Source organism: Streptomyces sp. NPDC052701 (genome assembly GCF_040678355.1).
Classification (GTDB): domain Bacteria; phylum Actinomycetota; class Actinomycetes; order Streptomycetales; family Streptomycetaceae; genus Streptomyces.
Window position 1 is genome coordinate 114,126 of sequence record NZ_JBFATO010000014.1, and the last position, 54,287, is coordinate 168,412.

Here is a 54,287-nt window from a genome sequence, read left to right on the forward strand (position 1 = left end):
AGCATCCAGAACGCGGGCCACATGCCCTGCCCGCGCGGCACCTTGATACGGGCCTCGAAGTGGCCGTAGGCCTGCGTGAAGGTCTTGGCGGTGTTGAGGCGCGCGGAGGTGTACTGGCAGGTGCCGTACCAGCACTGCAGCCCGGAGTCGGTGTTCTTGCGGGCGGTGATGACGAGGTTGCCGTTGCCGTCGAGGGCGACGTTGTCCCTGCTGTTCGTGTAGTACTGCAGCTCGTTGTTGCCGTTGCCGGAGCCGCCGGTCTCCACGGTCCACTTGGCCGGGTCCGGCGCGCTGCCGGCGGCACCGTTGAACTCGTCGGACCAGGTCACGGCGGCGGCGTCGGTCGGCGCGGCGTCGGCCTTGTCGGACGAGCCGAACGTGGTCAGGGTGAGCGCGGCGGCGACGGAGGCGCAGACCAGCGGGACGAGCCCGCCGAGCGTCCACCGACGTGCGCGATGAGCAGCCATGGCTGAACACACCTTGTCTGTGGGGATTGGTTGTGGGGGATGGGGTGTGGGGGGTTCGAATGTTGTGGGGGGATGGGGCGTGGGGGATCGAATGATGTGGGGGGTGGGTGTGGGGGGTGGGGTGTGGGGGTGGGCCGATCTTGTCGGCCGTGGGGGGATGCTACGGACGGTTCACCGCGCAACAAACTGCCCGATTGATCCCTCAACCGCCTTTGAGCTGGGCGGACTTGAGTGCAGTGGGCTGATCATCGGATCGCTTAATGCGCGTTTAAGGCGGAGCTAAGGTCGCCCCCGAGTCCGCCGCCGACGTGGCCGTCGTCGCGGGTCACCCTGAACTCGTCACCTCGGAGAAGCCCTGATGAAGCACCACGCCCCGCTCGCCGTCGCGGCGATCGCGTCGGCCGCGTTCGCCCTGTCCGGCTGCGGCCTGGTCGGCGGCGACGGCGCCGGGACCGAGAGCGAACCGGAGAAGAACGTGAACATGCAGGAAGCCGCCGACCGTGCCGAACAGATCCTCGACGGCACCCTCGCCGGGATCAAGCCGGGAGTCAGGGCGGTCCGAGGGCCGTCCAGCGACTCGGTCTGCACCGACTTCAAGAACGACGGGACGGGGGCCGGGACCGTCACGCGGAGGCGGTACGTCATGACGATCATCTCGGAGGAGCGGCGCGGCAGCTTCCTGGGGGTGATCGAACGCCGGTGGAAGAAGGAGGGGTACGAGATCACCTCCGTGCGTGAGAACAAGGAGATGCCCGCGATCTTCGCCACCACCCCGGAAGGGTTCCGGGTCGGTCTGGAGATCGGCTACAAGGGGCAGGCCTCGCTCAGCGCCACCTCCCCCTGCGTCACGGAGTCCCAGGTCACCGAGCCCTCGCGCGAGCCCGTCGACCCTGATTCCCCGGCAGGCAAGGGTCTGCCGTACGTGCATTCCGACTTCTGGTCGGCCGGCACGCCGCTGTCCTCGCCGTCCCCGGGGACGGGCGGCTGAACCCAGGTTCAAGCCGGCGCGGCCGCAAGGCGAGTGCCGGTTCCCTTCGAACCCCGCAGCGGGGAGCGTCCGGACGCCCGCGGATGGTTCGAGTCCGTCCGGCGTGGACGGCTCAGAGGGCCGTTCCGTCGGTGCGGATCGTGTGCGGCACCGGGTGGTCCGGGCCGGGGCATGATGATCTTCCCGTTGCTTCCCGTTGCTTCCCGTTGCTTCCCGTTGCTTCCCGTTCCGTTTCGTGAGACGGGCCGTGCCCTGTTGTGACACCGGTGGTGTTCCGGGCGCCCGCGGCACCCGGACGCGCGGCCGTCCGCCGGACGTGCCCCCTCCGTCGTCGGCCTGCCCGGGCACAGCACGGCCGGCAGGTCCGGCGCGGCGCGCGGGCGGTGTCGGTGCGGGGCGGGAGGATACGCCCCTCGGGCAACGCGCCCGCCCGGGACCGCCGGGCCCGGTCCCGGCGTGCGGAAGACCGTGACGGGGCCCTGTCGCGGCGTTTGCACAGGGGTGACACTTGCGGTCGGCCGTGCTCGGACGGCAGGCTCCGGGGCGGTCGCCGTCCTGTGCGCGGCGACGGCGCCGAGCGCACACCGCCGGTCCCGCGTATGTACCGGCACCAGCCATGTCAGAAAGGGAACCCGTGGCCACTCGACACGACCCCAGGACCACGCTCGATCTGCTGCGCGCCGAGGTGGAGCGCCGCAATCCCGCGGAGCCCGAGTTCCACCAGGCCGCACGTGAGGTGCTGGAGACCCTCGCGCCGGTGCTCGCGGCGCGGCCCGAGTACGCCGAGCCGGGGCTCGTCGAGCGGCTGTGCGAGCCGGAGCGGCAGATCATCTTCCGGGTGCCGTGGCAGGACGACCGGGGCCGGGTCCACGTCAACCGCGGTTTCCGCGTCGAGTTCAACAGCGCGCTGGGCCCCTACAAGGGCGGCCTGCGCTTCCACCCTTCGGTGAACCTCGGGATCATCAAGTTCCTCGGCTTCGAGCAGGTCTTCAAGAACGCGCTGACCGGCCTCGGCATCGGCGGCGGCAAGGGCGGCAGCGACTTCGATCCGCGGGGCCGCAGCGACGCGGAGGTCATGCGCTTCTGCCAGTCGTTCATGACCGAGCTGCACCGGCACATCGGCGAGCACACCGACGTCCCCGCGGGGGACATCGGTGTCGGCGCCCGGGAGGTCGGCTACCTGTTCGGCCAGTACCGGCGGATCACCAACCGCTGGGAGGGCGGCGTCCTCACCGGCAAGGGCGCCGGCTGGGGCGGCTCGCTGATCCGTCCGGAGGCGACCGGGTACGGCAACGTGCTGTTCGCGGAGGCGATGCTGCGCGAGCGCGGCGAGGACCTCGAAGGGCGGACGGCGGTCGTCTCCGGCTCCGGGAACGTCGCGATCTACACCATCCGGAAGCTGGCGGCCCTCGGCGCCAATCCGGTCACCTGCTCCGACTCCAGCGGCTACGTCGTCGACGAGAAGGGCATCGACGTGGAGCTGTTGCGCCAGGTCAAGGAGGTCGAGCGCGGCCGGGTGAGCGACTACGCGGAGCGCCGGGGCTCCTCCGCCCGGTTCGTGCCCGGGGGCCGGGTCTGGGAGGTCCCGGCCGACGTCGCCCTGCCGTCGGCGACCCAGAACGAGCTGAACGCCGTCGACGCCGCCGTCCTCGTCCGCAACGGCGTGAAGGCGGTCTCCGAGGGCGCGAACATGCCCACGACGCCGGAGGCCGTGCAGCTCTTTCGACAGGCCGGTGTCGCCTTCGGCCCCGGCAAGGCGGCGAACGCCGGCGGGGTCGCGGTCAGCGCCCTGGAAATGACGCAGAACGCGTCACGCACCTCATGGAAGGCCGACCAGGTCGAGAACGAGCTGGCCCGCATCATGACCGACATCCACACCACCTGCGCCGAGACCGCCGAGCGCTACGGCGCCCCCGGCGACTACGTGACCGGCGCGAACATCGCCGGGTTCGAGCGGGTGGCGGACGCGATGCTGGCGCAAGGCGTCATCTGACGCGGAGCCGGTGGGGGAGGCCGGGGAGAGCCCACGGAACGGGGCTCTCCCCGGCCTCCCCTCTTTCTCCGGCCCGTTCAGGGGGTGCGCAGGCCGCCCGGACGGGCCGGGAGGCCGAAGCGGGCGGGAACGCCCGGCGAGTACAGCACGCTCACCGGCTCCCCGGCCGGCCTCGGCAGCCCCGCCGCCGTCACCAGGTTCTCCTCGCACACGGCCAGCTCGGCCCGGTACAGGGGCCACCGCGGGTGGGCGTTGGGCAGGTACACGGACCGCCCGAAGAAGGCGCCGTGCATGCCCCAGCGGGCGGTGAGGAAGTGCTCCAGCTCGGTCGGCTCCTCGATCCGCTCACCCCTGCGCACGGTGATGCGGCTCCCGGCGCCGCGCGGGCCCGGCCAGCGCCGGGAGCTGGTGTACGTCACGGTGTCACCGTCGTGCCGGATGCCCATCCGGGACCAGAGGTACGGCATCCGGAAGCCGATGCGGCCGACCGCGACGGGGATCAGCCGGGACGCGTCCAGGGACAGGAAGACGACACCGCGCCGCCCGTGCGCGTCCACCGAGTAGAGCCGGACGTTGGTCTCGGGGAAGGTGCCGAGGTAGGGCACGCCCGGGAGGCGCAGCCACCCCACGCGGTGCATCCGGAACGCGACGAGCCCCACGTACGTGACACCGTCCAGCGTGTCGGGCACGGTGCCCGGCGGCAGCAGGGGGGCCACGTCGGCCGGGTCGGCCGCCCAGTGGACGAACGTCAGGTCCAGCCAGGACTGGGTGAGCAGGGGGCGCGCGATGGCTTCGGGCGCGTCGGCGGTGATCGGGTGCGGGGCGTCCTGGGGGTCCGGCAGCGGGGTCGGCGGCACGGCGCCAGTATCACAGAGGGCGCGCACCGCGGTACGGTCGGCGCCGGAGGGCTCGGCGGCGCTCCGCACGGTGCGGTGACCGAGCGCGGGTGGGCGGACGCGGCGCGGTCCGGCCGGAGGGCGCAGCGGGGTGCGGGGGCGGCGGGCGACCGCGTCCCCGTCCCGTCGTGGGCACTTTCCCCCGGACGAGTGACTGCGCCGCCACGCTCCGCGGCGTCCGCGCCGGCGTGTGCGCCGGCGACCGCGCCCTCGACGACCCGGTTCCCGGCGGAGCGGGGGTGCGAGGAACCGGCGATCGACGGCACTGGTGGGGGAGTGGCGGGACGCCCGCGGCGAAGCCGGTCGGTCAGGCCGTCGCCGGCGGCCCGGCCCGCCCCGTGCCCGGTCCCGGCAGCCGGAGCAGGCGCAGCTCCCGCACCCCGCTGGTGTCCAGCCTCGCCAGGGACGACGCCAGGGGGTCGAGGAAGACCACCCGGCCGTCGTTGTTGTGCACGTAGAGCAGGTTGCCCGTGATCTCGTGGCCGTTCAGCTCGCGGCGGACCCAGACGACGCCCCGGGTGCCGGGCCCGGGGCCGGTCATCGCGCCGACGACGTCGTCCCAGCCGGCGCAGTGCGCGGGCGCCACCTCGTCGAAGTCCGGGAAGTAGCGCTTGGCCAGCCGCCCCCACCAGCCCGGGGCCTCGTGGGCCGGGGACCACGGCACCGCGGTGGACCGGGCGCCGTCGATCGCGTGGTGCACGGCGACCACGCAGCCGCGGGCGTTGATCCTGCGGGGCTGGGACACGACCCGGTCGGCGTACACGTGCCCCGGTGCCGGTTCCAGGTCGGCCAGCGGGGCACCGGGGGCCGGGTGGAAGGGCGGCCCGCCGTGCCTGAGCACGACGATCGAGGCCGCCAGCATCGGCGTGCGGGGGAAACCGGGCTGCGGCAGGGAGCGGCAGGCCATCAGCCAGGCGGCGGGAGTCTCGTACACCGGGTCCGGGACGGTCAGTTCGACCAGACCGCCGTAGGTGTGGGCGAGCCACTCCTCGGCCCGCTTACGGGGGTGGAACATCGCCGTGTCAGCTCCGGCCCCGGCCGGTTCCGTCCCCGCGGCCGCGCTCCCCGCCGCCGCGCTCCCCGCCGCCGCGCTCCCCGCCGCCGCGCTCCCCGCGCGCGCTCCCGTACGTCCCCCCGTCCCAGGGCGACGCCAGCTCACGCATCCGCTCGCGGTGCTCGATGACCCGCGTCCAGTCGCCGGGCCAGGCCCGCGCGCCCACCCAGGCGCCCGCGAACGCGCCGGCCAGGGCGGCGATGGAGTCCGAGTCGCCCGACGAGTACGCCGCCCGCCGGACGGCGCTCACCGGGTCGTCCGGGAAGAGCAGGAAGCAGTACAGGGCGGCGGCGAGCGCCTCCTCCGCGATCCAGCCGGCGCCGGCCGCCTCGCAGGGGTCCCGCTCGGGGTCCGGCTCCCGCAGTGCCCGGGCCATCGTGTCCAGGGCCCGCAGGGTCTCGTCCCACCCGTGGGCGATGAAGTCCGCGGGGTCCGCCGCCCCCGCCCGCTGGGCCAGGTCCCCGAGCCAGTCGCCGTAGTACGTCCGGCGCGACTTCTCGGCGTAGTGGCGCAGCCGGGGCAGCAGCTCGACGGGGGCGCAGTTGTGCGTGAGCAGCCATACGGCGTGCGCCGTGAGGTCGCTGGCCGCGAGCGCGGTCGGATGGCCGTGGGTCAGCGCGGCCTGCAATTGCGCCGCCCCCGCCCGCTGCTCCGCCGACAGTCCGGGCGCCAGGCCGACCGGGGCCACCCGCATGTTCGCCCCGCACCCCTTCGACGCGAGGACGCTGGCCGCCTGCCAGGGGCCGCCGCGTTCCAGGGCGGCGCAGGCGTCCAGGCAGGTCCGGCCCGGGGCGCGGTTGTTGTCCGGGGAGTGCAGCCAGGCGACGAAGTTCCTGCGCAGGGCCGGTTCGAGCGTGGCGGCCGTGAGCGCGGCGGGGTCCTGCGCGGCGGTCTCCGCCAGCGCCTCGGCGACCGCCAGCGTCATCTGCGTGTCGTCCGTCACCCAGGCGACCCCGGAGGACACGGGCAGGTTCAGCTCCCGCCAGGGCCCGAACCGGGAGGCGAGCTGCCCGAGGTCCAGGAACTCGGTGGGGTAGCCCAGGGCGTCGCCGACGGCGAGCCCCAGCAGCGTTCCGGTCGCGCCGCCCTTCACCCGGTCCCTGCCCCATTTCCGCCCGGCGAGGTCGTCGAGCACGGCGAGGCTCTCCGCGCGGGCCAGTGAGCCGGGGACGATGTGGCTCGTGACGGAGGAGGGCTGCTGGAGCAGTTCGGCCAGGGCCTGGGTGGGGGGCAGCCCTCGCTCCTTGGCCTTGCTCAGCCGCCTCACCCAGGGGCCGATCTTGTTGGCGGCGGCGGGCCCGGCCGCCAGGCGGACACGGATGCTGGCGGCATCGTCCTCGTCATTGGCCCACACGTAGGCGATCACCTGGCCCTCGTCGTCGGCCACGGTCACGTACTGGACGGGGCCGCCGGTGTGCCGGGCGTAGCGCGGCGGGCCGCCCGGCTCGATGTAGGCACCGACATCTTCGTTGAAGCGTGGGTTGACGCCACCACTTGGGCTTTCGGGGCTCATGCGGATCTCTCTGTTCGTCCTGGTGGGCAAGGGCTCGTGCGCGTCGTCCTGAGGAAGGACCTCAGTCGGGGCGCAGCACCTCGCCGTAGATCTGGATCTGACCGTTCTCGTCCTCGAAGGCGCGCGTCACCCTGTAGCTCATCCCGCGCCCGAGCAGCAGCTCACGCTCGGTGACGCCGAAGTCGCTGACCTTCTCGACCCATGTTGCGGGGGTCCCCTCGGGCACGCGCAAGCGCAGGATGGCGGGCTTTCCCTCGAAACTCGGCACCGGGTGGTTGCCCAGCGAGGACGATGTGTAGCCGGGGTCCGTGACCCTGCGGCCGATCAGGTCCTCCACGAAGTCGAATTCGATGTGGTCGACCCCGGTGCCGCGAACCACCATCACGTCCTCTGGCAGCGGGCGCCCGGCCAGCGCTCTGTCGACCTCCTGGATGTTGTTGAGCACCTCGGGCGTGCCGAGCTCGTCCTCCCCCCGGAGGAAGCCGTTCATCTCCTTGTAGGTCGCGTAGCCGGGAGCCCCCTTGTAGGGCGGTTCGCCGGTGTAGTCCCTGAGGGCGTCGCGTGCCGACGGCGGCAGGTTGTCGACGTAGTCGTTCCAGTTGTCCCGCCCGTAGGAGATCGCTGCGTCGGCGTCCGGGAACGACCGCGCGCCGGGCGCCAGTTCGGCGGCCGCGATCTGGTGCCGCTGCTCGGTGGTGAGGCTGCCCCAGACATCGTCGGTGACGTGCGGGGTGTACGAGAAGCCGTCGCCCGGACTTTGCCCGTCGCCCGGGCTCTGCCCCTCACCCAGGCCCTGCCCCTCACCCAGGCCCTGCCCCTCACCAGGGCCCTCCCTGTCGGCCCGGTTCAGGTCCTGCAGGTCGCCGTACTGGTCGTCGACGAAGTCCCGGCCGGCCCGGGGGTCCACCGCGTCGGCGTGCACCACGTTGTCGCCGAACGGCGAGTGGGGGCGCAGGCCGGACCCGGTGCCCTCCCGCAGGCCGGTCCGGGCGGCGGTCTCCAGCCCCTGCTTCGCTCCGAAGCGGATGCCGGTGCGGGCGAGCCCGGCGCCCTTGGTGCCGATCAGCTCGGGCACGAGGCGGCCGAGGAACTCGGAGGGGTCCTTCTTGAAGCCCTCGACGGCGGCCTGGACGGCGCGCTCGGGATGGGCCGCGGTGGAGACCAGCCCGGCCAGGGTCATGTTGACGTTCTGGTAGTAGGCGGCCGGGTGGGTGATGTTGTACGGGTCGATCGGGTTCAGTCCGCGCGCGAAGTTGAGCAGGCCCGCGGTGCCCTTGACCGCACCGCCGACGAAGTGGGTGAGCTCGGTGTTGTACGCCTGGTAGCCGTCGATCAGGTTGCTGCCCAGGCGGTCCAGCGGCGGCGGCTCGGCCGGGGCGTGGGCGAGCGCGGCCCGCACCTTGTCCTGGGCGTCGCCGGCCGCGCTGTTGCGCTGCCTGCGGGCCTCGGCGAGCTTGTCGTGGGCGGCCCTGATGTCGGCGGCACCGGGATCGGTGAAGGGCCCGGGGCGCGGGCCGGGGTCCTGGCCGGCCCGCAGCCTGGCGTTGTAGTCGTCGACGCGCCGGTTGTACGCGGCGACCGCCTCCTCGGAGGTCTTCCTGCCCCTCTTGTACAGCTCGACGGCGTCGCGGGCCTGGTTCTGCGCCCAGGTGACGGTGTCGGCGTAGGTCTCCAGGGCGCCCGCGGCGGCCTCGCAGGCGTCGGCGGCCTGCAGCCACTTCTGCGGGTGGACGCCGAACCTCTCGCGGAAGGTGTCGCCGCCCTCGCCCCGCCAGCCGGAGGAGTCGACCTTCCTCAGGCCCCCGGCGACCTTGTCGAAGGCGGCCTGGAAATCCTTCAGGTGCTTGGCCGACTCGCGGATCCTGGCCGGGTTGCCGTGGACGAGTTCATCGGGTTCCTCGGTCTGGCCGAGCTGCTGCTCACCGGGGGTGGCGCCGAGGTCGGCGGCGACGTCGTCGCCCCAGTCCTCCACCGCGTCGGCGGCGCCCTCCAGGCCGACGTGGTCGAGGCCGTCGCCGATCCGGTCGGTGGTCCAGTCGACGCCCTCGCCCAGTGCCCGCTTGCCGGCGTCGATGCCGTCCTCGACCGCGCCGAGCCCGTCGTTGATCCCGTCCCGCAGCCCGCGGCCGGCGTCCTTGAGTCCGTTGCCGATGTCGTCGAGCACTCCCATCAGCTGGCGCCCCCACCGGCCTGCCCGGCCTGCCCGGCCTGCTGGGCCCGCTCCTCGGGGGAGGGGCCGAAGGTCTCGTCGAGCATCCGCTCGTACGCGGCGTCGGAGACCCCCATTCCGTCCGCCACGTTCTGCGGCGTGACCAGGCCCATGCGGGAGGTCATCACGTCCCGCCCGGTGTCCTTCCAGGCCTGCTCGACGTTCTCCTGGGCCCGGGCGAACGACTCGGCGCTGTAGTCGGCGCCCCCGAGGTAGCCGGAGGTCGCCAGCTCCCGCCAGCCCATCGAGGTGACCTCGTCCTCGGTGGCGTACGGGTTGCCGATCAGCGAGTTCGCCGCGACCTTGAGCGTGCCCTCGACGTACTGCTCCGTCTCGTAGTACGTGCCCGCCGCCAGGCCCGTCCTGACCGCGAGCGAGTTGCCCTCGTTGATCAGCGAGCGCACCCCCCACTCCCAGCGCTCGCAGAACTCCCCGAAGGTGCCGGTCAGCCCTTGGTGGCCCAGCTCCAGGCCGTTCAGCGCGATGTCCCCGAAGCCGCGGCCCGCGCCGGCCGCGCCGACCATGCCGAGCTCCTTCAGCTCCGCGAGCGCCGCGGTCAGGCCGCGTGCCACCTCGTCCAGGCCGGTGGCCAGCAGATCCTTGCCGCCACCGCCACCGCCACCGCCACCGCCACCGCTTCCGTCACCCGCCGCAGCCGTCACCGCTGACCCCCGTCGTCGTCACCGTCACCCGAGCCGCCGAACGCCCCGGCGTCCACCGCCGCCGCGTCCGGCACGATTCCCTTCACCGGCGGCAGCAGGACCGCCTCCTGATCACCGTCCGCCACGTCCAGGGCCACCCCGCACGGCACACCGGCCGCCGGAACCGCCACGTCCAGCAGGTGGGCGCCCAGCACCCGCTCGTAGGCCCACTCGCGGTCGCCCTCGCCGCGCGCGAGGGCGTAGCGCGCCAGCTCCGGCTCACCGGAGAAGGCCAGCACCCACCGGACCCCGCCGAAGTCGGCGGTCAGCCAGCCGCCGGCGGTGCGCGGCACGAGCACCCGGGTGTCCCGGAAAGCCTCCAGCCAGGCGGAGAACTCACGCTGCCGCAGCTCGACATGGACCCGGGCGGGATCGGCACGCCCGCCGGCCGGCGCGGGGGGCGGGGGCTCCACGAGGGCTGCGTAGTCGGACAGCCGGGACCGCCGCACCGGCCGGCCCGCATCGACCGGATGATCAGACACGGCGGTACCCTGCCACAACCGCGCGCCCGTCCGGCAGGCCCCTCCGGCTCTCCCCGGATCCTCCCCGGTTCCTCCGGCGTTTTCGCCCGGGCCGTCCGTGTGTTTGACCTGCGTCACGCCCGGGGTATTCTCTCCGGCTCGATTGGCGTCCTCGCTGCCCCGTATGGCAGACTGTCCGAGTTGCTCGGTCGAGTGTTGATGCTGCGCGCCTCCCGCCGGGAGGACCGGAAGCGAGTCCCACAGTACTCGTCGTCCCAACTGCCGTAAGGCAGCGCTGGGGCGGACGTACGGGAATCTTCCGGGAAGCGTCGGCGCGGCACCGGCCAGGCGCCCGGTGGGCCTTTCGCCCCCGGCCCGCGGTTCCGGCAGGGCCGTGTGCAATCCCGCAGGGATGTTCGGACAAGGGGCATCTGTGTCAGCGGGAGCGCGACACGCCCGACCGCGTGGGTCGGAGAAACGAAAGAAGCGTCCGGGTTCCAGAGCTGTAGAGAGACAGGACTACGAAGTAGCCATGGCGGGACAGAAGATCCGCATCCGGCTCAAGGCCTACGACCACGAGGTCATCGACTCCTCGGCGAAGAAGATCGTCGAGACGGTGACCCGCACTGGTGCGTCGGTCGCGGGCCCGGTGCCGCTGCCCACTGAGAAGAACGTGTACTGCGTCATCAAGTCGCCGCACAAGTACAAGGACTCGCGCGAGCACTTCGAGATGCGCACGCACAAGCGCCTGATCGACATCCTCGACCCGACCCCCAAGACCGTTGACTCTCTGATGCGACTCGACCTGCCGGCCGGTGTCGACATCGAGATCAAGCTCTGAGGCCGGTGATCTGAAGAGATGGCTAAGCAGATCAAGGGCATCCTGGGCGAGAAGCTCGGTATGACGCAGGTCTGGGACGAGAACAACCGTGTCGTCCCGGTGACCGTCGTCAAGGCCGGGCCGAATGTCGTGACCCAGGTCCGCACCAACGACGTCGACGGCTACGAGTCCGTCCAGATCGCCTTCGGCGAGATCGACCCGCGCAAGGTGAACAAGCCCCTCAAGGGCCACTTCGCCAAGGCCGACGTCACCCCGCGTCGTCACCTCGTCGAGATCCGCACCGCGGACGCCTCCGAGTACACGCTCGGCCAGGAGATCACCGCCGAGGTGTTCGAGGCCGGCACCAAGGTCGACGTGACCGGCAAGAGCAAGGGCAAGGGCTTCGCCGGTGTCATGAAGCGCCACAACTTCCGTGGCCTCGGCGCCGGGCACGGCACCCAGCGCAAGCACCGCTCGCCCGGTTCCATCGGTGGCTGCGCCACCCCGGGCCGCGTGTTCAAGGGCCTCCGCATGGCGGGTCGCATGGGCAACGAGCGGGTCACCACCCAGAACCTGACCGTCCACGCCGTTGACGCGGAGAAGGGTCTGCTGCTCATCAAGGGCGCGGTTCCCGGTCCGAACGGCGGCCTCGTCCTGGTCCGCACCGCGGCCAAGGGGGCCTGAGGTAACCGATGAGCACTGTTGACATCCTTTCGCCGGCGGGCGACAAGGCCGGTACCGTCGAGCTCCCCGCGGAGATCTTCGGCGTTGAGAAGGTCAGCATCCCGCTGATCCACCAGGTCGTCGTCGCGCAGCTGGCCGCTGCCCGCCAGGGCACCCACAAGACCAAGACCCGCGGTGAAGTCCGTGGTGGCGGCAAGAAGCCGTACCGCCAGAAGGGCACCGGTCGCGCCCGTCAGGGCTCGACCCGCGCGCCGCAGTTCGCCGGTGGTGGCGTCGTGCACGGTCCCGTGCCGCGCGACTACTCGCAGCGGACCCCGAAGAAGATGAAGGCCGCGGCCCTGCGCCACGCCCTCACCGACCGGGCGCGTCACAACCGCATCCACGTCGTCACCGGCGTGGTCGAGGGCGAGACCCCCTCCACGAAGGCCGCCAAGAGCCTGTTCGGCAAGATCAGCGAGCGCAAGAACCTGCTCCTGGTCGTCGACCGCTCCGACGAGGCCGCGTGGCTGTCCGCCCGCAACCTGCCCCAGGTCCACATCCTGGAGCCGGGCCAGCTGAACACGTACGACGTTCTCGTCTCGGACGACGTGGTCTTCACCCAGGCCGCTTTCGAGTCCTTCGTCGCCGGCCCGAAGGCCAACGACACCGAAGGGAGCGAGGTCTGATGGCCATCCGTCACCCCGCTATCGCCTCGAAGGCCGCGAAGAAGGCCAAGGAGGCCCGCGTCAAGAAGGCGCGTCGCCACGCCACCGAGGGCAAGAACACCGTCGTCACCCCGGCGAGCAAGGCGTACACGGACCCCCGTGACGTGCTGATCAAGCCGGTCGTGTCGGAGAAGAGCTACGCGCTTCTCGACGAGAACAAGTACACGTTCATCGTCGACCCGAACGCCAACAAGACCCAGATCAAGCAGGCCGTTCAGTCGGTCTTCCAGGTCAAGGTCACCGGGGTCAACACGATCAACCGCCAGGGCAAGCGCAAGCGGACCCGCACCGGCTTCGGCCAGCGCGCGTCCACCAAGCGCGCGATCGTGACCCTCGCCGAGGGCGACCGTATCGACATCTTCGGCGGTCCGACCTCCTAAGGGAGGTCCGGATCGTCCGATATCGGACGAGGACTGAGAAATGGGTATCCGCAAGTACAAGCCGACGACTCCTGGCCGTCGTGGCGCCAGCGTCGCCGACTTCGTCGAGGTCACGCGGTCCACGCCGGAGAAGTCGCTGGTTCGCCCGCTGCACAGCAAGGGCGGCCGTAACAATTCCGGTCGTGTGACCGTCCGCCACCAGGGCGGTGGCCACAAGCGCGCCTACCGCGTGATCGACTTCCGTCGTCACGACAAGGACGGCGTGCCGGCGAAGGTCGCGCACATCGAGTACGACCCCAACCGCACCGCGCGCATCGCGCTCCTGCACTACGCGGACGGCGAGAAGCGCTACATCCTCGCGCCGCGTGGCCTGAGCCAGGGCGACCGCGTCGAGAACGGTCCCGGGGCCGACATCAAGCCGGGCAACAACCTCGCCCTGCGCAACATCCCGGTCGGTACCACCCTGCACGCCATCGAGCTGCGTCCGGGCGGCGGCGCGAAGTTCGCCCGCTCCGCCGGCGCCTCCGTGCAGCTGCTCGCGAAGGAGGGCGCCTACGCCCACCTGCGCATGCCGTCCGGTGAGATCCGTCTGGTCGACGTCCGCTGCCGCGCCACCGTCGGCGAGGTCGGCAACGCCGAGCAGTCCAACATCAACTGGGGCAAGGCGGGCCGCAAGCGGTGGCTGGGCGTCCGCCCGACCGTCCGTGGTGTGGTCATGAACCCGGTCGACCACCCGCACGGTGGTGGTGAGGGCCGGACCTCCGGTGGTCGCCACCCCGTGTCCCCGTGGGGCAAGAAGGAAGGCCGTACTCGTTCGCCCAAGAAGGCGTCGAACAAGTACATCGTCCGCCGCCGCAAGACGAACAAGAAGCGCTAAGGACGGGTTGAGATGCCTCGTAGCTTGAAGAAGGGGCCCTTCGTCGACGACCACCTGATGAAGAAGGTGGACGCCCAGAACGAAGCCGGCACCAAGAACGTCATCAAGACCTGGTCCCGTCGCTCGATGATCGTCCCGGCCATGCTCGGCCACACGATCGCGGTGCACAACGGCAAGACCCACATCCCGGTGTTCGTCACCGAGTCGATGGTCGGCCACAAGCTCGGCGAGTTCTCGCCGACCCGCACCTTCCGGGGCCACGTCAAGGAAGACCGGAAGTCGAAGCGCCGCTAAGCGGATCGCATTCAGACACGCAAGTAACTGAAGGGACAACCATGGAAGCCAGGGCCCAGGCGCGGTACATCCGCGTCACGCCCATGAAGGCCCGCCGCGTGGTGGACCTCATCCGTGGCATGAACGCCACGGAGGCCCAGGCCGTCCTGCGATTCGCTCCGCAGGCAGCCTCCGTGCCGGTCGGCAAGGTGCTCGACAGCGCCATCGCCAACGCCGCGCACAACTACGACCACACCGACGTCGACAGCCTGTACGTCTCCGAGGCGTACGTCGACGAGGGCCCGACCCTGAAGCGGTTCCGTCCGCGCGCCCAGGGCCGTGCCTACCGGATCCGCAAGCGGACCAGCCACATCACCGTGGTCGTCAGCAGCAAGGAAGGAACCCGGTAATGGGCCAGAAGGTAAACCCGCACGGGTTCCGGCTCGGCGTGACGACCGACTTCAAGTCGCGCTGGTACGCCGACAAGCTCTACAAGGATTACGTCAAGGAAGACGTCGCCATCCGCCGGATGATGACGTCCGGCATGGAGCGCGCCGGCATCTCCAAGGTGGAGATCGAGCGCACCCGTGACCGCGTCCGCGTCGACATCCACACCGCGCGTCCGGGCATCGTCATCGGCCGCCGTGGCGCCGAGGCCGACCGCATCCGCGGCGACCTCGAGAAGCTCACGGGCAAGCAGGTCCAGCTGAACATCCTCGAGGTCAAGAACCCCGAGGTGGACGCCCAGCTGGTGGCCCAGGCCGTCGCCGAGCAGCTCTCCTCCCGCGTCTCCTTCCGCCGCGCCATGCGCAAGAGCATGCAGTCGGCGATGAAGGCCGGCGCCAAGGGCATCAAGATCCAGTGCGGTGGCCGCCTCGGCGGCGCCGAGATGTCCCGCTCGGAGTTCTACCGCGAGGGCCGCGTGCCCCTGCACACGCTCCGCGCGAACGTGGACTACGGCTTCTTCGAGGCCAAGACGACCTTCGGCCGCATCGGTGTGAAGGTCTGGATCTACAAGGGCGACGTCAAGAACATCGCCGAGGTCCGCGCCGAGAACGCCGCCGCCCGTGCGGGCAACCGCCCGGCCCGCGGTGGCGCCGACCGCCCGGCCCGTGGTGGCCGCGGTGGCGAGCGGCGCGGTCGCAAGCCGCAGCAGGCTGCCGGTGCCGAGGCCCCCAAGGCCGAGGCTCCCGCGTCCGCCGCTCCGGCTGAGAGCACCGGAACGGAGGCCTGACCACCATGCTGATCCCCCGTAGGGTCAAGCACCGCAAGCAGCACCACCCCAAGCGCAACGGCATGTCCAAGGGTGGCACGCAGGTTGCGTTCGGCGAGTACGGCATCCAGGCGCTGACCCCGGCGTACGTCACCAACCGCCAGATCGAGGCGGCTCGTATCGCCATGACCCGCCACATCAAGCGTGGCGGCAAGGTCTGGATCAACATCTACCCGGACCGCCCGCTGACCAAGAAGCCCGCCGAGACCCGCATGGGTTCCGGTAAGGGTTCTCCGGAGTGGTGGGTGGCCAACGTCAAGCCCGGACGCGTCATGTTCGAGCTGTCGTACCCCAACGAGAAGATCGCCCGTGAGGCGCTGACCCGTGCGGCCCACAAGCTGCCGATGAAGTGCCGGATCGTCAAGCGCGAGGCAGGTGAAGCGTGATGTCGGCCGGTACCAAGGCGTCCGAGCTGCGCGAGCTGGGCAACGAGGAGCTTCTGAACAAGCTCCGCGAGGCCAAGGAAGAGCTGTTCAACCTCCGCTTCCAGGCGGCGACCGGTCAGCTCGAAAACCACGGTCGGCTGAAGGCCGTCCGTAAGGACATCGCGCGGATCTACACCCTGATGCGCGAGCGCGAGCTGGGCATCGAAACGGTGGAGAACGCATGAGCGAGAACAACGTGACTGAGCAGAACACCGAGGCGCGCGGCTTCCGCAAGACCCGTGAGGGTTACGTCGTCAGCGACAAGATGGACAAGACCGTCGTCGTCGCCGTCGAGGACCGCGTCAAGCACGCGCTGTACGGCAAGGTCATCCGCCGTACGAACAAGCTCAAGGCGCACGACGAGCAGAACGCCGCGGGTGTCGGCGACCGCGTCCTCCTGATGGAGACCCGGCCGCTGTCCGCGACCAAGCGCTGGCGCGTCGTCGAGATCCTCGAGAAGGCCAAGTAATTCCTGCGGGGTGTCCCGCAGGACAGTTCCGCCAGGCTCCGGGGGCCGCTCGGTGAGCGGCCCCCGGGGAACCGGCAGACGATCAGGAGATAGACGTGATCCAGCAGGAGTCGCGACTGCGTGTCGCCGACAACACGGGTGCGAAGGAGATCCTCTGCATCCGTGTGCTCGGCGGCTCCGGTCGCCGCTACGCGGGTATCGGTGACGTCATCGTCGCCACCGTCAAGGACGCGATCCCCGGTGGCAACGTGAAGAAGGGTGACGTCGTCAAGGCGGTCATCGTTCGCACCGTGAAGGAGCGCCGCCGCCCGGACGGCTCGTACATCCGCTTCGACGAGAACGCCGCCGTCATTCTGAAGAACGACGGCGACCCTCGCGGCACCCGTATCTTCGGCCCCGTCGGCCGTGAGCTGCGCGAGAAGAAGTTCATGAAGATCATCTCCCTCGCGCCGGAGGTGCTGTGAGCATGAAGATCAAGAAGGGCGACCTGGTCCAGGTCATCACCGGCAAGGACAAGGGCAAGCAGGGCAAGGTCATTGCCGCTTTCCCGCGCGAGGAGCGCGTCCTGGTCGAGGGTGTCAACCGGGTCAAGAAGCACACGAAGGCCGGGCCGACCGCTCGCGGTTCGCAGGCCGGCGGCATCGTGACCACCGAGGCCCCGATCCACGTCAGCAACGTCATGCTGGTCGTGGAGAAGGACGGCCAGAAGGTCCCGACCCGCGTCGGCTACCGCTTCGACGACGAGGGCAACAAGATCCGCGTTGCCAAGCGGACGGGTGAGGACATCTGATGACGACCACCGTGACTCCGCGTCTGAAGACGAAGTACCGCGAGGAGATCATCGGCAAGCTGCGTGACGAGTTCAAGTACGAGAACGTCATGCAGGTTCCGGGCCTCGTCAAGATCGTGGTCAACATGGGTGTGGGCGACGCCGCCCGCGACTCCAAGCTGATCGAGGGCGCCGTGCGCGACCTCACCACGATCACCGGCCAGAAGCCGGCCGTCACCAAGGCCCGTAAGTCCATCGCGCAGTTCAAGCTGCGCGAGGGCCAGCCGATCGGTGCCCACGTCACGCTCCGTGGCGACCGCATGTGGGAGTTCCTGGACCGCACCCTGTCGCTGGCGCTCCCGCGCATCCGTGACTTCCGCGGCCTGTCCCCCAAGCAGTTCGACGGCCGTGGCAACTACACCTTCGGTCTCACGGAGCAGGTCATGTTCCACGAGATCGACCAGGACAAGATCGACCGCGTCCGGGGTATGGACATCACCGTGGTGACCACGGCGACCAACGACGAAGAGGGCCGTGCCCTTCTCCGTCACCTCGGCTTCCCGTTCAAGGAGGCGTGAGCGAGATGGCGAAGAAGGCTCTCATCGCGAAGGCTGCTCGCAAGCCCAAGTTCGGTGTGCGCGCGTACACCCGCTGCCAGCGCTGCGGCCGTCCGCACTCCGTGTACCGCAAGTTCGGCCTGTGCCGCGTGTGCCTTCGTGAGATGGCTCACCGTGGCGAGCTGCCGGGCGTGACCAAGAGCTCCTGGTAATCCCTCAGTTAGGGATCACCTGAAGCTCTCGGTAAGCAACCGGGGCGGCAGGACGCCCAGCCCGCATGCCTTAGGCTTGTGGGGTTGGGCGTCTGCCGCCGCCCTTACGACTTACTACGCCGTAGGTCCACCGCGCCGCACCCGTCCCGTCTCGGATCGGGGAGAGGGATGGCGCACCAGGAAACCCCGGCGAGAGAGGCCGAAGGCCAATTCATGACCATGACTGATCCGATCGCAGACATGCTGACGCGTCTGCGGAACGCGAACTCGGCATACCACGACTCGGTGTCGATGCCGCACTCCAAGATCAAGTCTCACATCGCGGAGATCCTCCAGCAGGAGGGCTTCATCACGGGCTGGCGCGTCGAGGACGCCGAGGTCGGCAAGAACCTCGTCCTCGAGCTGAAGTTCGGCCCGAACCGTGAGCGCTCCATCGCGGGCATCAAGCGGATCTCCAAGCCCGGTCTCCGGGTGTACGCGAAGTCCACCAACCTGCCGAAGGTCCTGGGCGGCCTGGGCGTGGCGATCATCTCCACGTCCCACGGTCTGCTGACCGACAAGCAGGCGCAGAAGAAGGGCGTGGGTGGGGAAGTCCTCGCCTACGTCTGGTAACGGGAAAGGGAGGTAGAGCAATGTCGCGTATCGGCAAGCTGCCCATCCCGGTTCCCGCCGGCGTGGACGTCACCATCGACGGCCGTACGGTCAAGGTCAAGGGCCCCAAGGGCGAACTGACCCACACCATCGTCGCGCCGATCGAGATCGCTAAGGGCGAGGACGGCACCCTCCAGGTGACCCGCCCGAACGACGAGCGGCAGAGCAAGGCCCTGCACGGCCTGTCCCGCACGCTGGTGGCGAACATGATCACCGGTGTGACCCAGGGATACGTCAAGAAGCTCGAGATCAGCGGTGTCGGTTACCGCGTCCAGGCCAAGGGCTCCAACCTGGAGTTCTCCCTGGGCTACAGCCACCCGATCCTGGTCGAGGCCCCCGAGGGCATCACCTTCAAGGTGGAGGCCCCGACCCGTTTCTCGGTCGAGGGCATCGACAAGCAGAAGGTCGGCGAGGTTGCGGCCAACATCCGCAAGCTGCGCAAGCCCGACCCGTACAAGGCCAAGGGCGTCAAGTACGAGGGCGAAGTCATCCGCCGCAAGGTCGGAAAGGCGGGTAAGTAAGCCATGGCATACGGGCAGAAGATCCTCAAGGGCGACGCCTACAAGCGTGCCGCTATCAAGCGTCGCCACATCCGGATCCGCAAGAAGGTCTCGGGTACCGCCGAGCGCCCCCGTCTGGTCGTGACCCGCTCCAACCGCCACATCGTGGCGCAGGTGATCGACGACCTGAAGGGCCACACCCTGGCGTCGGCGTCCACCCTGGACGCGTCGATCCGCGGTGGCGAGGGCGACAAGTCCGCGCAGGCCAAGCAGGTCGGCGCCCTGGTCGCCGAGCGTGCCAAGGCCGCCGGTGTCGAGGCCGTCGTGTTCGACCGTGGTGGCAACCAGTACGCCGGGCGCATCGCCGCCCTGGCCGACGCCGCCCGCGAGGCCGGGCTCAAGTTCTGAGCCAGGTTCCGTAGCTAGCGGAAACAGAGAGAGGTAATTCCAATGGCTGGACCCCAGCGCCGCGGAAGCGGTGCCGGTGGCGGCGAGCGGCGGGACCGGAAGGGCCGTGACGGCGGCGCTGCTGCCGCCGAGAAGACCGCGTACGTTGAGCGCGTCGTCGCGATCAACCGCGTCGCCAAGGTTGTGAAGGGTGGTCGTCGCTTCAGCTTCACCGCGCTGGTCGTGGTGGGCGACGGTGACGGCACCGTGGGTGTCGGATACGGCAAGGCCAAGGAGGTGCCGGCCGCCATCGCCAAGGGCGTTGAGGAGGCCAAGAAGCACTTCTTCAAGGTCCCCCGGATCCAGGGCACCATCCCGCACCCGATCCAGGGTGAGAAGGCCGCCGGCGTCGTGCTGCTCAAGCCCGCGTCGCCCGGTACCGGTGTGATCGCCGGTGGTCCGGTGCGCGCCGTGCTCGAGTGCGCCGGTATCCACGACGTGCTGTCGAAGTCGCTCGGCTCCGACAACGCCATCAACATCGTGCACGCGACCGTGGCGGCCCTGAAGGGCCTGCAGCGTCCCGAGGAGATCGCGGCCCGCCGTGGTCTGCCGCTCGAGGACGTCGCCCCCGCGGCTCTCCTCCGTGCGCGTGCCGGGGCGGGTGTGTGATCATGGCGCAGCTCAAGATCACGCAGGTCAAGTCCTACATCGGCAGCAAGCAGAACCACCGTGACACCCTGCGGTCGCTTGGTCTCAAGGGGATCAACACCGTGGTCGTCAAGGAGGACCGCCCCGAGTTCCGCGGCATGGTGCACACCGTCCGCCACCTCGTGACGGTCGAGGAGGTCGACTGATCATGGCGGAGAACAACCCGCTGAAGATCCACAACCTCCGTCCCGCCCCGGGCGCCAAGACCGCCAAGACCCGTGTCGGTCGTGGTGAGGCGTCGAAGGGTAAGACGGCCGGTCGTGGTACCAAGGGCACCAAGGCCCGCTACCAGGTTCCGGAGAGCTTCGAGGGTGGCCAGATGCCGCTCCACATGCGTCTCCCGAAGCTGAAGGGCTTCAAGAACCCGTTCAAGACCGAGTACCAGGTCGTGAACCTCGACAAGCTGGCCAAGCTCTACCCGCAGGGTGGCGAGGTCACCGTCGAGGACCTGGTGGCCAAGGGCGCCGTTCGCAAGAACAGCCTGGTCAAGGTGCTCGGCGAGGGTGAGATCTCCGTGGCGCTGCAGGTGAAGGTCGACAAGGCCTCCGCCTCCGCCAAGGAGAAGATCGCCGCCGCCGGCGGTTCGGTCACCGAGCTCGTCTGAGCCGGCCGGCCCGAGAACAGCGAAGGCCGGGAGTTCCCGTGGGGAGCTCCCGGCCTTTCGTCGTGCCGTGACGCCGTGGCGCGTCCTCGTGCCGTGGCGTCGTGGTGGGGGGTGAGATGCGTCGCGTCGCGTACGTGATGTCCGCCGCCGGGCGAACGGCGTGGAGCCCGTCCGGCGGGAGGCGGCGCGCAGGGCCGTGGAAGGGCGCCGAACGGTGCGACGGGGCTGGAAGGGCCGAGAAAGGCGGAGCGGGGCTGGAAGGGCCGGGAAGGCGGAGCGGGCCGCTCACAGGGCCCGGAGGAACGCGCCGGCCGCCGTGAGGGGCGTACGCCGTCCGTGTCGGCTCGCCGGGGCTGGGGACAGGACGCTCAAAGCACCACCGTCACACCCGTATCGGCCTGATCACTGGCCGACAGGGCGGTTTCCTGTCGGCGCAGGCTCCGCGTAGGGTAGTCGACACTGTTAGTCTCCCTGATGCCCTGTTCTCCGGCCCTGTGGTCGGACGGGGCATCAGGCACAGAGAATTCCGTCCCTCGCACAACATACCGTCACCTCTCGCGTAGCGAACGCGGGGGTCGCAGGAGGCACCGTGCTCACCGCGTTCGCCCGGGCGTTCAAGACGCCCGACCTGCGCAAGAAGCTGCTCTTCACGCTCGGCATCATCGTGATCTACCGGGTCGGCACCCAGGTCCCGATCCCGGGTGTGGACTACCGGAACGTCCAGACCTGCATCGACGCAGCCGAGGCCAACTCCGGCCTGTTCGGTCTGGTCAACATGTTCAGCGGTGGCGCGCTGCTGCAGGTCACGGTCTTCGCGCTGGGCATCATGCCCTACATCACGGCGAGCATCATCCTGCAGCTGCTGACCGTGGTGATCCCGCGCCTGGAAGCCCTGAAGAAGGAGGGCCAGTCCGGCACGGCGAAGATCACGCAGTACACCCGCTACCTGACGGTGGCCCTCGCCATCCTGCAGGGCACCGGCCTGGTGGCCACCGCGCGCAGCGGCGCCCTCTTCGCCAACTGCCCGGTGGGCGAGCAGATCGTCCCGGACCAGTCGATCTTCGTGACCATCACCATGGTCATCTGCATGACCGCCGGCACGGCCCTGGTGATGTGGCTCGGCGAGCTCATCACCGACCGCGGCATCGGCAACGGCATGTCGATCCTGATGTTCATCTCGATCGCCGCCACCTTCCCGTCCGCCCTGTGGGCCATCAAGGAGCAGGGCGACCTGGCCGGCGGCTGGATCGAGTTCGGCACCGTCATCCTCGTCGGCCTGGTCATGGTCGGCCTGGTGGTCTTCGTCGAGCAGGCCCAGCGCCGCATCCCGGTGCAGTACGCGAAGCGCATGATCGGCCGTCGCTCCTACGGCGGTACCTCGACCTACATCCCGCTCAAGGTCAACCAGGCGGGTGTGATCCCGGTCATCTTCGCGTCGTCGCTGCTCTACATCCCGGCACTGATCGTCCAATTCACCAACTCGACCTCCGGATGGGCGACCTGGATCCGGGACAACCTCGCCGACACCGCCGCGCCGGCGCACATCACGCTGTACTTCCTCCTGATCGTGTTCTTCGCCTTCTTCTACGTGGCGATCTCGTTCAACCCCGAGGAAGTCGCGGACAACATGAAGAAGTATGGTGGCTTCATCCCGGGCATCCGGGCTGGCCGACCGACCGCTGAGTACCTCAGCTACGTGCTCAACCGGATCACCTGGCCGGGTTCGCTGTATCTGGGTCTGATCGCTCTCGTGCCGACGATGGCGTTGGCAGGTTTCGGGGCAAACCAGAACTTCCCGTTCGGCGGGACCAGCATCCTGATCATCGTGGGTGTCGGTCTCGAGACCGTGAAGCAGATCGAGAGCCAGCTCCAGCAGCGCAATTACGAAGGGTTCCTCCGCTGATGCGAATCGTCCTCGTCGGGCCGCCGGGTGCCGGGAAGGGCACGCAGGCCACGCGCCTTGCCGAGAAGCTGCGCATTCCGCACATCTCCACCGGTGACCTGTTCCGGGCCAACATCAGCCGGCAGACGGAGCTTGGGAAGCTCGCGAAGTCCTACATGGACGCCGGCAACCTGGTGCCGGACGAGGTCACCATCGCGATGGCCAAGGACCGCATGGAGCAGCCCGACGCCGAGGGCGGCTTCCTGCTGGACGGCTTCCCGCGCAACGTGTCGCAGGCCGAGGCGCTGGACGAGCTCCTCGCCACCGAGGGCATCAAGCTCGACGCGGTGCTGGACCTGGAGGCCCCCGAGGAGGAGGTCGTCAAGCGGATCGCCGGCCGGCGCATCTGCCGCAACGACTCCGCGCACGTCTTCCACGTGACGTACAAGCAGCCGGCGAAGGAGGGCGTCTGCGACGTCTGCGGCGGCGAGCTGTACCAGCGCGACGACGACTCCGAGGAGACCGTGCGCACGCGGCTGGAGGTCTACCACACGCAGACCGAGCCGATCATCGACTACTACAAGGCACAGGGCCTGGTCGTCACGATCAACGCCATGGGCCCGGTCGACGAGGTCACGCAGCGGGCGCTGGAGGCGCTGAAGCGGGAGAACGCCGACAAGTAGCAGTCGGCCCCGTCCGGCCGTGGCGCCCGCAGGGGTGTCACGGCCGTACTGTTGTGCAGGTAACCGGTTGACGTGAGTGACGGAGAGCGCAGGGCCCCCATGGTGCAGATCAAGACCCCCGAGCAGATCGCCAAGATGCGTGCGGCGGGCCTGGTCGTCGCCGCCATCCACGCGGCGACCCGTGAAGCCGCCGTGCCGGGGGCCACGACGAAGGACCTGGACCAGGTCGCCCGCAAGGTGCTCGCCGAGCACGGCGCCAAGCCGAACTTCCTCGGCTACGGCGGCTTCCCCGCGACGATCTGCACCTCGGTGAACGAGGTCGTCGTCCACGGCATCCCCTCCGACGACGTCGTCCTCAAGGACGGCGACATCATCTCCGTCGACTGCGGCGCGATCGTCGACGGCTGGCACGGCGACGCGGCCTACACGGCCTTCGTGGGCTCCGGGCACGCCCCGGAGCTGATCGAGCTCTCCCGGGTGACCGAGGAGTCGATGTGGGCCGGCATCGCGGCCATGAAGCAGGGCAACCGGCTCGTCGACGTCTCCCGGGCCATCGAGACGTACATCCGCCGCCAGCCCAAGCCCGGCGGCGGCCGGTACGGGATCATCGAGGACTACGGCGGCCACGGCATCGGCACCGAGATGCACATGGACCCGCACCTGCTGAACTACGTCGACCGGCGCCGCGGCAAGGGGCCCAGGCTGGTCCCCGGCTTCTGCCTCGCCATCGAGCCGATGGTGTCCCTGGGCACGCCGAAGACCGAGGTCCTCCAGGACGACTGGACGGTCGTCACCACGGACGGCACCTGGTCCTCCCACTGGGAGCACTCCGTCGCCCTCACCGAGCAGGGCCCGCTGGTCCTGACGGCTCCCGACGGCGGCAGGGCCAAGCTCGCCGAGTACGGGATCACGGCCGCCCCCGACCCGCTCGCATAATGATCTGCGGCGTGGGGCAGACTCCCTCATTTCGTCTTTCCGGGTGTGCTGACGTAGACTGACTCGTCGGCTCTCGTGCACCCGCATGTCCGCATGCACGTCAACGGTGCGCGCAGGAGTCGATCAAGGTAGTCGATTCGAAGGGCGAAGCGTGGCCAAGAAGCAAGGTGCCATCGAGATCGAGGGCACTGTCGTCGAGTCTCTTCCGAACGCCATGTTCAAGGTCGAGCTCCAGAACGGCCACCAGGTCCTGGCACACATCAGCGGCAAGATGCGTATGCACTACATCCGCATCCTCCCTGACGACCGGGTCGTGGTGGAGCTGTCTCCGTACGACCTGACCCGTGGCCGGATCGTCTACCGCTACAAGTAGATCTTGCCCGCGCCCCGGGTGACGGGGTGGTGGCACTGACCCGGAGAACCTCACACCCATGAAGGTCAAGCCGAGCGTCAAGAAGATCTGCGACAAGTGCAGGGTGATCCGCCGTCACGGCCGGGTCATGATCATTTGCGAGAACCCGCGCCACAAGCAGCGCCAGGGCTGACCGCACGATCACACCCTCTGCACCGCTATCGCAGAGATTCGCGCGACGCGAGCTGAGTATGTTCATACGCAGGACCCGAGCCGTCCCGGCTCGACACCCCCGGCTCGGAGGCCGGGGACCCAGTCCGTACCTGATACGGCGGCTGGGAACCGGTTCTGCGGCAGACCTCCGAAGATCACCAGGAGCCATTGAATGGCACGCGTTTCCGGTGTCGACATCCCGCGCGACAAGCGCGTGGAGATCGCCCTGACCTACGTGTTCGGCATCGGCCGGACCCTTTCCCAGCAGACGCTGGCCGCCACCGGCGTGGACCCGAACACCCGTGTTCGGGACCTCACCGAGGAGCAGCTGGTCGCGATCCGCGAGTACGTCGACAACAACATCAAGACCGAGGGTGACCTCCGTCGCGAGATCCAGGCCGACATCCGCCGCAAGGTCGAGATCGGCACGTACCAGGGTCTGCGTCACCGCCGCGGTCTGCCCGTCCGTGGTCAGCGCACGAGCACCAACGCCCGCACCCGCAAGGGCCCGCGTCGCGCCATCGCCGGCAAGAAGAAGCCGGGCAAGAAGTAGTCCGCAGCGGACGCCTGTCCACGGTCTTCGCTGTAGGACCGACCACCTCCCGTAGGAGTTAAGAGATGCCCCCCAAGGGACGTCAGGGCGCTGCCAAGAAGGTGCGCCGCAAGGAAAAGAAGAACGTCGCTCACGGCCACGCGCACATCAAGAGCACGTTCAACAACACGATCGTCTCCATCACGGACCCGTCCGGCAACGTGATCTCCTGGGCCTCCGCCGGCCACGTCGGCTTCAAGGGCTCCCGGAAGTCCACGCCGTTCGCCGCGCAGATGGCCGCCGAGTCGGCCGCCCGCCGCGCCCAGGAGCACGGCATGCGCAAGGTCGACGTCTTCGTCAAGGGCCCGGGCTCCGGTCGTGAGACCGCGATCCGCTCCCTGCAGGCGACCGGCCTCGAGGTCGGCTCCATCCAGGACGTCACGCCGACCCCGCACAACGGCTGCCGTCCGCCGAAGCGCCGCCGCGTCTGACGCACGGCTCCTCGCCGCGGGTTTTCGGGCGGTACGGTCCGCGAGGGTCGTGCCGCCCGTACCCTTGCAGTACCCGTCCCCTCGTTCGGGGGCGGCTTCCGTCGGGTGTCATATAGCGGGCGCCCACGACTGAAGGATCTGATCCACACATGCTGATCGCTCAGCGTCCCTCGTTGACCGAAGAGGTCGTCGACGAGTTCCGCTCCCGGTTCGTGATCGAGCCGCTGGAGCCGGGCTTCGGCTACACCCTCGGCAACTCCCTGCGCCGTACGCTCCTGTCCTCGATCCCGGGTGCGGCGGTCACGTCCATCCGCATCGACGGCGTCCTGCACGAGTTCACCACCGTGCCGGGCGTCAAGGAGGACGTCACCGACCTGATCCTCAACATCAAGCAGCTGGTCGTCTCCTCCGAGCACGACGAGCCGGTCGTGATGTACCTGCGCAAGCAGGGCCCGGGTCTGGTCACCGCCGCCGACATCGCGCCCCCGGCCGGTGTCGAGGTGCACAACCCCGACCTCGTCCTCGCCACGCTCAACGGCAAGGGCAAGCTGGAGATGGAGCTGACCGTCGAGCGCGGTCGCGGCTACGTCTCCGCCGTGCAGAACAAGCAGGTCGGCCAGGAGATCGGCCGCATTCCGGTCGACTCCATCTACTCGCCGGTCCTCAAGGTCACCTACAAGGTCGAGGCGACCCGTGTCGAGCAGCGCACCGACTTCGACAAGCTGATCGTCGACGTCGAGACCAAGCAGGCCATGCGTCCGCGTGACGCCATGGCGTCGGCCGGCAAGACCCTGGTCGAGCTGTTCGGTCTGGCCCGCGAGCTCAACATCGACGCCGAGGGCATCGACATGGGCCCGTCCCCGACGGACGCCGCGCTCGCCGCCGACCTGGCGCTGCCGATCGAGGAGCTGGAGCTCACCGTTCGGTCGTACAACTGCCTCAAGCGCGAGGGCATCCACTCCGTGGGTGAGCTCGTCGCCCGCTCCGAGGCGGACCTGCTGGACATCCGCAACTTCGGTGCGAAGTCCATCGACGAGGTCAAGGCGAAGCTGGCCGGTATGGGCCTCGCGCTCAAGGACAGCCCGCCCGGATTCGACCCGACCGCCGCGGCCGACGCGTTCGGTGCCGACGACGACGCGGACGCCGGTTTCGTGGAGACCGAGCAGTACTGATCCGGCTGCCGGCCCGCTGCGGCCGGTCGCGCAGTTCCCCGCGCCCCTTGGGGCACGGATCCTCCGGGGCGCTCGAAAGGCGCCCCGGATCTCCGACAGGCGACCGCCTGCTCGGATACTGACCCCGGTACCTGATACGGCCGGGGCAGACACACAGGAGAAGAACCATGCCGAAGCCCACCAAGGGTGCCCGTCTGGGCGGCAGTGCCGCGCACGAGAAGCTGCTGCTCGCGAACCTCGCGAAGTCGCTCTTCGAGCACGGCCGCATCACCACCACCGAGGCGAAGGCCCGCCGCCTGCGCCCGTACGCCGAGCGTCTGATCACCAAGGCGAAGAAGGGCGACCTTCACAACCGCCGTCAGGTGCTGCAGGTCATCACGGACAAGAGCATCGTCCACACGCTCTTCACCGAGATCGGCCCGCGCTACGAGAACCGTCCGGGTGGCTACACCCGCATCACCAAGATCGGTAACCGCCGTGGCGACAACGCGCCCATGGCCGTCATCGAGCTGGTGGAGGCGCTGACGGTGGCGCAGCAGGCGACCGGTGAGGCCGAGGCCGCCACCAAGCGCGCGGTCAAGGAGGCCGAGGAGGCCAAGGCGGAGGAGACCAAGGCCGACGAGGCCCCGGTCGAGGACGCCAAGGCCGAGGAGGCTCCCGCCGAGGAGTCCAAGGACGCCTGAGGCCCTGCCTGAGCGTTCGCGGCGGGTCCGCCCTTCGGGGCGGGCCCGCTTTCGCGTACCCGAGAGGATCCAGGAGTGAGTGACGAAGTACAGCCCGGGCACGTCCGCGTCCGCCTCGACCTGTCCTACGACGGTACCGGCTTCCACGGCTGGGCCAGGCAGCCCGGCGGCCGGCGGACGGTGCAGGGGGAGATCGAGGAGGCCCTGCGGACCGTCACGCGGTCGGGGCACACGACGTACGAGCTGACCGTGGCCGGGCGGACCGACGCGGGGGTGCACGCGCGCGGACAGGTGGCGCACGTGGACCTGCCGCGCGAGGTGTGGGCCGAGCACAAGCCGAAGCTGCTCAAGCGGCTCGCCGGGCGGCTGCCCAAGGACGTGCGGGTGTGGGCCCTGAGGGAGGCCCCGCCCGGTTTCGACGCCCGTTTCTCGGCGATCTGGCGGCGCTACGCCTATCGCGTCACCGACAACCCGGGCGGGGTGGACCCGCTGCTGCGCGGGCACGTCCTGTGGCACGACTGGCCGCTGGACGTCGACGCCATGAACGAGGCCGCGCGCGGGCTGCTGGGCGAGCACGACTTCGCCGCGTACTGCAAGAAGCGCGAGGGTGCCACGACCATCCGGACCCTCCAGGAGCTGCGCCTCGTACGCGGGGACGACGGGATCGTCACGGCCACCGTCCGGGCCGACGCCTTCTGCCACAACATGGTGCGCTCGCTCATCGGGGCGCTGCTGTTCGTGGGCGACGGGCACCGCCCGCCGGACTGGCCCGCGAAGGTGCTGGCGGCCGGTGTGCGGGACTCCGCGGTGCACGTCGTACGGCCGCACGGGCTGACGCTGGAGGAGGTCGGCTATCCGGCGGACGAGCTGCTGGCGGCGCGCAGCCGGGAGGCGCGGAACAAGCGGTCGCTGCCCGGTCCCTCCGGGTGCTGCTGAACCGTCCCGGGGGCGGGCCGGTGCGGTGCGCCGGCCGGCCGCGCGCCCGGGCGGCGAGCAGTCCGCCGGCCGCCGCGCCTGCACTCGTTCGCCCCGTACCCCACGGCGTACGAGGCGCGCCACCGGGCGTCGCGGACCCAGGGGATCCCGGTGTCGTGCCTCCCCGCCCGGCGGACCCGGCCGTGCCACGACGAGCCGCACGACGGCCCTCTCGACGGCCCCCGGTACCGGACCACCACCCGTCCGTCCCCGGCGGAACGTCCACGCCGGGCCGGCCCGCCCCGGTCCCGATCGAGGACCCGCAGCGGGCGGTCACGAGGGAGACGCGGCCCGTCGTCCCGGGCCTGGTGGCGCCGGTCCCGGCCGGTACCACCGGCCACCTCACCGTGGAACCACGCGAGCGGGAGACGCCCGGTGTCACGGAAGTCCGCGGCGCCGGCGTCCTGCCGCCGGCGCGTCCGGGCGGCGGCTACTGGCCGACCGCCGCCGACGCCTGCGCCTCGCCGCGGCGGCGGATCTGGCGGAAGGTGAACTCCGCCAGGTCGTCGCCGGTGGAGAAGACCGCCGTGTCCTTCGTGGTGACGTCCTTGCCGCTGGTGAAGCCGGCGATGGTGAAGTAGGCGTAGCGGCCCAGGGAGTTGGTCGTCGTGCGGCAGACGGCGCCGTCGCAGAAGTCCTTGACGCCGCCGCCGGACAGCGAATCGACGATGCTCTTGGTGTCGGCCTGCTTCTTGGCGTTCGTCGCCTGGGCCTCGGTGTTGAAGACGGCCACGCCGACCGTCACCGCGACGCCGTCCCTGGTGTAGGTGACGCGTATCAGGCGCGTGCAGTCGTTCGCGGTGAGGACCTTGGGCAGGGTCTGCCGGGCGGCCGAGGCGCAGTTCCTCGTGTCGGCCGTCGGACCCTTCTTGTAGACCGTCTGGCCCATGGTCAGCTGGGTGCCCGGGAAGAGGGTCTGCGGGCTCAGCGGAGCCTTGTCCTTGCTCGCGCTGGCGATGAAGTCCCTCGGGTCCAGCGGGGGCGGCGCGCTGGTCGGCGCGAACGACGGTGCCGAGGCGCTCGCGCTCGGGATGTCCGCGGTCGAGGGCAGCTGGGAGACCGGGTTGTTCGACGCCCGGCTGTCGCCGTTCGCCGAGACGACCGCCACCGCCACGGCGCTCGCGACCGCGACGGTGGCGAGCGCGCCGCCGCCGATGAACAGCAGCCGGCGCCGCTTCTTGCGGGCCTCGGACGCCTCGGCGAGCGCCGCCCAGTCGGGCGACTGGCCCCCACCGCCGTCCCAGGGCTGCTGGGAATGCGGTTTCCAGGGATCCCACTGGGACTGAGGTCCCCCCTGCCCATAGCTCATGGGGCGCATCTTAGACGGGCCAAGGGGCGTGCTGTTGCGCCCCATTGGGCCGCGGACCCCCTAGCGTTCCTCCAATGACGACGGGCAAAAGCGACATCTCCGGGTGGTTGGTGCGACCGGCGACCTGGCATCTGTGGGCGGTGCTCGCCGCGGTGCTCGCGGCGCCGGCGGCGCACGCGGCGCGGACGACCGCGGACGGCGGCATGGACAACGCCATCGTCGTGCGGGCCGCGCGCACCTGGCTGGCGGGCGGCTCGCCGTACGACGATCCGCACTTCCTCTACCTGCCGGGCGCGGTCCTGGCGGCGGCCCCGCAGACCCTGCTGCCGCCCGGCGCGCTGCGCGTGCTGGTGCCGGTGACGGTGACGGCCTGCCTGGCGCTGGGCTGGGCCTGTGCGCTGCGCCTGCACGGCGTCCCGCTGCACAGCCGCTTCGCGGCCCTGGGCCTGGCCGGTCTCGCGGCGGGCTTCGCGCCGTTCGGACATCTGGTGCTGCTGGGCAACTGGACGGTGACGGCGGCCCTGGCGCTGCCGCTGTGCCTGCTGCTGGCCGGGCGGGGCCGCTGGGTGGCGGCGGGCGCGGTCGTCGGCGCCGCGGTGACGCTGAAGCCGCTGCTCGCCCCGATGGCGCTGCTGTTCGTCCTCGCCCGCCGCTGGCGGGCCCTGGGGGTGCTCGTGCTGGTGCCGGCGGCCGCCTCGGCGGCGGCGGCCCTGGCGCTGCCCGACCCGACGGGCTTCCTCACCCGCACCCTGCCCTTCCTGCTGCACGGCGACGACGGATTCGTCCGGCTCTACGAGGCCTCCCCGGCGGCGGTGCTGCCGCGGCTGGGGACGCCCCGGCCGGCGGCCGGGGCGGTCGCGCTGCTGGCGGCCGCCGCCGGGGTGCTGTGCGCCCGCCGCCGCTGGCGCCGCGCCGACCCCGGCCCGCTCCGGCTCGTGGAGACGTCCACGGGGCTGATGCTCTCGGTGTTCCTCGTCTCACGCCCGTCGTACGACCACTACCTCCTGGTCGTCCTGCCGCTGCTGCTGGCCGGGCTGCCGTATCCCGGCTCGGCGGCCCGCAGGCCCTGGTTCTGGCTCGCCCTGGTCCCGCAGCTGCCGGGTCTGACCTGGCCCTATCTGGAGACGGCGCGGCGGCGGGCCTTCAAGGACGCGGTCACGCTGGGGGTGCTGGCGGCCACGGTGGCCCGGCAGGCGTTCCGGCCGGGCGGCGACGCCGCCGGGCCACGCCGGGGGGCGGGCCCCGCGCACCCCGTACACTCGAAGGAGGCAGCGATCCCGCGTTTTGACCCGCCTGGGGCACCCCGGTATCCTGCCTAGTCGTTGTGTATTGGCTTGCTCATTCTCACGGGACGGGCCCTTACACCGGTCCACCGGGCCGATGACCAGCGACCGGCACGCGGTTTGCGTCACCGCAGTGCGGTCAAGGCTGTCGTGATCGTTTCGGTGACCTTGTCTAGGACCATTCACTCGAAGCGAAGGCTACGAACCGTGCGTACGTACAGCCCCAAGCCCGGCGATGTGACGCGCCAGTGGCACGTCATCGACGCTCAGGACGTTGTCCTGGGCCGTCTCGCCAGCACTGCCGCCACCCTTCTGCGGGGCAAGCACAAGCCGATCTACGCGCCGCACGTCGACGCTGGTGACTTCGTCATCATCATCAACGCCGACAAGGTGCACCTGTCCGGCAACAAGCGGACCCAGAAGATGGCGTACCGCCACTCCGGCTACCCGGGCGGTCTGCGCTCGGTCCGCTACGACGAGCTGCTTGACAAGAACCCCGAGAAGGCCATCGAGAAGGCCGTCAAGGGCATGCTCCCCAAGAACTCCCTGGGCCGTCAGATGCTCTCGAAGCTGAAGGTCTACAAGGGTGACCAGCACCCGCACGGCGCGCAGCAGCCGCAGCCGTACGAGATCACCCAGGTCGCGCAGTAAGTCCGGCCACCCCCTAAGACTGAAGAGAATCTGAGGAGAATCGTGGCCGAGACCACTGCCGAGCAGCCGCTCGAAGAGCTTGACATCGACAGCTACACCACCGAGTCCGAGGTCCCCGTCGAGGGCGAGTACACCTCGGAGTCCCTCGCCTCCCGCTTCGGCGAGCCCCAGCCGGCCGCCGGCCTGGGCCGCCGCAAGGAGGCCATCGCCCGTGTCCGGATCGTCCCGGGCACCGGCAAGTGGAAGATCAACGGCCGCACCCTCGAGGACTACTTCCCGAACAAGGTGCACCAGCAGGAAGTGAACGAGCCCTTCAAGGTGCTCGAGCTCGAGGGCCGTTACGACGTCGTCGCCCGCATCTCCGGCGGCGGTGTCTCCGGTCAGGCCGGTGCGCTCCGTCTCGGTGTCGCCCGCGCGCTGAACGAGGCGGACGTCGACAACAACCGCGGTCCGCTGAAGAAGGCCGGCTTCCTGCGCCGCGACGACCGCGCGGTCGAGCGGAAGAAGGCCGGTCTGAAGAAGGCCCGCAAGGCTCCGCAGTACAGCAAGCGCTGACCCGCGCTGCCCGCTCGTACTCCGAACGCCCCGGCGGCACGCCACAGTGCCGCCGGGGCGTTCGTTTATCGCGGGCCATGGGCGTATAACGGCACAAGGCGCTCAAAGGCTGATGTGCTTGTGTGATGGGATGGCCGGGCATCGCATGTCATCGCGTGCCTGGGATGCGGAAGCAGCGTGCGCGGGCCGCACCGGCACCGCTTCCGGAACTGACGCTTCCTCAGGAGGACAAGTGGGACGACTCTTCGGCACGGACGGCGTGCGCGGTGTCGCCAACGCGGACCTGACGGCCGAGCTGGCCCTCGGCCTCTCCGTCGCCGCGGCGCACGTGCTGGCCGAGGCGGGCACGTTCGAAGGACACCGGCCGACCGCGGTGGTCGGACGTGACCCGCGCGCGTCCGGGGAGTTCCTGGAGGCCGCCGTGGTCGCGGGCCTGGCCAGCGCCGGCGTCGACGTGCTGCGGGTCGGCGTGCTGCCGACGCCCGCGGTGGCGTACCTCACCGGCGCCCTCGGCGCCGACCTCGGTGTGATGCTCTCCGCCAGCCACAACGCCATGCCCGACAACGGCATCAAGTTCTTCGCGCGCGGCGGCCACAAGCTCGCCGACGAGCTGGAGGACCGGATCGAGGCCGTGTACCAGGAGCACCGGGGCGGCGAGCCGTGGGAGCGGCCCACCGGCGCGGGCGTGGGGCGGGTCCGGGAGTACGAGGAGGGCGTCGAGCGGTACGTCTCGCACCTGATGAGCGTCCTGCCGAACCGGCTCGACGGGCTGAGGATCGTCCTCGACGAGGCGCACGGGGCCGCCGCCCGGGTCTCGCCGGAGGCGTTCCAGCGCGCCGGCGCCGAGGTCGTCACCATCGGCGCCGAGCCGGACGGCCTCAACATCAACGACGGCTGCGGCTCCACCCACCTCGACCGGCTCAAGGCCGCCGTCGTCGAGCACGGCGCCGACCTCGGCATCGCGCACGACGGCGACGCCGACCGCTGCCTGGCCGTGGACCACACCGGCGAGGAGGTGGACGGCGACCAGATCCTGGCCGTGCTCGCGCTGGCGATGCGGGAGCGTTCCGCACTGCGCTCCGACACCGTCGTCGCCACCGTCATGTCCAACCTCGGCTTCAAGCTCGCCATGGAGCGCGAGGGCATCCGGCTCGTCCAGACCGCGGTCGGCGACCGCTACGTCCTGGAGGAGATGAAGGAGCACGGCTACGCGCTCGGCGGCGAGCAGTCCGGGCACGTGATCGTCCTCGACCACGCGACGACCGGCGACGGCACGCTGACCGGCCTGCTGCTCGCCGCCCGCGTCGCGCAGAGCGGCCGTACGCTGCGGGACCTGGCGTCCGTGATGGAGCGGCTGCCGCAGGTGCTGGTCAACGTGCCGGACGTCGACAAGTCGCGCGTCGGCACCTCCGGGGACCTCGCGGCGGCGGTCGCCGACGCGGAGCGGGAGCTGGGGTCGACCGGACGGGTGCTGCTGCGGCCGTCGGGGACCGAGCCGCTGGTGCGGGTGATGGTCGAGGCGGCCGACATCGAACAGGCCCGGTCCGTGGCGGGCCGGCTGGCCGACGCGGTGAAGTCGGCGCTCGGCTAGGACCCGTCGCCGCCGGGCGGGCGGGAGTCCGGCCGCAGGGCCCGAGGCCTGCCCGGCTTCACCAGACGGCCGCGTTGCCTGGCCCACAGCCACTTCTGGACCAGCAGGGTGAGGGTGCCGGCCAGGATGATGCCCAGCAGGTTGAGCAGGAGCTGCTCCGTCGAGAGCAGGGTCTGGTTGGCGTCGCCGTAGATCAGGGCCACGGCCGCGTTGGCGGCGGCCGGGACCGTCGTCACGGAGATCGCGACGCCGACCAGGGCGCCGGACTTGGCGGAGGTCAGCGAGAGCGTGCCGGCGGCGCCGGCGAGGACCGCCACCACGAACGAGAACCAGTCCGGGGCGTAGATGAAACCGGTGTTGGGCCGGTCGGCCTCCAGCCGCTCCTCGCTGAACAGGCCGACCGCGTCCATGAAGAGGCTGAAGCCGACCGTCACCGCCATCGCCGCCGCGAAGCCCGCCAGCAGCGCGACCAGCGAGCGCAGGGCCGGCCGGGGGGCGCGCTGCACCACCGCCGTGCAGATGCCGGCGAGCGGACCGAACTCCGGGCCCACCGCCATCGCGCCGACGATCAGGATCGCGTTGTCCAGGACCACGCCGCAGGCCGCGATCATCGTCGCCAGCGTGATGAAGGCGACGTAGGTGACCGAGAGGGTCGACTCCTCGTGCGTCGCGTCCGCCAGGTGCTCCCACAGCACCGCGTCCGCGCCCTCGCCGGGCGCCTCCTCCTCGGCCCGGTCGGCGCGCTCGGACAGCGACAGGTCGATGTTCTCCACCGCGATGGACCCGCTCCTGTCCAGGTCCAGCTCCCGCAGCGCGCCGATGAGCTCGTCGCCCGCCTCGCGTGCCACGTCGCACATGACGACGTCGCCTGAGGGGCTGAGGGCGGCGCCCGGCATCACCACGAGGTGGGCGGTGCCGACCGTGGTCCGGATCAGGCGGACCACGGAGTCGGTCTTCTCGGCCGGGGTGATCAGGCGCAGATGCAGCATGGCGCCCTTTCTAGCAGGCCGGTGTCACAGCTTGCGCAGGCGCAGTCGCTGCACCTTGTGGTCGGGGCCCTTGCGCACGACGAGGGTGGCCCGGCCGCGGGTGGGGGCGATGTTCTCCACGAGGTTCGGCCTGTTGATCGTGCGCCACATCGTGCGGGCGTAGTCGAGGGCCTCCTCCTCGGAGACCTGGGTGTACTTGCGGAAGTACGAGGACGGGTTCTGGAAGGCGGTCTCGCGCAGCTTCCCGAAGCGGCTCAGGTACCAGCGCTCGATGTCCTCGGTGCGGGCGTCGACGTACACGCTGAAGTCGAAGTAGTCGGCGAGGCCGACCCGGGTGCGGCCGTCCTTGCCGGGCAGGGCGGGCTGCAGCACGTTCAGCCCCTCCACGATCAGGATGTCGGGCCGCCGCACGACGAGTTTCTCGCCGGGGACGATGTCGTAGATGAGGTGGGAGTAGACGGGCGCGGTCACCTCGTCCTTGCCCGCCTTGATGTCGGCGACGAAGCGGGTCAGGGCGCGGCGGTCGTAGGACTCGGGGAAACCTTTCCGCGACATCAGCCCGCGGGCCTGGAGCTCCCTGGTGGGCAGCAGGAAGCCGTCCGTCGTCACCAGCTCGACGCGCGGGTGCTCCGGCCAGCGGGACAGCAGGGCCTGCAGCAGGCGGGCGACGGTGGACTTGCCGACGGCGACGGAACCGGCGACCCCTATGACGAAGGGCGTGCCCGACTGGGAGCCCTGCTCGCCGAGGAAGGTGTTCAGCGCCCCTCTGAGCCCGTCGGTGGCGCCGACGTACAGGTTGAGCAGCCGGGACAGCGGCAGGTAGACGTCCCGCACCTCGTCGAGGTCGATGACGTCACCGAGACCGCGCAGCCTCTCGACCTCCTCGGCCGTCAGCGGCAGCGGCGTCTTGTCCCGCAGCGCGCTCCACTCCGCGCGGGTGAGATCGACGTAGGGAGTCGCCTCCGGCCGCTGCCGGTGGGCGCTCCGGGGCATCGGGGAGACCGGAGAGATCACAGTCCATTGTTAACGGAGTTTGAACGGGCCGGGGGGTGGGGTGGGTCACGCCGGGGCTGCGGAGGGCCGGGCCGGGGTGCGCGATCCGCGTTCGTACGACGGTGGGAATTTCCGATTCCGGGCACGAGGCGCGGGAATCGGGCGCCACGCGGGCCGTACGCTGCCACCCATGTGCGGAATCGTGGGATACGTGGGGCCGCAGTCGGCGCTCGAGGTCGTGATGGCCGGGCTGAAGCGGCTGGAGTACCGGGGATACGACTCGGCGGGCGTCGCCGTGCTCGCGGACGGGGGGCTGGCGGCGGCCAAGAAGGCCGGGAAGCTGGTCAACCTGGAGAAGGAGCTGGTCGACCGGCCGCTGCCGACCGGCTCGACGGGCATCGGGCACACCCGGTGGGCCACGCACGGCGGACCGACCGACGCCAACGCCCACCCGCACATCGACAACGCGGGGCGGGTCGCGGTGGTGCACAACGGCATCATCGAGAACTTCGCCGCGCTGCGGGCCGAGCTGGCGGACCGGGGCCACGACCTGGCCTCCGAGACCGACACCGAGGTCGTCGCCCATCTGCTCGCCGAGGAGTTCTCGTCCTGCGCCGACCTCGCCGAGGCGATGCGGCTGGTGTGCCGGCGGCTGGAGGGGGCGTTCACCCTCGTCGCCGTGCACGCCGACGAGCCCGACGTGGTGGTCGGCGCGCGGCGCAACTCGCCGCTCGTGGTCGGCGTCGGGGAGGGCGAGGCCTTCCTCGCCTCGGACGTCGCCGCGTTCATCGCCCACACCCGCTCGGCGATCGAGCTGGGCCAGGACCAGGTCGTGGAGCTGCGCCGGGACGGCGTGACGGTCACCGGCTTCGACGGCGGCCCGGCCGAGGTCCGCTCCTACCACGTCGACTGGGACACCTCGGCCGCCGAGAAGGGCGGCTACGACTACTTCATGCTCAAGGAGATCGCCGAGCAGCCCAAGGCGGTCGCCGACACGCTCCTCGGCCGCATCGACGCGTCCGGCTCCCTGACCCTCGACGAGGTGCGCATCCCGCCGGGGGTGCTGCGGGAGGTCGACAAGATCGTCGTCGTCGCGTGCGGCACGGCCTTCCACGCCGGGCTGATCGCCAAGTACGCCATCGAGCACTGGACGCGGATCCCGTGCGAGGTGGAGCTGGCCAGCGAGTTCCGCTACCGGGACCCGATCCTGGACCCGCGGACGCTCGTCGTCGCCATCTCCCAGTCCGGGGAGACCATGGACACCCTGATGGCGGTACGGCACGCCCGTGAGCAGGGCTCCCGGGTGCTCGCCGTCTGCAACACCAACGGCTCGACGATCCCGCGCGAGTCCGACGCGGTGCTGTACACGCACGCGGGGCCGGAGGTGGCCGTCGCCTCCACCAAGGCGTTCCTGACGCAACTGGTCGCCTGCTACCTGGTCGCCCTGTACCTCGGGCAGGTGCGCGGCACCAAGTGGGGCGACGAGATCCAGGCCGTCGTCCGGGACCTGGCGCAGATCTCCGGCGAGGTCGAGCGGGTGCTGGAGACCATGGAGCCGGTGCGCGAGCTGGCGCGGAGCCTCGCCCACAAGAACACGGTGCTCTTCCTGGGGCGGCACGTCGGGTATCCCGTGGCCCTGGAGGGCGCGCTCAAACTGAAGGAGCTCGCCTACATGCACGCCGAGGGCTTCGCGGCGGGCGAGCTCAAGCACGGCCCGATCGCCCTGATCGAGGAGGACCTGCCGGTGGTGGTGGTCGTGCCGTCGCCGCGCGGGCGGTCCGTGCTGCACGACAAGATCGTGTCCAACATCCAGGAGATCCGGGCCCGGGGCGCGCGCACGATCGTGATCGCCGAGGAGGGCGACGAGGCGGTCGTCCCCTACGCCGACCACCTGATCCGGATCCCGGCCACGCCGACGCTGCTGCAGCCGCTGGTCGCCACCGTCCCCCTGCAGGTGTTCGCCTGCGAGCTGGCCACGGCCCGCGGCAACGAGGTGGACCAGCCGCGCAACCTCGCGAAGTCCGTGACGGTGGAGTGAGCCCACCGGGTGCCGAACCTGTGCGAATTCCCCGGGTTCTGGTGAAAAAACCGTGAACTCGGGGCGCTTGTCCGGTCGTTGAGCGGGCACTCGATGGACCGGAGGTTGATAGGAATGGTTCCCCTTCTTCTGGTTCTTCTCCTGGCCGTGCTTCTCTTCGGGGCCGGCTTCGCAGTGAAGGCGCTGTGGTGGATCGCCGTCTTCGTGCTGGTGCTGTGGCTGCTGGGCTTCATCGTCCGCCCGGCGGGGACGGGTGGCCGGCGAGGGCGCTGGTACCGCTGGTAGCGCCGGTGGCGGTGGCGGTCGGTTCGTAGCGGCGCGGTGCCGGAGCAATCAAGGCGCTCCGGGGCGATCTGTGGCGTGCGAGGGAGTGGGGTCCGGTCCGATCCGGGCCCCGCTCTCTCGTGTCTGACGCCTTTTCGGGTTTCGGTGTTCTTGCATTCTTTGTGTTCCGGGGACGCCTTGGACGCTTTCGATGCCCTGGATGCTTCGAATGCTTTGAATGTCTCGGGTTCTTCGGATGTCCTGGGTTCTTCGTATGTCCCGGGTTCTTCGTATGTCCCGGGTTCTTCGTATGTCTCAAGGGCCTTGAGGGCTTTACGTGTCCCGGGTGCTCGCCGGCTGTCGCGGGGGCGTGTCACCCCCGTACTCCACCCCGTACCGCACCCTCGTAAGGTGCACGGCATGAGCATCATCGGGGTCGGGATCGATGTGGCCGAGATCGACCGGTTCGCGGCATCGCTGGAGCGCACGCCCGGGCTGGCCCGACGGTTGTTCCTGGACAGCGAGTTGCTGCGGCCCAGCGGAGAGCGCCGGGGCGCGGCCTCGCTCGCCGCCCGCTTCGCGGCGAAGGAGGCGGTCGCGAAGGCGCTCGGCGCGCCGGCGGGCCTGCACTGGACGGACGCCGAGGTCTACGTCGAGGACAGCGGGCAGCCCCGGCTGCGGGTCACGGGGACGGTCGCGGCGCGGGCGGCGGAGCTCGGGGTGCGCTCGTGGCACGTGTCGTTGAGCCATGACGCGGGGGTGGCGTCGGCGGTGGTGATCGCGGAGGGCTGACACCCGGCCGCGTCCACACCGGAGTCGGACCCGCGCCCACACCGGAGTCGGACCCGCGTGCCTGTACCGGAGTCGGACCCGCGTCCACGCCGGAATCACCGGCGCGCTCGCGGGCACTTCGTCTTCCGTGACGACCGAGGGGGACGGTGTCGCCGCGGTCCCGGCGGCCCGTCGGCCGCCGAACTCCGGCCGGGTGGAGAACGGCCACGAATCAAACAGGCATGTCCTGTGAGATCGGGGTAGAAGCTGTTCTGCTACTTCGTATCGAAGGCGTCTGCTGGACAGGGAGGACCACAAGTGACGGCGATGATTCCCCGGACGGACCGGGAGCAGGCTGTGGCCGAGCTGCCGGAGGTCGCCGATCCCGCGGGGGTCGCGCCGCAGGACGCCCGAGAGCTGTCGAAACTGTTCTTCGAGCAGCTCGCGCACCTGGAGGAGGGCACGCCCGAGTACCAGTACGCGCGGAACACCCTCATCGAGATGAACATGTCCCTCGTCCGCTTCGCGGCCGGCCGGTTCCGCAGCCGGGGCGCGGAGGAGCGGGAGGACATCGTCCAGGTCGGCACGATCGGTCTGATCAAGGCCATCGACCGGTTCGAGCTGTCCCGCGAGGTGGAGTTCACCTCCTTCGCGATCCCGTACATCGTCGGTGAGATCAAGCGGTTCTTCCGGGACACCTCCTGGTCCGTGCACGTGCCGCGCCGCCTGCAGGAGGCCCGGGTGCAGCTCGCCAGGGCCACCGAGGAGCTGTGCACCCGCCTCGGCCGCACGCCCACGGTCAAGGAGCTCGCGCAGCTGATGAGCCTGACCGAGGAAGAGGTCATCGAGGCCCGGATCGCCGCGAACGGCTACAACTCCGCCTCGCTGGACGCCGCCATCGGCGGTGAGCCGGACGGCGAGACGGTCCTGGCGGACTTCATCGGGTCCGAGGACACCGCCCTGGGGCTGATCGAGGACTTCCACGCCCTGGCCCCGATGATCGCCGAGCTCGACGAGCGGGAGCGGAAGATCATCCACTGGCGGTTCGTCGAGGAGATGACCCAGGCGCGCATCGCCGAAATGCTCGGCTGCTCGCAGATGCACGTCTCGCGTCTGCTGTCGCGCACCCTGAAGCGGCTGCGCGAGGGCATGCTGACCACCGACTGAGGCGGGAGACGGCGGGCCGGGGCGGGGCCGGAGTGTTCCGGCCCCGCCCCGGCGTGTCGTCCCGGCGTGTCGCCCCCCCCGTGTCGCCCCGGCGGGGCGCCGGGCGGCCGTCAGCAGATCGACTGGCTGCTGTTGACCAGGTTGTTGTTGCGGAACGTGGTGTTCTCGCCGCAGGGGCTCTCCCGTATCGCCGAGTCGGTCACCGTCAGGTTCTGGACGGTGATGTCCCTGTTGTTCGGGAACTCGGAGCGGGCCGCCAGGCGGATCTCGCCGCCGCCCGTGACGCTGCCGCTCTGCGCGGCCAGGTTCACGTTGTAGCAGTTCTCGATCAGGACCGCGTTGTTGCCGGTGCGGGAGATCGTCACCCTGTCGATCGTCACGCCGCCGCTCTCCGAGACGCAGAACACCCCGCGGCCGCCGCCGCGCGCGATCACCTCGCCCACGCGGATGTTGGTGGGGTACGAGCTGCCGACGCGCCCGTTGCGGTTGGCCATGCGGAAGGCCGCGTAGCCGGTGCCGGTGCCCGCGTTCTCCGCGTCGACCCTCGTCACGGTGGCGTTGATCGTCTGGTTGAGCAGCAGGCCCGACTCCCCGACGTCGCGGGCGGTCACCGTGCCGACGGTGAGGCCGTCGACGCCGTAGGTCTCCACCGCGTGGCTGGAGGCGCCGGAGACGTGGACGCTGTCGATACGGACGTTGCGCGTCCACTGGCTGGTGTCGCCGCGGTTGTCGATCCGGACGCCGAGGCCGGACGACAGGCGCATGTCGATCTGGCCGAGCGTCACGTTCTGGACGTTGCGCAGGAAGACGCCGTACAGCGGGGTGCCGGTGAGGTTCAGGTGCTGCACCTCGACGTCCCGGGTGCCGCGGGAGTAGACCGGCGCCTGGTCGCCGGTGCCGCTGCCGGTGACGTCGATGGTGCCGCAGACGTCGAGCACGGTGTAGCTCGGCAGGGAGATGCGGGAGGAAGCCGGCATCGGGCCCGAGCCGCGCACGACGACCCGCTCCTTGGCGGTACGGCCGGGCGTCAGGCTGTTCACCGCCGCCTGCACGGCGGCCCGCAGGTCGGTGCCGGTGTGGACGGTGCTGCCGCCGCGCCGGACGGTCCAGGTGCCGCCGCTCTGCACGGCCTCGGCCTGGTACGAGCCCTCGCCGCAGGCCGCGGCCGTCGCCCGCGAAGGGGCCGCGTCGGCGGCCGGGACGCCCGCGGCGGTGACGAGGGCGGTGGCGCCGGCTGCGGCGAGGAGTGCGGCTCTGCGTCCCATGGAGGCGTCCTCTCGTCGAACCGGTTCGACTGAATCGATTCGTCCTGTGGGGGGCGGCAGTTTGGCAGGGGCATGGCGAAGCGTCAATGGATGCGGCCGGGGCGGCCGGTACGGAAGACTCGGCCGCATGCGTACTGCGTACAGCGTGGAGACGGTCAGGACGGCCGAGCGGGAGCTGATGGCACGGCTGCCGGAGGGGGCGCTGATGCAACGCGCCGCCGCCGGACTCGCCGCGGCCTGCGCGGACCTGCTGGCGGGGGTGTACGGCAGCCGGGTCGTGCTGCTGGTCGGCAGCGGGGACAACGGCGGTGACGCGCTGTACGCCGGGGCCCGGCTGGCCCGGCGCGGAGCCGGGGTGACGGCGGTGCTGCTCGCCCCGGAGCGCGCCCACGCCCCGGGGCTCGCGGCCCTGCGCCGGGCGGGCGGCCGGGCCGTGGGCACGGCCGGCGCCGAGGAGCTGATCGGCCGGGCGGACCTGGTCGTGGACGGCATCGTGGGCATCGGCGGCAAGGGCGGACTGCGGCCGGACGCGGCCTTGCTGGCCGCCGCGGCCGAGCGGTCGCGGGCCGCCGTGGTCGCCGTCGACCTGCCCAGCGGGGTCGACGCCGACACCGGCGAGGTGCGCGGAGCCGCATTGCGGGCCGATCTCACGGTGACCTTCGGAACGCACAAGCCGGGACTGCTGATCGACCCGGCACGGGAGTACGCCGGGTCCGTACGGCTGGTCGACATCGGGCTGGAGCTGCCCGCCGGGCCCGAACTGGAGGCGTTGCAGCACGCGGACGTGGCGCGGCTGCTGCCGGTGCCGGCCGCGCAGAGCGACAAGTACCGGCGGGGGGTCGTCGGGATCGCCGCCGGGTCCGTGCGCTATCCGGGCGCCGCCGTGCTCGCCGTGGCGGGGGCGCTGCGCGGCGGAGCCGGGGCGGTGCGCTACGTCGGTCCGGCGGGGGAGGCCGTCCTCGCCCGGTTCCCCGAGACCCTGGTGTCCGACCGGGGGCCGCACAAGGCGGGACGGGTGCAGGCGTGGGTCGTCGGACCCGGGGCGGGGGACGACGCCGGCACCGTCGCCGAGGTGCTGGAGGCGGACGTGCCCGTGCTGATCGACGCGGACGGGCTGCGGCTGGCGGACGCGCGGGCGGTGCGGGGACGTACGGCGCCGACGCTGATGACACCGCACGCCGGGGAGGCCGCGGCGTTGCTCGGGGTGGAGCGGGGGGCCGTCGAGGGGGCGCGGCTCGGCGCGGTGCGGGAGCTGGCGGGGCGGTACGGGGCGACCGTGCTGCTGAAGGGGTCGACGACCCTGGTGGCCGGCCCCGGGGGCGGAACCGTACGGGTGAACCCGACGGGGACGCCGTGGCTGGCCACGGCCGGCAGCGGGGACGTGCTGTCGGGGCTGGCGGGTTCGCTGCTGGCGGCGGGACTGTCCGCCGTGGACGCGGGGAGCGCGGCGGCGTACCTGCACGGGCTGGCCGGGCGGTTCGCCTCGAACGGGGCGCCGGTGGGGGCGCACGACGTGGCGGACGCGATCCCGCAGGCGTGGCGGAACGTGACCGGATGGTCCGATTGAGCCGGTGCGCGGGCGGGAGCGGTGATCCGGTGCTCCGGGAAGCGGCCCCGCGTCGGCTCCGCCGTCGGGGGCACACGAGGATCGGGGCAGGGACGGGACGGACGCCGGCCGCGGCGGGGGTCCTGCGGCGGCGAGGAGGCGGCACATGACGAACCCCGACACGGCGGACAGAGGAGACGGCGGGCGCCGGGCGGGCGAGGCTCTGACGGCGCTCACCCGGACCCTGGACGCCCTGGACGCCGGTGCCTACCTCGCCGACGAGCAGGGCCGCATCATGGGCGTCAACGCCCGGGCCGAGCAGCTCCTGGCCCGGTCCGCCGAGGAACTGGTCGGCGAGGACGCGCACGACCTGCTGCACCGCACCCGGCACGGGGAGCCCGTACCGAGGAGCCGGTGCGGGCTGCGGAAGGCCATCCTCGCCGGGCGCACCGAGCAGGGCGCCGAGGAATGGGCGGAACGCGGCGACGGCTCCCTGGTCCGCATCTCCTGGCTGGCCACGCCCTGCGTGGTCGCCGGGCTGCCCGCGACCACGCTCGTGCTCTTCCACCCCCAGGGCGACGCCGACACGGCCGGACGGACCGCCGAGCCGGCCGGCACCACGCTCACCGAACTGGAACGGCTCGCCCTGCTGGCCGAGACGACCACGCTGCTGACCTCCACCCTCGACGTCGACGAGGCGCTGCACCGACTGGTGAGCCTGGTGCTGCCGCGCCTCGCCGACTGGGCCGTCATCGACCTGATCACCGAACGCGACGAGGTCTGGCGGCACTCCGTCACCCACGCGCGAAACGGTGTCCTGACGCGACGGGAGGACCTGCAGGGCCCGATGCCGCCGGTGCCCGAGGAGTCCCCGATGCCCCTGTCCCGCGCCCTGCGCGGGGTCGCCTCAACCCTGGCCGGGCCGAAGACCTACCAGGGACCGCCCGACTCGGGCATCGCGGTCGAACAGCGGCGCCTGTTCGACGCGACCGGCATGCACTCGGCCGCCATCGCCCCGATCCGCAGCCTGCGGGAGGTCCTGGGCGCCCTGACCCTGGGCCGCTCCGAGCGGCCGGAGCCGTTCGCCCCCGGCGACATCGCGCTGCTGGAGGACATCACCCGCCGAGCCGGGCTGGCCCTGGACAACGCCCGGCTCTACCAGCGGCAGCGCAAGGTCGCCGAGACCATGCAGCGCCACCTGCTGCCGCAGCTGCCGCGCTTGCCGGGCCTGGAGATGACCGCCCGGTACCTGCCCGCACCGGACGCCTCGCAGGTCGGCGGGGACTGGTACGACGCCTTCGTCCTGGCGGACGGCGCCACCGCCCTGGTCGTCGGGGACGTCGTCGGGCACGACCTGGACGCGGCGGCCGGCATGGCGCAGCTGCGCAACATGCTGCGCGCCTACGCCTGGTCGCAGAAGCAACCGCCGAGCAGAATCGTCGAGTGGCTCGACCACGCGGCCCGGCACATCGCCGAGGTCTCCATGGCGACCCTGATCCTCGTCCGCATGACCCGCTCAGCGGACGGGGGGTACCACCTGACCTGGACCAACGCCGGCCACCCCCCGCCCCTGCTGGTCACCCACGACGGCCTGGCCAAGTACCTCACCGAGGGCCACGGCATCCTCCTGGGCACCGCGACCGACCCGGCCCGCGTCGACGCGACCGAGCTGCTGCCGCCGGGATCCACCCTGGTGCTGTACACCGACGGTCTCGTCGAAGCACCCGCCCAGTCCGTCGACGTGGGACTGGACCGGCTGCGCCGGCACGCCGCCTCCCTGGCCCACCGCCCCCTGGAGCCGTTCGTCGACCACCTCCTCAGCCGCACCCGCCCCGTCGACAACGAGGACGACGTCGCCGTCCTCGTGCTGCGCGTCCCCGAGCACGGCTGACCCCGGGCCGGCCGGTGCGCGGGGAGGACGGGCGGGGGAGGCCGCCGCGGACGGGGGCCGCCCCCGGCGGGGCCGGTGCCCCGAGGCCGTCACACCCCTCTGAGACACTGGGCGCGATGAACGAGACAGCTGCCCTGCCCACCGCTCCCCTGCGGGCCCGTGCCGAGATCGACCTGGCCGCCCTGCGGGCCAACGTGCGGGCCCTGCGCGCCCACGCGCCGGGCGCGGCCCTCATGGCCGTCGTGAAGTCCGACGCCTACGGCCACGGAGCGGCCCGGTGCGCCCGTGCGGCCGTCGCGGCGGGCGCCACCTGGCTGGGCACCGCCACGCCCGAGGAGGCCCTCGTGCTCCGCGCCCCCGGGGCGGGACTGCCGGCCGACGTGAGGATCATGTGCTGGCTGTGGACCCCGGGCGGGCCCTGGCGGGAGGCGATCGAGGCCGACCTCGATGTGTCCGTCGGTGCGATGTGGGCGTTGCGGGAGGTCACCCGGGCGGCACGGTCGGCGGGGCGGCCCGCGCGCGTGCAGCTCAAGGCCGACACCGGTCTGGGACGGGGCGGCTGCCAGCCGGGCGGGGACTGGGCCGAACTGGTCGGCGAGGCCCTGCGCGCCGAGGCCGAGGGGCTGATCCGGATCACCGGGCTGTGGTCGCACTTCGCCTGCGCCGACGAGCCGGGACATCCCTCCATCGCCGCCCAGCTCGCGCGCTTTTGGGAGATGACGGCGTACGCCGAGGAGCGGGGCGTGCGCCCCGAGGTGCGGCACATCGCCAACTCGCCCGCCACCCTCACCGTCCCCGACAGCCACTTCGACCTGGTACGGACCGGGATCGCCCTGTACGGCATTTCGCCCAGCCCCGAGCTCGGCTCCCCGGCCGACTTCGGGCTGCGCCCGGTGATGACGCTGTCGGCCTCCCTGGCGCTGGTCAAACGCGTCCCGGGCGGCCACGGCGTCAGCTACGGCCACCACTACGTCACGCCCGGCGAGACCACCCTCGGCCTGGTGCCCCTCGGCTACGCGGACGGCGTCCCGCGACACGCCTCCTCGGCCGGCCCGGTGCTGGTGGAGGGCAAGTGGCGCACGGTCGCGGGGCGGGTCGCGATGGACCAGTTCGTCGTCGACCTGGGCGGGGACGAGCCCGAGCCGGGCGCGCAGGCGGTCCTCTTCGGGCCCGGCGACCGCGGCGAGCCCACCGCCGAGGACTGGGCGCAGGCCGCGGGCACCATCGCGTACGAGATCGTCACCCGGATCGGAACGCGTGTTCCGCGCGTCTATGTGAATGAGGGAGAGGACGGGTAACCCGCACAGGGTCCCGTCCGGCGCTCGTCCGGACCGGCGGACGTGGGCCCGCGCCGCCGGTGCGACGTCCCGGCCGGCCCGGACGGCGGCCCCGGCGACAGCCCGATCAGCAGCCCGGTGAAGAGGAGCGGTACGTGAGCGAGAGCAGTGCGGGGGCCGTCGCGGACGCCGCCACGGCGGCCGTGGCCTCCGCCGCGACGGGCGGCTGGCGCCGGGCGACCGGCGTCGCGGGCGTCGCGATAGGCGTGGTGGCCGCCGGAGCGGCCGCGGGCGTCGCCCTGGAGCGGCTCACCGTCGGCCGGGGCATACGCCAGAAGGCGCGGCTCGCCCTGGACGCGGCGGGACCGTACGGCGCCCTGCGCGGTACGCCCGGCAGGGCCCGCGCCGACGACGGCACCGAGCTGTACTACGAGGTCGACGACATCGACCCGCAGGCCGCTCCCGCGCTCACCCCGCGGCGGCGCCGGCTCTTCGGCCGCAAGGCGCCCGCTCCCGTCACCGTCGTCTTCAGCCACGGCTACTGCCTCAGCCAGGACTCCTGGCACTTCCAGCGGGCGGCCCTGCGGGGCGTGGTGCGGACGGTGCACTGGGACCAGCGCAGTCACGGCCGGTCCGCCCGGGGCGTGTCCCAGGTGGAGCGCGGTGAGCCGGTCACCATCGAGCAGCTGGGCCGCGACCTGAAGGCCGTCATCGACGCGGCCGTCCCCGAGGGGCCGATCGTGCTGGTCGGGCACTCCATGGGCGGGATGACGGTGATGGCGCTGGCCGACCAGTACCCGGAGCTGATCCGCGAGCGGGTCGTCGGCGTGGCCCTCGTCGGCACCTCCTCGGGGCGGCTCGGCGAGGTCAACTTCGGGCTGCCGGTCGCCGGGGTCAACGTCGTGCGGCGGGTGCTGCCCGGCGTGCTGAAGGCGCTGGGGCAGCGTGCCGAGCTGGTGGAGAAGGGGCGCCGGGCCACCGCCGACCTGTTCGCCGAGATCATCAAGCGGTACTCGTTCGCGTCCAGGGACGTCGACCCGGCGATCGGGCGGTTCGCCGAGCGGATGATCGAGAGCACGCCGATCGACGTGGTCGCCGAGTACTACCCGGCGTTCGACGACCACGACAAGACCGAGGCCCTCGCCCACTTCGCGGACATGCCGGTCCTCGTGCTGGCCGGGGTGCGGGACATGGTCACGCCCAGCGAGCACAGCGAGGCGATCGCCGACCTGCTGCCCGGCGCGGAGCTGGTCCTGGTCCCGGACGCGGGCCACCTGGTGATCCTGGAGCACCCCGAAGTGGTCACCGACCGTCTCGCCGACCTGCTCACCCGCACGGGTGCCGTCCCCGCAGGGGCTACCGTGGGTGGCTATGGAAGCACCAGCAGCACCGCACAACCCGGCTGAGCCCGGCTCGGTCCGGATCACCGTCACCTCGCCCGAGCAGATGCGGGAGCTGGGCCGCCGGCTCGCCAAACTGCTGCGCGCCGGCGACCTCGTGATGCTCACCGGGGAGCTCGGCGCGGGCAAGACCACCCTGACCCGCGGGCTCGGCGAGGGGCTCGGCGTGCGCGGCGCGGTCACCTCGCCGACGTTCGTGATCGCGCGCGTGCACCCCTCCCTGGCCGGCGGCCCGCCGCTCGTGCACGTCGACGCCTACCGGCTGTCCGGCGGGCTGGACGAGATGGAGGACCTCGACCTCGACGTCTCGCTGCCCGAGTCCGTGGTCGTCGTGGAGTGGGGCGAGGGCAAGGTCGAGGAGCTGACCGACGACCGGCTGCAGGTCCTGATCCACCGGGCCGTCGGGGACACCACCGACGAGGTGCGGCACGTGACGCTCACCGGCGTGGGCGAGCGCTGGGCGAACCTCGACCTGAGCGTGCTGTCGGCGTAGCCGGGCGGTTCCCTCCGGGCGGTTCGTCCGGGCAGGCGCGGGAAGGCACGGGCAGGTTCCGGGGCAGGGTCCCGACAAGTCGTCGGCAAGATGTTGCGCTCGCGGTCTTGCGCGTGGTCACATGGTACCCAGTCCGTAGTTAGGTGTACCTAACTACGTCCGCCCCCGGTCATCAGGAGGCGTCCATGCCGGCCACGGAACGCAACGAGGCGCGCCCGCGCGTGGCACCCGGGGTGTCCATGCAGGACCTGCTGGCGGCCTGCGCCGCGGCGCGCGCGATCTCGACGCCGCCCCGCGAACCCGACCCGCGGGCGTCGCACCCGCCGGTCCGGCACCGCGAGGCCGCCTAGGGTCCTTCGTTCGCATCAGGCCGGATCGGGGAGCGGGATCCGGTGCCGTGCGTCGCGAGGCGGAAGAGGGCGCCATGGCAAAGGCCTGGCAACCGGCGGCAACGCGGCGAGGCGCGGTGCCAGGCCCCGCGAGCCCGGCACGATCCGAACAAAAGGCCCTGGCACTCCGGCGCGGTTCCGTGATCCGTCCGGCCGGACCTTCCGGTGGCCACCCGCCGGCCCGCCGCCTCAGCGGACGACGACGACCTTGCGGCCGATCGTCGCGAACCTCCACATCGCCGCGCCGTCCTCGCGGGTCTCCCGGATGCCGCCCGTCAGCACCCCGGGGGCCGGTCGCGGCGTCGAGCCGTCCACGGCCGCGCTGAAGCCGACGGACACGCCGTCCACGGTGGCGAACCGCACGACGTGCTCGACGGGGATGCCGTCGGAGCCGGTGACGGCCTTGGCGCGGGACGTGACCGCGTAGCCGCCCGGCGCCGGGTCGACCTCGCTGGGGAACACCTCGAAGGTGCGCCTGACCCGGTCGCCGTCGCCGACCAGCCACACCCGGTCGGCGCCCAGCGCGTACACGATCCGTTCGCCCCCGCCGGACCCGGCGGGCAGGGCGGCGGCGGGGGTCTTCCTGCGAGGCGCCTTCGGGACGACGGCCGACGGGGAGGCGTCCGCGTGCGGCGCGCCGAGGCCGGCCGGAACGGTGGTCGAGGCCCGGTGGGCGAGGAAGCCGACCGTGGCGAGGGCCGCCGCGGTGAGCCCGGCCACGATCCCCGAGCTGATGCCTGCCACCGGCGCCCACCTCCGCGTCGTACGTTCCCTCGTGCCCTGCCCTGCCCTGCCCTACCGTGCCGAGTCGGACGGTAGCAGCAGGTGACCGTCCGGCCGGGGCGGCCGTGCCGGGCCCGCGGGAGCCGTAGGCTGTTTGCGTGCTCTTGCTCGCTCTGGATACCGCCACACCCGCCGTCACGGTCGCGCTGCACGACGGCAGGGACGTCATCGCCTCGTCGAGCCAGGTGGACGCGCGCCGGCACGGTGAACTGCTGCTGCCGGCGATCGACCGGGTGCTCGCCGAGGCCGGTCTCAAGCTCGACGCCGTCACCGGCATCGTCGTCGGCATCGGTCCCGGCCCGTACACCGGGCTGCGCGTGGGCCTGATGACCGCGGACACCTTCGGACACGCGCTCGGCGTGCCCGTGCACGGTGTGTGCACGCTGGACGGCCTCGCCTACGCCGCCGACCTGGAGGGCCCGTTCGTGGTGGCGACCGACGCCCGCCGCAAGGAGGTCTACTGGGCGCGGTACGCCGACTCCCGCACCCGCCTCACCGACCCGGCCGTCGACCGGCCCGCCGACATCGCCGAGCGGGTCGCGGGCCTGCCCGCGGTCGGCGCGGGCGCGCTGCTGTACCCGGACACCTTCCCGAACGCGCACGAGCCCGAACACGTGTCCGCCGCCGCCCTCGCCCGGCTGGCCGCCGAGAGGCTCGCCGGGGGCGGGGAACTCGCCGCGCCCCGGCCGCTGTACCTGCGCCGCCCCGACGCGCAGGTCCCCAAGAACTACAAGGTGGTCACCCCCAAGTGACCGAGTCCGTGACGTCCGTGACGCCCGTGACGCCCGTGCTGCGCGAGATGCGCTGGTGGGACATCGACCCCGTCCTGGAACTGGAACGGAACCTGTTCCCCGAGGACGCCTGGTCCCGGGGCATGTTCTGGTCCGAGCTCGCCCACGCGCGCGGTCCGCAGGCGACCCGGCGGTACCTGGTCGCCGAGGTCCCCCGGGAGGACGCCGGGCGGATCGTCGGGTACGCGGGGCTGGCCGCCTCCGGCGAGCAGGCCGACGTCCAGACCATCGCCGTCGCCCGCGACCTGTGGGGCACCGGCCTCGGCGGGCGGCTGCTGACCGGGCTGCTGCGGGCGGCGACCGCCTTCGAGTGCGCCGAGGTGATGCTGGAGTGCCGCGTCGACAACGTCCGCGCGCAGAAGCTGTACGAGCGCTTCGGCTTCGAGCCCATCGGCTTCCGGCGCGGCTACTACCAGCCGGGGAACGTGGACGCCCTGGTGATGCGCCTGACCGTCCCTGAGAACTCCGCACAAGGAACCGAGATCCATGGCTGACGAACCCCTGGTACTGGGGATCGAGACCTCCTGCGACGAGACCGGCGTCGGCATCGTCCGTGGCACCACCCTGCTGGCCGACGCCGTCGCCTCCAGCGTCGACGAGCACGCCCGCTTCGGCGGGGTGGTGCCCGAGGTCGCCTCCCGGGCGCACCTGGAGGCGATGGTGCCGACCATCGACCGCGCGCTGAAGGAAGCGGGGGTGAGCGCAAGGGACCTGGACGGCATCGCGGTGACCGCCGGTCCGGGCCTGGCCGGCGCCCTGCTGGTCGGCGTCTCGGCGGCGAAGGCGTACGCCTACGCGCTGGGCAAGCCCCTGTACGGCGTCAACCACCTCGCCTCCCACATCTGCGTGGACCAGCTGGAGCACGGCGCGCTGCCGGAGCCGACGATGGCGCTGCTGGTGAGCGGCGGCCACTCCTCGCTGCTGCTGTCCTCGGACATCACCTCGGACGTGCGCCCCATGGGCGCGACCATCGACGACGCGGCGGGCGAGGCCTTCGACAAGATCGCGCGCGTGCTGGACCTCGGCTTCCCCGGCGGGCCGGTCATCGACCGGTACGCGCGTGAGGGCGACCCGGACGCCATCGCGTTCCCGCGCGGCCTGACCGGCCCGCGCGACCCGGCGTACGACTTCTCCTTCTCGGGGCTGAAGACGGCCGTGGCCCGCTGGATCGAGGCCAGGCGGGCGGCGGGCGAGGAGGTGCCGGTGCGGGACGTGGCGGCCTCCTTCCAGGAGGCGGTCGTCGACGTGCTGACCCGCAAGGCCGTACGGGCCTGCAAGGACGAGGGCGTCGACCACCTGATGATCGGCGGCGGTGTCGCCGCCAACTCCCGCCTGCGGGCCCTGGCCCAGGAGCGCTGCGAGGCCGCCGGGATCCGGTTGCGGGTGCCGCGGCCGAAGCTGTGCACCGACAACGGGGCGATGGTGGCGGCGCTCGGCGCCGAGATGGTCGCCCGCAACCGGCCGCCGTCCGACTGGGACCTGTCGGCGGACTCCTCCCTGCCGGTGACGGACCCGCACGTCCCGGGCCGCGCCCACGACCACGCGCACGAGGCCGGCGAGGAGAACCTGTACTCGTGACGGTCGCCCTGATGTGGGAGGCGCGCGCGGTGCCCGGGCGCGGCAAGGATCTGCTGGCCTGGGTACGCGCGCAGCGGCTCGACGGCGCTCCGCTGCGCCGCGAGACCTTCCGCGCCCCGCAGGACCGGGTCCTGGTCGTCACCTGGTGGGACGCGCCGTACGACGCGGACCTGCCCGAACTGCCGGAGCCGGACGAGGAGCTGGTCACGCGGGCGGTGCACCGGTGGCGGTTCGAGTCGGTGGACGCCGGCTGACCGGCGGCTTCCACGGCCCACCCGGGACGCGGCCCCGCCACGGTCCTCCCCTCCGGGGCCGCCCGGGAGAACAGCTCCCCGACCGGGCGGCGGCGGGCAGGGCGGGGGCACGCCGGGACGCGGCGGGCGGGAGCCCCGCCGGGTGGGCGAGCGGTCCTCCCACGGCCGACGCGTCGAATGTTTCGACTTACGTGTCGAATGTTCCGGGAAGCCGTGGCGGTGCGAGGACTTCGTCAAGAGGTCCGACAGGGTTACGATCGCCGCCATGACATCCCCGCAGCCGGTGGAAAGCCGGACGCAAACCCGGACGCAAGGGCGGGCCGCGCAGACCGCGACGCTTGCCGAGATCGCCCGCGAGGCCGGCGTGTCGGCGCCGACTGTTTCGAAGGTCCTCAACGGCCGTGCCGACGTCGCCCCGGCCACCCGGACCCGTGTCGAGGAGCTGCTGCGCGCCCACGGCTACCGGCGCCGCCGGGCCGAGGCGACCCGCTCCCCCCTGATCGACCTGGTCTTCCATGAGCTGGAGAGCGCCTGGGCGATGGAGGTCATCCGGGGTGTGGAGAACGTGGCCCGGGACGCCGGGCTGAGCGTCGTGCTGTCGGAGAGCGCGGGCCGGCTGACACCCGGGCGGACCTGGGCCGACCAGGTCGCCGCCCGTCGGCCGCACGGCGTGATCCTCGTGCTGTCCGGGCTGGACGAGTCCCAGCGGGCGCTGCTGACCAGCCGTTCCATCCCGTTCGTGGTGATGGACCCGGCCGGCGACCCGGGCACCGACGTGCCGTCCATCGGCGCGACCAACTGGCAGGGCGGGCTGGCCGCCACCCGGCACCTGGTCGAGCTGGGCCACCGCAGGATCGGTGCGATCAGCGGGCCGTCGCGGATGATGTGCAGCCGGGCCCGTGTCGACGGCTACCGGGCCGCGCTGGAGACGGCCGGGCTGCCGGTCGACCCCGAACTGATCATGACCGGTGACTTCCACCACGAGGCCGGCTACCGGCAGGGGCTCGCCCTGCTGCGCCGGGAGGACCGGCCCACCGCGGTCTTCGCCGGGAACGACCTCCAGGCGCTCGGACTGTACGAGGCCGCGCGCGAGCTCGGGCTGCGCATTCCGGAGGACCTGAGCGTGGTGGGGTTCGACGACCTGCCGGTGGCCCGCTGGGTGGGGCCGCCGCTGACGACCGTGCGCCAGCCGCTGACCGAGATGGCCGAGGCGGCGGCCAAGCTGGTCCTGGACCTCGGGCGGGAGGGCGACACCCCGGCCGCGACCCGGGTGGAGCTGGCGACCAGCCTGGTGGTGCGCAGCAGTACGGGCGAGCCTCCGGCGGCCCGGGGGGAGGGCGGCGCCCGCTGACCGGTGGTGCGGGCGCCCGGGACCGCTCCGGAGCCAGCCGGCTGCCCGGCCGGGCGTTCCGGGTTTCGGCTGCGGCGCCTCGTGGTGCGAGGGCGGTGCGGTGCCGGTGTGACACGGGGGCGAGTGCGGGCCGGCGCGTCTGAGAATTTTCCAAGAAAGCCGCCCAGGGACCCCTGCTCGTCATAATTCGGACTTATGTTCCTGCTTGTGACGGGACGTGACGGGGACGGCAGAAGCGACGGGAACGGCGGGAACGACGGAACCGAGGGGAACGGCGAGAACGGCGGAACCGAGGGGAACGACGGAACCGACGGAACCGAGGGGAACGGAGCCGAAGGCGGACGAGCGGGCCGGCGGCCGGCCGCGCTGAAGGCCGCCGGCCTGGCCCTGGCCGGCCTGCTGGCGCTGGGCGGCGCGGCGGCGGGCTGGGCCTACCGGCACCTCGACGGCAACATCAGGAGCGTCGACATCAACAGCGCGCTGGGCGACAACCGCCCGGCGCGCGCGACGGCCACCCCGCCCGGCTCGGCGTCCCCGCCGCCCGGCGGCGCCCTGAACATCCTGGTGCTCGGCTCGGACTCGCGCAGCGGCGCGAGGAACCAGGAGCTCGGCGGCGGCCACGACTCCGGCGCCCGCTCCGACACGGCGATGGTCGTGCACCTCGCCCCGGGCCGGACGGGCGCGACCGTGGTCAGCATCCCGCGCGACACCCTGGTCACGCGTCCGTCCTGCCCGCTGCCGTCCGGGGGGTCGACGCGGCCGGCGGACCACGCGATGTTCAACAGCGCCTACGCGGTGGGCGGTCCGGCGTGCGCGGTCAAGACGGTCGAGTCGATGACGGACGTCCGCATGGACCACTACGTCGAGATCGACTTCTCGGGCTTCGCGCGGCTGGTGGACGCGCTCGGCGGGGTCACCGTCACCACCGGGGAGGACATCGACGACGACCGGAGCCACCTGCACCTGGACGCGGGCACCCACCACCTGGACGGCGAGCGGGCCCTGGGCCTGGCGCGCACCCGGTACGGCGTCGGCGACGGCAGCGACCTGGGCCGCATAGAGCTCCAGCAGACCCTGGTGAAGGCGCTGCTGGCGCGGATCGCCGCGACCGACCTGCTCGCCGACCCCGCCCGGCTGTACCGGGTCGCCGACGCGGTCACCGGC

General features: G+C 71.6%; 64 protein-coding genes and 1 pseudogene (2 of these 65 cut by a window edge). 53 read left to right on the plus strand and 12 right to left on the minus strand.

What is annotated here, in order from left to right; translation table 11 throughout:
• Positions 1–467, minus strand: the beginning of a protein-coding gene (locus AB0L29_RS18215; protein WP_365828265.1) for a family 16 glycosylhydrolase. The gene continues 817 nt to the left of window position 1, outside the view; the window shows 467 of its 1,284 coding nt (coding positions 1–467); the start codon lies at positions 465–467; its stop codon lies beyond the left edge, outside the window.
• A gap of 358 nt (positions 468–825) precedes the next feature.
• Here AB0L29_RS18215 and AB0L29_RS18220 point away from each other — a divergent pair, with 358 nt between their 5' ends.
• Both AB0L29_RS18220 and gdhA read left to right on the plus strand, forming a co-directional pair.
• Positions 826–1,455 carry a hypothetical protein gene (locus tag AB0L29_RS18220; RefSeq protein WP_365828267.1) on the plus strand — a complete coding sequence of 210 codons (630 nt, stop codon included), beginning with the start codon at positions 826–828 and terminating at the stop codon, positions 1,453–1,455.
• Positions 1,456–2,089: 634 nt separating this feature from the next.
• Positions 2,090–3,448, plus strand: coding sequence for an NADP-specific glutamate dehydrogenase (gene gdhA, locus AB0L29_RS18225; protein WP_365828269.1), 1,359 nt, complete (start codon positions 2,090–2,092; stop codon positions 3,446–3,448).
• Between the two features lie 77 nt (positions 3,449–3,525).
• Here gdhA and AB0L29_RS18230 read toward each other — a convergent pair whose 3' ends face one another.
• From AB0L29_RS18230 to AB0L29_RS18255, 6 genes and pseudogenes are all read right to left on the minus strand, one after another.
• Complete coding sequence (locus AB0L29_RS18230) at positions 3,526–4,305, minus strand: DUF2071 domain-containing protein (protein WP_365828271.1); 780 nt, start codon at positions 4,303–4,305, stop codon at positions 3,526–3,528.
• Between the two features lie 346 nt (positions 4,306–4,651).
• Positions 4,652–5,359 carry a toxin glutamine deamidase domain-containing protein gene (locus AB0L29_RS18235; RefSeq protein WP_365828273.1) on the minus strand — a complete coding sequence of 236 codons (708 nt, stop codon included), beginning with the start codon at positions 5,357–5,359 and terminating at the stop codon, positions 4,652–4,654.
• A gap of 121 nt (positions 5,360–5,480) precedes the next feature.
• Positions 5,481–6,491 (minus strand): annotated as a pseudogene (locus AB0L29_RS18240) (ADP-ribosylglycohydrolase family protein); the annotation flags it as partial.
• A 481-nt stretch (positions 6,492–6,972) separates the two neighbouring features.
• Entirely contained in the window at positions 6,973–9,081 is a 2,109-nt protein-coding gene (locus tag AB0L29_RS18245; protein ID WP_365828275.1) for a putative T7SS-secreted protein, read from the minus strand.
• Positions 9,081–9,782, minus strand: a complete 702-nt coding sequence (locus AB0L29_RS18250; protein WP_365828277.1) for a hypothetical protein — start codon at positions 9,780–9,782, stop codon at positions 9,081–9,083. The genes AB0L29_RS18245 and AB0L29_RS18250 overlap by 1 nt, the downstream gene beginning before the upstream one ends.
• Positions 9,779–10,303 (minus strand): hypothetical protein, encoded by a 525-nt coding sequence (locus tag AB0L29_RS18255; protein ID WP_365828279.1) that lies wholly within the window; start codon positions 10,301–10,303, stop codon positions 9,779–9,781. The genes AB0L29_RS18250 and AB0L29_RS18255 overlap by 4 nt, the downstream gene beginning before the upstream one ends.
• A 511-nt stretch (positions 10,304–10,814) precedes the next feature.
• On the opposite strand from AB0L29_RS18255, the gene rpsJ reads away from it, so the two are divergent.
• The 31 genes from rpsJ (at position 10,815) to truA (ending at position 28,455) form a co-directional block, all read left to right on the plus strand.
• Positions 10,815–11,123 carry a 30S ribosomal protein S10 gene (gene rpsJ, locus AB0L29_RS18260; protein ID WP_003948644.1) on the plus strand — a complete coding sequence of 103 codons (309 nt, stop codon included), beginning with the start codon at positions 10,815–10,817 and terminating at the stop codon, positions 11,121–11,123.
• An 18-nt stretch (positions 11,124–11,141) separates the two neighbouring features.
• Positions 11,142–11,786, plus strand: coding sequence for a 50S ribosomal protein L3 (gene rplC / locus AB0L29_RS18265; RefSeq protein ID WP_365828281.1), 645 nt, complete (start codon positions 11,142–11,144; stop codon positions 11,784–11,786).
• Positions 11,787–11,794: 8 nt separating this feature from the next.
• Positions 11,795–12,451 (plus strand): 50S ribosomal protein L4, encoded by a 657-nt coding sequence (gene rplD / locus AB0L29_RS18270; RefSeq protein WP_365828283.1) that lies wholly within the window; start codon positions 11,795–11,797, stop codon positions 12,449–12,451.
• Positions 12,451–12,870: a 50S ribosomal protein L23 gene (gene rplW / locus AB0L29_RS18275; RefSeq protein ID WP_365828285.1), complete on the plus strand. Its 420-nt coding sequence runs from the start codon at positions 12,451–12,453 to the stop codon at positions 12,868–12,870. The genes rplD and rplW overlap by 1 nt, the downstream gene beginning before the upstream one ends.
• A 40-nt stretch (positions 12,871–12,910) precedes the next feature.
• Positions 12,911–13,747 (plus strand): 50S ribosomal protein L2, encoded by an 837-nt coding sequence (rplB, locus tag AB0L29_RS18280; RefSeq protein ID WP_365828287.1) that lies wholly within the window; start codon positions 12,911–12,913, stop codon positions 13,745–13,747.
• Positions 13,748–13,759: 12 nt separating this feature from the next.
• Positions 13,760–14,041 (plus strand): 30S ribosomal protein S19, encoded by a 282-nt coding sequence (gene rpsS / locus AB0L29_RS18285; protein WP_006130777.1) that lies wholly within the window; start codon positions 13,760–13,762, stop codon positions 14,039–14,041.
• A 41-nt stretch (positions 14,042–14,082) separates the two neighbouring features.
• Positions 14,083–14,430, plus strand: coding sequence for a 50S ribosomal protein L22 (rplV, locus tag AB0L29_RS18290; protein ID WP_365828289.1), 348 nt, complete (start codon positions 14,083–14,085; stop codon positions 14,428–14,430).
• Positions 14,430–15,254: a 30S ribosomal protein S3 gene (gene rpsC, locus AB0L29_RS18295; protein WP_365828291.1), complete on the plus strand. Its 825-nt coding sequence runs from the start codon at positions 14,430–14,432 to the stop codon at positions 15,252–15,254. The genes rplV and rpsC overlap by 1 nt, the downstream gene beginning before the upstream one ends.
• Positions 15,255–15,259: 5 nt before the next feature.
• Complete coding sequence (rplP, locus tag AB0L29_RS18300; protein ID WP_029380975.1) at positions 15,260–15,679, plus strand: 50S ribosomal protein L16; 420 nt, start codon at positions 15,260–15,262, stop codon at positions 15,677–15,679.
• Positions 15,679–15,903 carry a 50S ribosomal protein L29 gene (gene rpmC, locus AB0L29_RS18305; protein WP_059079052.1) on the plus strand — a complete coding sequence of 75 codons (225 nt, stop codon included), beginning with the start codon at positions 15,679–15,681 and terminating at the stop codon, positions 15,901–15,903. The genes rplP and rpmC overlap by 1 nt, the downstream gene beginning before the upstream one ends.
• Positions 15,900–16,187 carry a 30S ribosomal protein S17 gene (gene rpsQ, locus AB0L29_RS18310; protein ID WP_028420769.1) on the plus strand — a complete coding sequence of 96 codons (288 nt, stop codon included), beginning with the start codon at positions 15,900–15,902 and terminating at the stop codon, positions 16,185–16,187. The genes rpmC and rpsQ overlap by 4 nt, the downstream gene beginning before the upstream one ends.
• A 95-nt stretch (positions 16,188–16,282) precedes the next feature.
• Positions 16,283–16,651, plus strand: a complete 369-nt coding sequence (gene rplN / locus AB0L29_RS18315; RefSeq protein WP_003998823.1) for a 50S ribosomal protein L14 — start codon at positions 16,283–16,285, stop codon at positions 16,649–16,651.
• A gap of 2 nt (positions 16,652–16,653) precedes the next feature.
• Entirely contained in the window at positions 16,654–16,977 is a 324-nt protein-coding gene (rplX, locus tag AB0L29_RS18320; RefSeq protein ID WP_365828294.1) for a 50S ribosomal protein L24, read from the plus strand.
• On the plus strand, positions 16,977–17,534 hold the full coding sequence (gene rplE, locus AB0L29_RS18325) for a 50S ribosomal protein L5 (protein ID WP_358782558.1): 558 nt from the start codon (positions 16,977–16,979) through the stop codon (positions 17,532–17,534). Before rplX ends, rplE begins: the two co-directional genes overlap by 1 nt.
• 5 nt (positions 17,535–17,539) lie before the next feature.
• Complete coding sequence (locus AB0L29_RS18330; RefSeq protein ID WP_003956452.1) at positions 17,540–17,725, plus strand: type Z 30S ribosomal protein S14; 186 nt, start codon at positions 17,540–17,542, stop codon at positions 17,723–17,725.
• Between the two features lie 213 nt (positions 17,726–17,938).
• On the plus strand, positions 17,939–18,337 hold the full coding sequence (gene rpsH / locus AB0L29_RS18335; RefSeq protein ID WP_029380979.1) for a 30S ribosomal protein S8: 399 nt from the start codon (positions 17,939–17,941) through the stop codon (positions 18,335–18,337).
• A 20-nt stretch (positions 18,338–18,357) separates the two neighbouring features.
• Positions 18,358–18,897 (plus strand): 50S ribosomal protein L6, encoded by a 540-nt coding sequence (rplF, locus tag AB0L29_RS18340; protein ID WP_365828297.1) that lies wholly within the window; start codon positions 18,358–18,360, stop codon positions 18,895–18,897.
• A gap of 3 nt (positions 18,898–18,900) precedes the next feature.
• Positions 18,901–19,284 (plus strand): 50S ribosomal protein L18, encoded by a 384-nt coding sequence (gene rplR, locus AB0L29_RS18345; RefSeq protein ID WP_029380981.1) that lies wholly within the window; start codon positions 18,901–18,903, stop codon positions 19,282–19,284.
• A gap of 42 nt (positions 19,285–19,326) precedes the next feature.
• On the plus strand, positions 19,327–19,932 hold the full coding sequence (rpsE, locus tag AB0L29_RS18350; protein WP_094054455.1) for a 30S ribosomal protein S5: 606 nt from the start codon (positions 19,327–19,329) through the stop codon (positions 19,930–19,932).
• A 2-nt stretch (positions 19,933–19,934) separates the two neighbouring features.
• Positions 19,935–20,117, plus strand: coding sequence for a 50S ribosomal protein L30 (rpmD, locus tag AB0L29_RS18355; RefSeq protein ID WP_003998814.1), 183 nt, complete (start codon positions 19,935–19,937; stop codon positions 20,115–20,117).
• Positions 20,118–20,119: 2 nt separating this feature from the next.
• A complete protein-coding gene (gene rplO, locus AB0L29_RS18360) occupies positions 20,120–20,575 on the plus strand; it encodes a 50S ribosomal protein L15 (RefSeq protein WP_365828299.1) in 456 nt (151 codons plus the stop codon).
• Positions 20,576–21,164: 589 nt separating this feature from the next.
• Positions 21,165–22,478 (plus strand): preprotein translocase subunit SecY, encoded by a 1,314-nt coding sequence (gene secY / locus AB0L29_RS18365; protein WP_365828301.1) that lies wholly within the window; start codon positions 21,165–21,167, stop codon positions 22,476–22,478.
• Complete coding sequence (locus tag AB0L29_RS18370) at positions 22,478–23,140, plus strand: adenylate kinase (protein ID WP_365828303.1); 663 nt, start codon at positions 22,478–22,480, stop codon at positions 23,138–23,140. The genes secY and AB0L29_RS18370 overlap by 1 nt, the downstream gene beginning before the upstream one ends.
• 99 nt (positions 23,141–23,239) lie before the next feature.
• Positions 23,240–24,076, plus strand: coding sequence for a type I methionyl aminopeptidase (map, locus tag AB0L29_RS18375; protein WP_365828394.1), 837 nt, complete (start codon positions 23,240–23,242; stop codon positions 24,074–24,076).
• 151 nt (positions 24,077–24,227) lie between these two features.
• Positions 24,228–24,449 carry a translation initiation factor IF-1 gene (gene infA, locus AB0L29_RS18380; protein WP_003948620.1) on the plus strand — a complete coding sequence of 74 codons (222 nt, stop codon included), beginning with the start codon at positions 24,228–24,230 and terminating at the stop codon, positions 24,447–24,449.
• Positions 24,450–24,507: 58 nt separating this feature from the next.
• Complete coding sequence (gene rpmJ, locus AB0L29_RS18385) at positions 24,508–24,621, plus strand: 50S ribosomal protein L36 (protein ID WP_004984509.1); 114 nt, start codon at positions 24,508–24,510, stop codon at positions 24,619–24,621.
• Between the two features lie 192 nt (positions 24,622–24,813).
• Positions 24,814–25,194 carry a 30S ribosomal protein S13 gene (gene rpsM, locus AB0L29_RS18390; protein WP_019526959.1) on the plus strand — a complete coding sequence of 127 codons (381 nt, stop codon included), beginning with the start codon at positions 24,814–24,816 and terminating at the stop codon, positions 25,192–25,194.
• 65 nt (positions 25,195–25,259) lie between these two features.
• Entirely contained in the window at positions 25,260–25,664 is a 405-nt protein-coding gene (gene rpsK / locus AB0L29_RS18395; protein WP_003956432.1) for a 30S ribosomal protein S11, read from the plus strand.
• 149 nt (positions 25,665–25,813) lie between these two features.
• Complete coding sequence (locus AB0L29_RS18400; RefSeq protein WP_003966937.1) at positions 25,814–26,836, plus strand: DNA-directed RNA polymerase subunit alpha; 1,023 nt, start codon at positions 25,814–25,816, stop codon at positions 26,834–26,836.
• Positions 26,837–27,003: 167 nt separating this feature from the next.
• Positions 27,004–27,519: a 50S ribosomal protein L17 gene (gene rplQ / locus AB0L29_RS18405; RefSeq protein WP_365828305.1), complete on the plus strand. Its 516-nt coding sequence runs from the start codon at positions 27,004–27,006 to the stop codon at positions 27,517–27,519.
• A 75-nt stretch (positions 27,520–27,594) separates the two neighbouring features.
• Positions 27,595–28,455 carry a tRNA pseudouridine(38-40) synthase TruA gene (gene truA / locus AB0L29_RS18410; protein WP_365828307.1) on the plus strand — a complete coding sequence of 287 codons (861 nt, stop codon included), beginning with the start codon at positions 27,595–27,597 and terminating at the stop codon, positions 28,453–28,455.
• A 469-nt stretch (positions 28,456–28,924) separates the two neighbouring features.
• Here truA and AB0L29_RS18415 read toward each other — a convergent pair whose 3' ends face one another.
• Positions 28,925–29,803, minus strand: coding sequence for a hypothetical protein (locus tag AB0L29_RS18415; protein ID WP_365828309.1), 879 nt, complete (start codon positions 29,801–29,803; stop codon positions 28,925–28,927).
• Positions 29,804–29,877: 74 nt separating this feature from the next.
• Between AB0L29_RS18415 and AB0L29_RS18420 the strand changes: the two genes are divergently transcribed.
• The 4 genes from AB0L29_RS18420 to glmM all read left to right on the plus strand — a co-directional run bounded on the left by AB0L29_RS18420 (position 29,878) and on the right by glmM (position 33,883).
• Positions 29,878–31,122: a glycosyltransferase 87 family protein gene (locus AB0L29_RS18420; protein ID WP_365828311.1), complete on the plus strand. Its 1,245-nt coding sequence runs from the start codon at positions 29,878–29,880 to the stop codon at positions 31,120–31,122.
• 171 nt (positions 31,123–31,293) lie between these two features.
• Positions 31,294–31,737, plus strand: coding sequence for a 50S ribosomal protein L13 (gene rplM / locus AB0L29_RS18425; protein WP_031118775.1), 444 nt, complete (start codon positions 31,294–31,296; stop codon positions 31,735–31,737).
• A 42-nt stretch (positions 31,738–31,779) separates the two neighbouring features.
• Positions 31,780–32,292, plus strand: coding sequence for a 30S ribosomal protein S9 (rpsI, locus tag AB0L29_RS18430; protein WP_365828312.1), 513 nt, complete (start codon positions 31,780–31,782; stop codon positions 32,290–32,292).
• Positions 32,293–32,524: 232 nt separating this feature from the next.
• Positions 32,525–33,883 (plus strand): phosphoglucosamine mutase, encoded by a 1,359-nt coding sequence (gene glmM, locus AB0L29_RS18435; protein ID WP_365828314.1) that lies wholly within the window; start codon positions 32,525–32,527, stop codon positions 33,881–33,883.
• Here the strand turns inward: glmM and AB0L29_RS18440 are convergent.
• Positions 33,880–34,872, minus strand: coding sequence for a DUF389 domain-containing protein (locus AB0L29_RS18440; protein ID WP_365828316.1), 993 nt, complete (start codon positions 34,870–34,872; stop codon positions 33,880–33,882). The genes glmM and AB0L29_RS18440 overlap by 4 nt on opposite strands.
• Positions 34,873–34,896: 24 nt before the next feature.
• Complete coding sequence (coaA, locus tag AB0L29_RS18445; RefSeq protein WP_365828396.1) at positions 34,897–35,865, minus strand: type I pantothenate kinase; 969 nt, start codon at positions 35,863–35,865, stop codon at positions 34,897–34,899.
• A 190-nt stretch (positions 35,866–36,055) separates the two neighbouring features.
• Here coaA and glmS point away from each other — a divergent pair, with 190 nt between their 5' ends.
• The 4 genes from glmS to AB0L29_RS18465 all read left to right on the plus strand — a co-directional run bounded on the left by glmS (position 36,056) and on the right by AB0L29_RS18465 (position 40,105).
• Positions 36,056–37,903, plus strand: coding sequence for a glutamine--fructose-6-phosphate transaminase (isomerizing) (glmS, locus tag AB0L29_RS18450; protein WP_365828318.1), 1,848 nt, complete (start codon positions 36,056–36,058; stop codon positions 37,901–37,903).
• A gap of 114 nt (positions 37,904–38,017) precedes the next feature.
• A complete protein-coding gene (locus AB0L29_RS18455) occupies positions 38,018–38,188 on the plus strand; it encodes a hydrophobic protein (protein ID WP_365828320.1) in 171 nt (56 codons plus the stop codon).
• 399 nt (positions 38,189–38,587) lie between these two features.
• Entirely contained in the window at positions 38,588–38,959 is a 372-nt protein-coding gene (locus AB0L29_RS18460; RefSeq protein WP_365828322.1) for a holo-ACP synthase, read from the plus strand.
• Positions 38,960–39,265: 306 nt separating this feature from the next.
• A complete protein-coding gene (locus AB0L29_RS18465; RefSeq protein ID WP_365828398.1) occupies positions 39,266–40,105 on the plus strand; it encodes an RNA polymerase sigma factor SigF in 840 nt (279 codons plus the stop codon).
• A 110-nt stretch (positions 40,106–40,215) separates the two neighbouring features.
• Here the strand turns inward: AB0L29_RS18465 and AB0L29_RS18470 are convergent, their stop codons facing one another.
• Positions 40,216–41,370: a hypothetical protein gene (locus tag AB0L29_RS18470; protein WP_365828324.1), complete on the minus strand. Its 1,155-nt coding sequence runs from the start codon at positions 41,368–41,370 to the stop codon at positions 40,216–40,218.
• Between the two features lie 127 nt (positions 41,371–41,497).
• Between AB0L29_RS18470 and AB0L29_RS18475 the strand changes: the two genes are divergently transcribed.
• From AB0L29_RS18475 to AB0L29_RS18500, 6 genes are all read left to right on the plus strand, one after another.
• The gene (locus tag AB0L29_RS18475; RefSeq protein WP_365828326.1) at positions 41,498–42,937 is read left to right on the plus strand and encodes an NAD(P)H-hydrate dehydratase; all 1,440 of its coding nucleotides are present in this window, start codon (positions 41,498–41,500) and stop codon (positions 42,935–42,937) included.
• A gap of 145 nt (positions 42,938–43,082) precedes the next feature.
• A complete protein-coding gene (locus AB0L29_RS18480; protein WP_365828328.1) occupies positions 43,083–44,807 on the plus strand; it encodes a SpoIIE family protein phosphatase in 1,725 nt (574 codons plus the stop codon).
• Positions 44,808–44,923: 116 nt separating this feature from the next.
• Positions 44,924–46,105, plus strand: coding sequence for an alanine racemase (gene alr, locus AB0L29_RS18485; protein WP_365828330.1), 1,182 nt, complete (start codon positions 44,924–44,926; stop codon positions 46,103–46,105).
• Between the two features lie 134 nt (positions 46,106–46,239).
• Positions 46,240–47,490 carry an alpha/beta hydrolase gene (locus AB0L29_RS18490; protein WP_365828332.1) on the plus strand — a complete coding sequence of 417 codons (1,251 nt, stop codon included), beginning with the start codon at positions 46,240–46,242 and terminating at the stop codon, positions 47,488–47,490.
• Entirely contained in the window at positions 47,456–47,977 is a 522-nt protein-coding gene (gene tsaE, locus AB0L29_RS18495; protein ID WP_365828334.1) for a tRNA (adenosine(37)-N6)-threonylcarbamoyltransferase complex ATPase subunit type 1 TsaE, read from the plus strand. Before AB0L29_RS18490 ends, tsaE begins: the two co-directional genes overlap by 35 nt.
• A 185-nt stretch (positions 47,978–48,162) precedes the next feature.
• Positions 48,163–48,327: a hypothetical protein gene (locus AB0L29_RS18500; protein ID WP_365828336.1), complete on the plus strand. Its 165-nt coding sequence runs from the start codon at positions 48,163–48,165 to the stop codon at positions 48,325–48,327.
• A 228-nt stretch (positions 48,328–48,555) separates the two neighbouring features.
• Here the strand turns inward: AB0L29_RS18500 and AB0L29_RS18505 are convergent, their stop codons facing one another.
• Positions 48,556–49,110 (minus strand): hypothetical protein, encoded by a 555-nt coding sequence (locus AB0L29_RS18505; RefSeq protein WP_365828338.1) that lies wholly within the window; start codon positions 49,108–49,110, stop codon positions 48,556–48,558.
• Between the two features lie 137 nt (positions 49,111–49,247).
• Here AB0L29_RS18505 and tsaB point away from each other — a divergent pair, with 137 nt between their 5' ends.
• The 6 genes from tsaB to AB0L29_RS18535 form a co-directional block, all read left to right on the plus strand.
• Positions 49,248–49,901 (plus strand): tRNA (adenosine(37)-N6)-threonylcarbamoyltransferase complex dimerization subunit type 1 TsaB, encoded by a 654-nt coding sequence (tsaB, locus tag AB0L29_RS18510; RefSeq protein WP_365828340.1) that lies wholly within the window; start codon positions 49,248–49,250, stop codon positions 49,899–49,901.
• A gap of 47 nt (positions 49,902–49,948) precedes the next feature.
• Positions 49,949–50,434 (plus strand): ribosomal protein S18-alanine N-acetyltransferase, encoded by a 486-nt coding sequence (gene rimI / locus AB0L29_RS18515; protein ID WP_365828400.1) that lies wholly within the window; start codon positions 49,949–49,951, stop codon positions 50,432–50,434.
• Positions 50,427–51,518 carry a tRNA (adenosine(37)-N6)-threonylcarbamoyltransferase complex transferase subunit TsaD gene (tsaD, locus tag AB0L29_RS18520; protein ID WP_365828342.1) on the plus strand — a complete coding sequence of 364 codons (1,092 nt, stop codon included), beginning with the start codon at positions 50,427–50,429 and terminating at the stop codon, positions 51,516–51,518. Before rimI ends, tsaD begins: the two co-directional genes overlap by 8 nt.
• Entirely contained in the window at positions 51,515–51,772 is a 258-nt protein-coding gene (locus tag AB0L29_RS18525; protein ID WP_365828344.1) for a hypothetical protein, read from the plus strand. The genes tsaD and AB0L29_RS18525 overlap by 4 nt, the downstream gene beginning before the upstream one ends.
• Positions 51,773–52,037: 265 nt before the next feature.
• The gene (locus AB0L29_RS18530) at positions 52,038–53,123 is read left to right on the plus strand and encodes a LacI family DNA-binding transcriptional regulator (protein ID WP_365828346.1); all 1,086 of its coding nucleotides are present in this window, start codon (positions 52,038–52,040) and stop codon (positions 53,121–53,123) included.
• A 207-nt stretch (positions 53,124–53,330) separates the two neighbouring features.
• Positions 53,331–54,287, plus strand: partial view of an LCP family protein gene (locus AB0L29_RS18535; protein WP_365828348.1) — the 5' portion only. Its footprint extends 186 nt past the window's final position; only the first 957 of its 1,143 coding nucleotides appear in the window; its start codon is at positions 53,331–53,333; the stop codon falls past the right edge of the window.

Coding starts and splice junctions, on each gene's coding strand:
- AB0L29_RS18220 (WP_365828267.1), top strand. CDS start 826: ATGAAGCACCACGCCCCGCTCGCCGTCGCGGCGATCGCGTCGGCCGCG.
- AB0L29_RS18235 (WP_365828273.1), bottom strand. CDS start 5,359: ATGTTCCACCCCCGTAAGCGGGCCGAGGAGTGGCTCGCCCACACCTAC.
- AB0L29_RS18245 (WP_365828275.1), bottom strand. CDS start 9,081: ATGGGAGTGCTCGACGACATCGGCAACGGACTCAAGGACGCCGGCCGC.
- rpsJ (WP_003948644.1), top strand. CDS start 10,815: ATGGCGGGACAGAAGATCCGCATCCGGCTCAAGGCCTACGACCACGAG.
- rplC (WP_365828281.1), top strand. CDS start 11,142: ATGGCTAAGCAGATCAAGGGCATCCTGGGCGAGAAGCTCGGTATGACG.
- rplD (WP_365828283.1), top strand. CDS start 11,795: ATGAGCACTGTTGACATCCTTTCGCCGGCGGGCGACAAGGCCGGTACC.
- rplW (WP_365828285.1), top strand. CDS start 12,451: ATGGCCATCCGTCACCCCGCTATCGCCTCGAAGGCCGCGAAGAAGGCC.
- rplB (WP_365828287.1), top strand. CDS start 12,911: ATGGGTATCCGCAAGTACAAGCCGACGACTCCTGGCCGTCGTGGCGCC.
- rpsS (WP_006130777.1), top strand. CDS start 13,760: ATGCCTCGTAGCTTGAAGAAGGGGCCCTTCGTCGACGACCACCTGATG.
- rplV (WP_365828289.1), top strand. CDS start 14,083: ATGGAAGCCAGGGCCCAGGCGCGGTACATCCGCGTCACGCCCATGAAG.
- rpsC (WP_365828291.1), top strand. CDS start 14,430: ATGGGCCAGAAGGTAAACCCGCACGGGTTCCGGCTCGGCGTGACGACC.
- rplP (WP_029380975.1), top strand. CDS start 15,260: ATGCTGATCCCCCGTAGGGTCAAGCACCGCAAGCAGCACCACCCCAAG.
- rpmC (WP_059079052.1), top strand. CDS start 15,679: ATGTCGGCCGGTACCAAGGCGTCCGAGCTGCGCGAGCTGGGCAACGAG.
- rpsQ (WP_028420769.1), top strand. CDS start 15,900: ATGAGCGAGAACAACGTGACTGAGCAGAACACCGAGGCGCGCGGCTTC.
- rplX (WP_365828294.1), top strand. CDS start 16,654: ATGAAGATCAAGAAGGGCGACCTGGTCCAGGTCATCACCGGCAAGGAC.
- rplE (WP_358782558.1), top strand. CDS start 16,977: ATGACGACCACCGTGACTCCGCGTCTGAAGACGAAGTACCGCGAGGAG.
- AB0L29_RS18330 (WP_003956452.1), top strand. CDS start 17,540: ATGGCGAAGAAGGCTCTCATCGCGAAGGCTGCTCGCAAGCCCAAGTTC.
- rpsH (WP_029380979.1), top strand. CDS start 17,939: ATGACCATGACTGATCCGATCGCAGACATGCTGACGCGTCTGCGGAAC.
- rplF (WP_365828297.1), top strand. CDS start 18,358: ATGTCGCGTATCGGCAAGCTGCCCATCCCGGTTCCCGCCGGCGTGGAC.
- rplR (WP_029380981.1), top strand. CDS start 18,901: ATGGCATACGGGCAGAAGATCCTCAAGGGCGACGCCTACAAGCGTGCC.
- rpsE (WP_094054455.1), top strand. CDS start 19,327: ATGGCTGGACCCCAGCGCCGCGGAAGCGGTGCCGGTGGCGGCGAGCGG.
- rpmD (WP_003998814.1), top strand. CDS start 19,935: ATGGCGCAGCTCAAGATCACGCAGGTCAAGTCCTACATCGGCAGCAAG.
- rplO (WP_365828299.1), top strand. CDS start 20,120: ATGGCGGAGAACAACCCGCTGAAGATCCACAACCTCCGTCCCGCCCCG.
- AB0L29_RS18370 (WP_365828303.1), top strand. CDS start 22,478: ATGCGAATCGTCCTCGTCGGGCCGCCGGGTGCCGGGAAGGGCACGCAG.
- map (WP_365828394.1), top strand. CDS start 23,240: ATGGTGCAGATCAAGACCCCCGAGCAGATCGCCAAGATGCGTGCGGCG.
- rpmJ (WP_004984509.1), top strand. CDS start 24,508: ATGAAGGTCAAGCCGAGCGTCAAGAAGATCTGCGACAAGTGCAGGGTG.
- rpsM (WP_019526959.1), top strand. CDS start 24,814: ATGGCACGCGTTTCCGGTGTCGACATCCCGCGCGACAAGCGCGTGGAG.
- rpsK (WP_003956432.1), top strand. CDS start 25,260: ATGCCCCCCAAGGGACGTCAGGGCGCTGCCAAGAAGGTGCGCCGCAAG.
- AB0L29_RS18400 (WP_003966937.1), top strand. CDS start 25,814: ATGCTGATCGCTCAGCGTCCCTCGTTGACCGAAGAGGTCGTCGACGAG.
- rplQ (WP_365828305.1), top strand. CDS start 27,004: ATGCCGAAGCCCACCAAGGGTGCCCGTCTGGGCGGCAGTGCCGCGCAC.
- AB0L29_RS18415 (WP_365828309.1), bottom strand. CDS start 29,803: ATGAGCTATGGGCAGGGGGGACCTCAGTCCCAGTGGGATCCCTGGAAA.
- AB0L29_RS18420 (WP_365828311.1), top strand. CDS start 29,878: ATGACGACGGGCAAAAGCGACATCTCCGGGTGGTTGGTGCGACCGGCG.
- AB0L29_RS18440 (WP_365828316.1), bottom strand. CDS start 34,872: ATGCTGCATCTGCGCCTGATCACCCCGGCCGAGAAGACCGACTCCGTG.
- coaA (WP_365828396.1), bottom strand. CDS start 35,865: ATGCCCCGGAGCGCCCACCGGCAGCGGCCGGAGGCGACTCCCTACGTC.
- glmS (WP_365828318.1), top strand. CDS start 36,056: ATGTGCGGAATCGTGGGATACGTGGGGCCGCAGTCGGCGCTCGAGGTC.
- AB0L29_RS18455 (WP_365828320.1), top strand. CDS start 38,018: ATGGTTCCCCTTCTTCTGGTTCTTCTCCTGGCCGTGCTTCTCTTCGGG.
- AB0L29_RS18460 (WP_365828322.1), top strand. CDS start 38,588: ATGAGCATCATCGGGGTCGGGATCGATGTGGCCGAGATCGACCGGTTC.
- AB0L29_RS18465 (WP_365828398.1), top strand. CDS start 39,266: ATGATTCCCCGGACGGACCGGGAGCAGGCTGTGGCCGAGCTGCCGGAG.
- AB0L29_RS18470 (WP_365828324.1), bottom strand. CDS start 41,370: ATGGGACGCAGAGCCGCACTCCTCGCCGCAGCCGGCGCCACCGCCCTC.
- AB0L29_RS18475 (WP_365828326.1), top strand. CDS start 41,498: ATGCGTACTGCGTACAGCGTGGAGACGGTCAGGACGGCCGAGCGGGAG.
- AB0L29_RS18480 (WP_365828328.1), top strand. CDS start 43,083: ATGACGAACCCCGACACGGCGGACAGAGGAGACGGCGGGCGCCGGGCG.
- alr (WP_365828330.1), top strand. CDS start 44,924: ATGAACGAGACAGCTGCCCTGCCCACCGCTCCCCTGCGGGCCCGTGCC.
- tsaE (WP_365828334.1), top strand. CDS start 47,456: ATGGAAGCACCAGCAGCACCGCACAACCCGGCTGAGCCCGGCTCGGTC.
- AB0L29_RS18500 (WP_365828336.1), top strand. CDS start 48,163: ATGCCGGCCACGGAACGCAACGAGGCGCGCCCGCGCGTGGCACCCGGG.
- rimI (WP_365828400.1), top strand. CDS start 49,949: ATGCGCTGGTGGGACATCGACCCCGTCCTGGAACTGGAACGGAACCTG.
- tsaD (WP_365828342.1), top strand. CDS start 50,427: ATGGCTGACGAACCCCTGGTACTGGGGATCGAGACCTCCTGCGACGAG.
- AB0L29_RS18530 (WP_365828346.1), top strand. CDS start 52,038: ATGACATCCCCGCAGCCGGTGGAAAGCCGGACGCAAACCCGGACGCAA.